General features: G+C 63.5%; 48 protein-coding genes and 1 pseudogene (1 of these 49 only partly in view). 27 read left to right on the top strand and 22 right to left on the bottom strand.

Annotated features, from left to right (window positions below; translation table 11 throughout):
* Positions 1 to 285: 285 nt before the first annotated feature.
* The 9 genes and pseudogenes from EP237_RS11615 to EP237_RS11575 form a co-directional block, all read right to left on the bottom strand.
* Positions 286 to 1,314: pseudogene (locus EP237_RS11615) on the bottom strand (IS110 family RNA-guided transposase).
* 978 nt (positions 1,315 to 2,292) lie between these two features.
* On the bottom strand, positions 2,293 to 3,192 hold the full coding sequence (locus EP237_RS11610; RefSeq protein WP_127561054.1) for a 2-oxo acid dehydrogenase subunit E2: 900 nt from the start codon (positions 3,190 to 3,192) through the stop codon (positions 2,293 to 2,295).
* Positions 3,193 to 3,202: 10 nt separating this feature from the next.
* Positions 3,203 to 4,633 (bottom strand): NAD-dependent succinate-semialdehyde dehydrogenase, encoded by a 1,431-nt coding sequence (locus EP237_RS11605; protein ID WP_127561053.1) that lies wholly within the window; start codon positions 4,631 to 4,633, stop codon positions 3,203 to 3,205.
* Positions 4,634 to 4,650: 17 nt separating this feature from the next.
* A complete protein-coding gene (locus tag EP237_RS11600) occupies positions 4,651 to 5,916 on the bottom strand; it encodes a biotin/lipoyl-containing protein (protein WP_127561052.1) in 1,266 nt (421 codons plus the stop codon).
* Entirely contained in the window at positions 5,906 to 6,901 is a 996-nt protein-coding gene (locus EP237_RS11595) for an alpha-ketoacid dehydrogenase subunit beta (protein WP_127561051.1), read from the bottom strand. Before EP237_RS11595 ends, EP237_RS11600 begins: the two co-directional genes overlap by 11 nt.
* 12 nt (positions 6,902 to 6,913) lie before the next feature.
* Positions 6,914 to 7,921, bottom strand: a complete 1,008-nt coding sequence (locus EP237_RS11590) for a thiamine pyrophosphate-dependent dehydrogenase E1 component subunit alpha (RefSeq protein ID WP_127561050.1) — start codon at positions 7,919 to 7,921, stop codon at positions 6,914 to 6,916.
* 87 nt (positions 7,922 to 8,008) lie between these two features.
* Entirely contained in the window at positions 8,009 to 9,319 is a 1,311-nt protein-coding gene (locus EP237_RS11585) for a M24 family metallopeptidase (protein WP_127561049.1), read from the bottom strand.
* Positions 9,320 to 9,385: 66 nt separating this feature from the next.
* Positions 9,386 to 10,195 carry an SDR family NAD(P)-dependent oxidoreductase gene (locus tag EP237_RS11580; RefSeq protein WP_127561048.1) on the bottom strand — a complete coding sequence of 270 codons (810 nt, stop codon included), beginning with the start codon at positions 10,193 to 10,195 and terminating at the stop codon, positions 9,386 to 9,388.
* 13 nt (positions 10,196 to 10,208) lie between these two features.
* The gene (locus EP237_RS11575; protein ID WP_127561047.1) at positions 10,209 to 11,972 is read right to left on the bottom strand and encodes an ABC transporter substrate-binding protein; all 1,764 of its coding nucleotides are present in this window, start codon (positions 11,970 to 11,972) and stop codon (positions 10,209 to 10,211) included.
* A 277-nt stretch (positions 11,973 to 12,249) separates the two neighbouring features.
* Between EP237_RS11575 and EP237_RS11570 the strand changes: the two genes are divergently transcribed.
* The 10 genes from EP237_RS11570 to hpaH all read left to right on the top strand — a co-directional run bounded on the left by EP237_RS11570 (position 12,250) and on the right by hpaH (position 22,181).
* Positions 12,250 to 13,227, top strand: coding sequence for a sugar ABC transporter substrate-binding protein (locus EP237_RS11570; RefSeq protein WP_127561046.1), 978 nt, complete (start codon positions 12,250 to 12,252; stop codon positions 13,225 to 13,227).
* Positions 13,228 to 13,319: 92 nt separating this feature from the next.
* Positions 13,320 to 14,117, top strand: coding sequence for an SDR family NAD(P)-dependent oxidoreductase (locus EP237_RS11565; RefSeq protein ID WP_127561045.1), 798 nt, complete (start codon positions 13,320 to 13,322; stop codon positions 14,115 to 14,117).
* 86 nt (positions 14,118 to 14,203) lie between these two features.
* Positions 14,204 to 15,184 (top strand): ABC transporter permease, encoded by a 981-nt coding sequence (locus EP237_RS11560; protein ID WP_127561044.1) that lies wholly within the window; start codon positions 14,204 to 14,206, stop codon positions 15,182 to 15,184.
* 12 nt (positions 15,185 to 15,196) lie between these two features.
* Entirely contained in the window at positions 15,197 to 16,198 is a 1,002-nt protein-coding gene (locus EP237_RS11555) for an ABC transporter permease (protein WP_127561043.1), read from the top strand.
* Positions 16,195 to 17,706, top strand: coding sequence for a sugar ABC transporter ATP-binding protein (locus EP237_RS11550; protein ID WP_127561042.1), 1,512 nt, complete (start codon positions 16,195 to 16,197; stop codon positions 17,704 to 17,706). The genes EP237_RS11555 and EP237_RS11550 overlap by 4 nt, the downstream gene beginning before the upstream one ends.
* Position 17,707: 1 nt before the next feature.
* A complete protein-coding gene (locus tag EP237_RS11545; protein ID WP_127561041.1) occupies positions 17,708 to 18,577 on the top strand; it encodes an NAD(P)-dependent oxidoreductase in 870 nt (289 codons plus the stop codon).
* Positions 18,574 to 19,281: a ThuA domain-containing protein gene (locus tag EP237_RS11540; protein ID WP_127561040.1), complete on the top strand. Its 708-nt coding sequence runs from the start codon at positions 18,574 to 18,576 to the stop codon at positions 19,279 to 19,281. The genes EP237_RS11545 and EP237_RS11540 overlap by 4 nt, the downstream gene beginning before the upstream one ends.
* Positions 19,282 to 19,515: 234 nt before the next feature.
* Positions 19,516 to 20,496, top strand: coding sequence for a 3,4-dihydroxyphenylacetate 2,3-dioxygenase (hpaD, locus tag EP237_RS11535; RefSeq protein ID WP_127561039.1), 981 nt, complete (start codon positions 19,516 to 19,518; stop codon positions 20,494 to 20,496).
* A gap of 12 nt (positions 20,497 to 20,508) precedes the next feature.
* A complete protein-coding gene (locus tag EP237_RS11530) occupies positions 20,509 to 21,387 on the top strand; it encodes a fumarylacetoacetate hydrolase family protein (protein WP_127561038.1) in 879 nt (292 codons plus the stop codon).
* Entirely contained in the window at positions 21,381 to 22,181 is an 801-nt protein-coding gene (gene hpaH, locus EP237_RS11525; protein ID WP_127561037.1) for a 2-oxo-hept-4-ene-1,7-dioate hydratase, read from the top strand. Before EP237_RS11530 ends, hpaH begins: the two co-directional genes overlap by 7 nt.
* Here hpaH and EP237_RS11520 read toward each other — a convergent pair.
* Entirely contained in the window at positions 22,178 to 22,720 is a 543-nt protein-coding gene (locus EP237_RS11520) for a PAS and helix-turn-helix domain-containing protein (RefSeq protein WP_127561036.1), read from the bottom strand. The genes hpaH and EP237_RS11520 overlap by 4 nt on opposite strands.
* 126 nt (positions 22,721 to 22,846) lie before the next feature.
* Between EP237_RS11520 and EP237_RS11515 the strand changes: the two genes are divergently transcribed.
* From EP237_RS11515 to EP237_RS11465, 11 genes are all read left to right on the top strand, one after another.
* Positions 22,847 to 24,007: an acetyl-CoA acetyltransferase gene (locus EP237_RS11515; protein ID WP_127561035.1), complete on the top strand. Its 1,161-nt coding sequence runs from the start codon at positions 22,847 to 22,849 to the stop codon at positions 24,005 to 24,007.
* Complete coding sequence (locus EP237_RS11510) at positions 24,007 to 25,509, top strand: class I adenylate-forming enzyme family protein (RefSeq protein ID WP_127561034.1); 1,503 nt, start codon at positions 24,007 to 24,009, stop codon at positions 25,507 to 25,509. Before EP237_RS11515 ends, EP237_RS11510 begins: the two co-directional genes overlap by 1 nt.
* Positions 25,506 to 26,309 carry a 3-hydroxybutyrate dehydrogenase gene (locus tag EP237_RS11505; RefSeq protein ID WP_127561033.1) on the top strand — a complete coding sequence of 268 codons (804 nt, stop codon included), beginning with the start codon at positions 25,506 to 25,508 and terminating at the stop codon, positions 26,307 to 26,309. Before EP237_RS11510 ends, EP237_RS11505 begins: the two co-directional genes overlap by 4 nt.
* A gap of 99 nt (positions 26,310 to 26,408) precedes the next feature.
* Positions 26,409 to 27,209: a S49 family peptidase gene (locus EP237_RS11500; protein WP_127561032.1), complete on the top strand. Its 801-nt coding sequence runs from the start codon at positions 26,409 to 26,411 to the stop codon at positions 27,207 to 27,209.
* A gap of 1 nt (position 27,210) precedes the next feature.
* Positions 27,211 to 27,414 carry a hypothetical protein gene (locus EP237_RS11495; RefSeq protein WP_127561031.1) on the top strand — a complete coding sequence of 68 codons (204 nt, stop codon included), beginning with the start codon at positions 27,211 to 27,213 and terminating at the stop codon, positions 27,412 to 27,414.
* 6 nt (positions 27,415 to 27,420) lie between these two features.
* A complete protein-coding gene (locus tag EP237_RS11490; protein ID WP_127561069.1) occupies positions 27,421 to 28,380 on the top strand; it encodes a calcium/sodium antiporter in 960 nt (319 codons plus the stop codon).
* Positions 28,381 to 28,393: 13 nt separating this feature from the next.
* A complete protein-coding gene (locus tag EP237_RS11485) occupies positions 28,394 to 29,170 on the top strand; it encodes an SDR family oxidoreductase (RefSeq protein ID WP_127561030.1) in 777 nt (258 codons plus the stop codon).
* Between the two features lie 310 nt (positions 29,171 to 29,480).
* Positions 29,481 to 31,349 (top strand): excinuclease ABC subunit UvrC, encoded by a 1,869-nt coding sequence (gene uvrC, locus EP237_RS11480; protein ID WP_127561029.1) that lies wholly within the window; start codon positions 29,481 to 29,483, stop codon positions 31,347 to 31,349.
* A 76-nt stretch (positions 31,350 to 31,425) separates the two neighbouring features.
* Complete coding sequence (gene pgsA, locus EP237_RS11475; protein WP_127561028.1) at positions 31,426 to 32,097, top strand: CDP-diacylglycerol--glycerol-3-phosphate 3-phosphatidyltransferase; 672 nt, start codon at positions 31,426 to 31,428, stop codon at positions 32,095 to 32,097.
* A complete protein-coding gene (gene moaD, locus EP237_RS11470) occupies positions 32,090 to 32,338 on the top strand; it encodes a molybdopterin converting factor subunit 1 (RefSeq protein WP_127561027.1) in 249 nt (82 codons plus the stop codon). Before pgsA ends, moaD begins: the two co-directional genes overlap by 8 nt.
* Position 32,339: 1 nt before the next feature.
* The gene (locus EP237_RS11465) at positions 32,340 to 32,795 is read left to right on the top strand and encodes a molybdenum cofactor biosynthesis protein MoaE (protein WP_127561026.1); all 456 of its coding nucleotides are present in this window, start codon (positions 32,340 to 32,342) and stop codon (positions 32,793 to 32,795) included.
* A gap of 381 nt (positions 32,796 to 33,176) precedes the next feature.
* Here the strand turns inward: EP237_RS11465 and EP237_RS11460 are convergent, their stop codons facing one another.
* The 3 genes from EP237_RS11460 to ubiA are packed head-to-tail and all read right to left on the bottom strand — an operon-like array spanning position 33,177 to position 36,458.
* The gene (locus EP237_RS11460) at positions 33,177 to 33,503 is read right to left on the bottom strand and encodes a hypothetical protein (protein WP_127561025.1); all 327 of its coding nucleotides are present in this window, start codon (positions 33,501 to 33,503) and stop codon (positions 33,177 to 33,179) included.
* Complete coding sequence (locus EP237_RS11455) at positions 33,500 to 35,434, bottom strand: OmpA family protein (RefSeq protein ID WP_127561024.1); 1,935 nt, start codon at positions 35,432 to 35,434, stop codon at positions 33,500 to 33,502. Before EP237_RS11455 ends, EP237_RS11460 begins: the two co-directional genes overlap by 4 nt.
* Before the next feature lie 52 nt (positions 35,435 to 35,486).
* Positions 35,487 to 36,458 (bottom strand): 4-hydroxybenzoate octaprenyltransferase, encoded by a 972-nt coding sequence (ubiA, locus tag EP237_RS11450; protein ID WP_127561023.1) that lies wholly within the window; start codon positions 36,456 to 36,458, stop codon positions 35,487 to 35,489.
* A 12-nt stretch (positions 36,459 to 36,470) separates the two neighbouring features.
* Between ubiA and EP237_RS11445 the strand changes: the two genes are divergently transcribed.
* Genes EP237_RS11445 through EP237_RS11435 form a run of 3 tightly spaced genes read left to right on the top strand, consistent with a single transcriptional unit; the run spans position 36,471 to position 39,159 of the window.
* Positions 36,471 to 37,199, top strand: a complete 729-nt coding sequence (locus EP237_RS11445; RefSeq protein WP_127561022.1) for a 16S rRNA (uracil(1498)-N(3))-methyltransferase — start codon at positions 36,471 to 36,473, stop codon at positions 37,197 to 37,199.
* On the top strand, positions 37,196 to 37,729 hold the full coding sequence (locus EP237_RS11440) for a hypothetical protein (RefSeq protein ID WP_240661609.1): 534 nt from the start codon (positions 37,196 to 37,198) through the stop codon (positions 37,727 to 37,729). The genes EP237_RS11445 and EP237_RS11440 overlap by 4 nt, the downstream gene beginning before the upstream one ends.
* A gap of 59 nt (positions 37,730 to 37,788) precedes the next feature.
* Positions 37,789 to 39,159, top strand: coding sequence for a glutamate--cysteine ligase (locus EP237_RS11435; protein ID WP_127561021.1), 1,371 nt, complete (start codon positions 37,789 to 37,791; stop codon positions 39,157 to 39,159).
* A 3-nt stretch (positions 39,160 to 39,162) separates the two neighbouring features.
* On the opposite strand, the gene EP237_RS11430 is transcribed toward EP237_RS11435, so the two are convergent.
* Positions 39,163 to 39,738, bottom strand: coding sequence for a DUF805 domain-containing protein (locus tag EP237_RS11430; RefSeq protein ID WP_206052284.1), 576 nt, complete (start codon positions 39,736 to 39,738; stop codon positions 39,163 to 39,165).
* A gap of 208 nt (positions 39,739 to 39,946) precedes the next feature.
* Between EP237_RS11430 and EP237_RS11425 the strand changes: the two genes are divergently transcribed.
* Positions 39,947 to 40,192, top strand: a complete 246-nt coding sequence (locus tag EP237_RS11425; RefSeq protein ID WP_127561020.1) for a hypothetical protein — start codon at positions 39,947 to 39,949, stop codon at positions 40,190 to 40,192.
* On the opposite strand, the gene EP237_RS11420 is transcribed toward EP237_RS11425, so the two are convergent.
* The 8 genes from EP237_RS11420 to EP237_RS11385 form a co-directional block, all read right to left on the bottom strand.
* Positions 40,189 to 40,479 (bottom strand): hypothetical protein, encoded by a 291-nt coding sequence (locus tag EP237_RS11420; protein ID WP_240661608.1) that lies wholly within the window; start codon positions 40,477 to 40,479, stop codon positions 40,189 to 40,191. The two genes, EP237_RS11425 and EP237_RS11420, sit on opposite strands and share 4 nt — an antisense overlap.
* 3 nt (positions 40,480 to 40,482) lie before the next feature.
* Positions 40,483 to 41,091: a glycerol-3-phosphate 1-O-acyltransferase PlsY gene (gene plsY / locus EP237_RS11415; protein ID WP_127561019.1), complete on the bottom strand. Its 609-nt coding sequence runs from the start codon at positions 41,089 to 41,091 to the stop codon at positions 40,483 to 40,485.
* Complete coding sequence (gene pyrC, locus EP237_RS11410; RefSeq protein ID WP_127561018.1) at positions 41,091 to 42,374, bottom strand: dihydroorotase; 1,284 nt, start codon at positions 42,372 to 42,374, stop codon at positions 41,091 to 41,093. The genes plsY and pyrC overlap by 1 nt, the downstream gene beginning before the upstream one ends.
* A complete protein-coding gene (locus EP237_RS11405; RefSeq protein ID WP_127561017.1) occupies positions 42,375 to 43,346 on the bottom strand; it encodes a DUF4268 domain-containing protein in 972 nt (323 codons plus the stop codon).
* Positions 43,343 to 43,918 carry a hypothetical protein gene (locus tag EP237_RS11400; protein WP_127561016.1) on the bottom strand — a complete coding sequence of 192 codons (576 nt, stop codon included), beginning with the start codon at positions 43,916 to 43,918 and terminating at the stop codon, positions 43,343 to 43,345. The genes EP237_RS11405 and EP237_RS11400 overlap by 4 nt, the downstream gene beginning before the upstream one ends.
* Positions 43,915 to 44,787: a hypothetical protein gene (locus EP237_RS23775; RefSeq protein WP_338068172.1), complete on the bottom strand. Its 873-nt coding sequence runs from the start codon at positions 44,785 to 44,787 to the stop codon at positions 43,915 to 43,917. Before EP237_RS23775 ends, EP237_RS11400 begins: the two co-directional genes overlap by 4 nt.
* On the bottom strand, positions 44,784 to 45,740 hold the full coding sequence (locus tag EP237_RS11390; protein WP_127561015.1) for an aspartate carbamoyltransferase catalytic subunit: 957 nt from the start codon (positions 45,738 to 45,740) through the stop codon (positions 44,784 to 44,786). The genes EP237_RS23775 and EP237_RS11390 overlap by 4 nt, the downstream gene beginning before the upstream one ends.
* Positions 45,741 to 46,069: 329 nt before the next feature.
* Entirely contained in the window at positions 46,070 to 46,516 is a 447-nt protein-coding gene (locus EP237_RS11385; protein ID WP_164744688.1) for a GNAT family N-acetyltransferase, read from the bottom strand.
* 120 nt (positions 46,517 to 46,636) lie between these two features.
* Here EP237_RS11385 and EP237_RS11380 point away from each other — a divergent pair, with 120 nt between their 5' ends.
* Both EP237_RS11380 and EP237_RS11375 read left to right on the top strand, forming a co-directional pair.
* Complete coding sequence (locus EP237_RS11380) at positions 46,637 to 47,407, top strand: uracil-DNA glycosylase (protein WP_127561013.1); 771 nt, start codon at positions 46,637 to 46,639, stop codon at positions 47,405 to 47,407.
* Positions 47,404 to 47,797 carry the 5' portion of a metallophosphoesterase family protein gene (locus EP237_RS11375; protein ID WP_127561012.1) on the top strand. Its footprint extends 206 nt past the window's final position, so the window shows 394 of its 600 coding nt (coding positions 1-394); it begins with the start codon at positions 47,404 to 47,406; its stop codon lies off the right edge, out of view. Before EP237_RS11380 ends, EP237_RS11375 begins: the two co-directional genes overlap by 4 nt.

The following is a 47,797-nucleotide window of genomic DNA, read 5'->3' as shown; positions in this document are numbered from 1 at the left end:
CGCCTCAGGACGCCGTTCTGCAACATATGTAACCGCCCCAAGCGCAAGAGGGATTTTGAAGCATTTTCTGACGCGTTGTCGGGTGCTGACATATGTCCGGCCTCATGATGCGACCTCACAGATGCCGCGGGCCCGTATGGTGTTCGCGGATCAGGCTCCAAATCAACGCCGCGTGCTCGGTGGCACTTTGTTGCAGGCTGGTTCCTCTGATCCCGTCTCACGACCGTTGCGCCAAACTTCTCCTTGCCCTTTTCCGCTTCGACGTCCTCGCGACCGATGGTCGGCTTATGCCGCCACGACCGGAGACTGGTAGACGCCTCCCCGGGCCATTAGGGCCCAGACGATGCGCGCCATCTTGTTCGCCAGCGCCACCCCGCACCAGCATTGGCGGCTTGCGCGTCAGCATCCCGGCCAGCCACGAGCTTGGTCTGGCTGCGGCATGGACGTGCCGTTTGATGATGACGCTGTTGGCGCCAATGATCAGCAGACGCCTCAGTGATCGCTCGCCCATCTTCGTCGTGGCCCCGAGCCTTTGTTTGCCGCCCGTCGAATGTTGGCGGGGCGTGAGGCCGAGCCAAGCAGCAAAATCCCGGGCCTTGCGGAAGGTCTCGGGCGGCGGCGCAAGGGTCGCAATGGCTGTGGCGATCAGCGGGCCGATACCGGGCACCGTCATCAGCCGCCGCGCGACGTCGTTCTCCTTGGCGCGACGGGCGATCTCGGTATCGAGCTTGCCGATCTCTGCCTCCAACTGCGCCAGTGCCGCGACCAGAACCTTGAGCGTAGGGATGGCGTCGGCAGGCAGATCGCATTCCGGATCTTCGATGATTGCAATCAGCTTCGTCGCGTTGGCCGCCCTTGTGGCACGACCTGTCCGAACTCGCCCAGATGCCCTCGAAGTGAATTGATGGCCTGGGTCCTCTGCCGGATCAGAAGCTCGCGCACGCGAAACACCATCGCCGCGCCCTGCGTCTCTTCGCTCTTCACAGGCACGAAGCGCATCGTTGGGCGCAGTGCGGCCTCACAGATCGCCTCGGCATCGGCCGCATCGTTTTTCTGACGCTTCACGAAGGGCTTCACGTAGGCGGGCGGGATGAGCCGCACGTCGTGGCCGAGCTTCCCGATCTCGCGACCCCAGAAATGCGCACCGCCACAGGCTTCCATCGCGACGACGCAGGCTGGCAGTTGCCCGAAAAACTCAAGGACCTGATGCCGTCTCAGCTTTTTGCGAAGCACTGCCCGACCTGAGGCGTCAGCCCCGTGCGCTTGGAACACATTCTTCGCCAGGTCGAGCCCGACCGTTATAATCTCCGACATGACCGTCCTCCTTTGTGGATCATTGCAGACCCACCTTGGCACATCGATGCCGTCGGGGGGCGGTCACATCATCAACGCCGGGTGGCGCACAAACACACCGTTCAGGGAGGCAGCGACGGCATTAGTCCCCGACACCTAAACGGCGCCGATCTTCAGCACGACAGAATGCGTCCAGCCGGGACGCGCGGTGAGGGTGAGATCGCTCCCACGGCTGCGGCAATGAACGCGCACACCCCTTCGATCCACCCGACCCTGAACGCAAACATGCGGCGTCCATCGCAACGACCGCGAAGAGAACCCCAGAGCCCGGCACGCAGGACAACACGCAGACAGATCAGGCGTTGAAAGTGGCGATTAGAGAACCACCTGGGAGGATATCCAGTTATGCTGCTCGGTATCGCGCGAAACAGTGTCCAATGCGCNTATGCTGCTCGGTATCGCGCGAAACAGTGTCCAATGCGCACCCCCGCAACCAAAAATCTAATGCAATGTCCGATGCTTACACGCCGCCTAAGGGCGGGCGTTTGCGTTCTGGGACCCCGCGCGCAGAGATCGTCTGTTGCGCCCGCCCGAAACAAAAAAATCACCATACATCAGATTCTTACACGCCGCCCAAGGGCGGTATTTTGCGTTCCAGACATAGCCGCAGAAGCACGCCAAACCTGAAACAGCCTTGCCAATCCACGCCAGCCGAGACCCTATGACGACACAGTGCCAAAAAACACAGGCAAAATCAGAATGACAAACAAACTCGCAACCACCCACGACGCCAAAGTGGTGTAGGTCAGGAGCGGCTTAGTTCCCTAAACCTGTCCAGGCCTTGGGGCGTGCCCCCGGAGCGTTTCGATCAGGGTGCCAGCGATTGCGATTAGCTCGTTTGGGGTCTCGTCGGGCGCGGTCCCGGCCCGTGTCAGATCGGGCCGGGAAAATCGCATGCATAGGGCTTTCGCCGCTCGGAACATGCCATGGCCGAATGGTTCAGATCGGCAGAACCATTCGGCGCGGGTCGCCAAGAAGGCGTGCGTAGTGGGTCACAAAACGTGCCGCGTCGGCGCCGTTGATGACTCTGTGATCGTAGCTGAGATCGAGTGGCACCATCGGAACGGGGGACCAGTCTCCGTCCTCCCAGACCGGCACGGTTTCGGTGCGGGTCAGGCCAAGGATCGCCACCTCTGGCGGGTTCACGATTGGCGTGAAGGCCGTTCCGCCGATGCCGCCGAGGTTGGAGATCGACATTGATCCACCGCCCATCTCGTCGCCCGACAGTTTCCGCGCCTGCGCGCGGCCCGCGAGGTCCGTGATATCGGCCGCGATCTGCCACAGGCCCTTCTTGTCCGCGTCGCGGATGACCGGCACCATCAGGCCATGGGGCGTATCGACGGCGATGCCGATATGGACGTAGTCCTTCAGCACCAGTGTTTCGCCATCCGCCGTGAGCGAGGCGTTGAAACGCGGGAAGGCGCGCAGTGTCCGTGCCAGCGCCATGACGTGGAAGGCCAGCGCGGTGATCTTCACCCCGCGCGCCGCGCCTTCATTCTTCAGCGTCTTGCGGAAGGCCTCGACCGCGCGCATGTCCGCCCGGTCGTGATGCGTGACCTGCGGGATCATGACGTTCGCCGCCGACAGGTTGGCCGACGCGATCTGCGCGATGCGCGACATCGGTTCCTCGGTCACCGGTCCGTAGGCCGCGTGATCCACGTCCCAGTAGCGGCTGGCGTCGGGGGTGCTGGCGGCTGGCGTGGTGCCGCCCCCGCCCAGATGCGCGTCCACGTCCTCGCGGCCAAGCGTCGTCCGGCCCGTGGCTTTCGCCAGCGCCTCCAGATCGACGCCCTTATTCGCGGCGTAGTGCTTGGTGCTGGGGCTTGCCTGAATCTGCATGACGCCCCCCTTACCAGCTGGCCGATATATACTGGGTTTCCATGAACTCCAGCATACCCTCGTGCCCGCCTTCGCGGCCAAGGCCCGACTGTTTCACACCGCCAAACGGCGCGGCGGGGTCCGAGACGAGGCCACGGTTGAGGCCGACCATCCCGTATTCCAGCCGCTCGCAGACCTGAATGGCGCGCTTCATGTCCTCGCTGAAGACATAGGCGACAAGGCCGTATTCGGTATCGTTGGCGCGGGCGATCACGTCCTCCTGGTCGGTGAAGGTCTGGATCGCGGCGACGGGGCCGAAGATCTCATCCTGCACGCAGTCGGCGGTTTCCGGCACGTTCGACAGCACGGTCGGCGGGTAGAAGAAGCCCTTGCCGTTCGGAACCGTGCCGCCGCATTCCAGTTTCGCGCCCTTGGCGAGTGCGTCCGAGACGAACTCCGCCACCTTGTCGCGGGTGTCGGCATTGACGAGCGGACCCACGTCGACGGAAGGATCGGTGCCGTCGCCCACCTTGAGTGCTTCCATACGCTCGGTCAGGCGGCGGGTGAATTCCTCGGCCACGGCCTCGTGCACGTAGATGCGGTTGGCTGCCGTGCAGGCTTCGCCCAGATTGCGCATCTTGGCCAGCATGGTGCCTTCGATGGCGGTGTCCATATCGGCGTCGTCGAAGACGATGCAGGGCGCGTTGCCGCCCAGTTCCATCGCCGGTTTCAGCACCTGATCGGCGGCCCCCTTGAGCAGCTTGCGACCCACGCCGGTGGACCCGGTGAAGCTGATCACGCGCACGCGCGGGTCGTGCATCAGGTGATCGACCAGCGCGCCGGTGCGGCGCGAGGGCAGGACGTTGACGAGGCCCGCAGGCACGCCCGCCTCTTCCAGCAGCGGCATCAGCGCCAGCATGGTCAGCGGGGTTTCCGAGGCGGGCTTGATGATGACACCACATCCAGCGGCAAGCGCGGGCGCGATTTTCCGCGTGCCCATGGCGGCGGGGTAGTTCCACGGGGTCACCAGCACGGCAAGGCCCGCAGGCTTGTGCTGCACGATGATCCGCGCGCCAGAGGCGGGGGCGTGGGTGATCAGACCGTCGGCGCGCACGGCCTCTTCCGCGAACCAGCGGAAGAACTCGGCGGCATAGGTGGCCTCGCCCTTGGCATCCACGCCCGCCTTGCCGTTTTCCAGCGTGATCAGGTTGGCGAAATAGTCGAGCCGCGCGGTCATCAGCTCCCACGCCTTGCGCAGGACTTCGGACCGCGCGCGCGGGGTGCGCGCGGCCCAGTCCTTCATCGCGGCCTCGGCTGCGTCCAGCGCGGCATCGGCATCGGCGATTTCAGCGGAGGCGACAGAGGTCAGAACCTCCTCAGTCGCGGGGTTCAGAACGTCGAAACGGGCCTTGTCGGCACCTTCGCGCCACTCGCCGTTGATATAGAGATCGGTGTGTTCCATGTCGGTCCTCGCGGGGGTCAGAGCAGATGGCGGAGCGGTTCGGCAAGCCGACCGGCAAATCCGCCGATGAGGGAAAGCGCTTGCGGGGCAGAGAGCTGCCCGGGCGCGCATTCGAGTGTGATGGTCAGGGTGTCGCCCATTCCTGTCAGGGTCAACACCGGGGTCGCTTCCGCCCCGAGATTGACCGAGGTGATGGGCGATCCCGCAAGATCGCGGATGGTCAGGGCCGGTTCCGCGTCCTCGGGCGTCACGCGGGTCTGGCCATGGGCTTCGACAGCAATGGCCGCAAGCGGCTCGCCAAGGGACGTCGCGGCAAAGCGGGCCAGCAACGCGGCACGGTCCACAGGCGCGCCGGTGTCCTCAGTGGCCCAAGCACAGAAATCCGCGAAAGCCTTGGCGGGAACCTCGGCTGTCAGGAGACGGCTGGCGGCGGCGGCAGTGGTCGGGGTGGGTTCGGCGGTCGCGTCGGGCAGGCTGCGCAGCACCTCCAGATCCGCGACATGGTAGGGCTGTGGATGGCCAGCATCGACGAGCCTTTGCAGGTCCAACCCTTCCTCCAGCGCGATCCGGCGGGCCTTGGGCGAGGCGAGGATACGCCCCCCCGCGGCAACCGGTGCGGCGGCCTTCGCCACCGGTTCGGCGGCGGGTTTCGGGTTTGGCGCGGGTTTGGCCTGTTCCTTCACTGGGGCAGGGGTCGGTTGAGCGCCACCCGACCAGCTGCGGCTGACGGGTTTGGCCGGGGCCTCGGCAGAGATGATGGCGATGACTTCGCCCACGGGCGCGGCCTCGCCTGCCTCGGCCAGAAGCGCGGCAACGAAACCGTCATGGCCTGCCTCGACCTCCATCGTGGCCTTGTCGGTTTCGACCTCGAAGAGGATATCGCCGGAGGCCACGGCATCGCCGGGCGCCTTGTGCCAGGCCACGATCACGCCTTCATCCTGCGCCATGCCAAGCGCGGGCATGATGACGCCGGTGCCCTCGGGCAGGTCGTCGCTGGCAGGGGTTTCGGCCGCCGGGGCCGGGGCCGCCGTGCCGCTTCCTTCCGCCGTGTCCGAGATCAGTGCGATCACGTTGCCGACGGGCACATCCTCGCCATCGCCTGCGGTCACGTCGGTCAGGAACCCGTCCGCCGGAGACTCGACCTCCATCGTGGCCTTGTCGGTTTCCACCTCGAACAGCGCATCGCCGGTTTTGACCGCGTCGCCCGCCTGTTTCAGCCAGCTCACGATTTTGCCGGTGTCCTGCGCCATCCCGAGGGCGGGCATGATCACCTCATGCGGCATGGATCATCTCCCCGGATATGAGCTTGCGGGCGTTTTCGACCACCGCTTCGGGCGTCGGCACGGTGATGTCCTCCAGCGCCGGGCTGAAGGGCACCGGCACGTCCATCGCGCCCATGCGCAGGACCGGCGCGTCGAGGTGATAGAAGGCCTTTTCGTTGATCCGGCCCGCGATTTCCCCGGTGATGCCGAAGCTCTGGTGGCCTTCATCGACCACGATCACGCGGGAGGTCTTCTTGGCGGACTCGATCAGCGTCTTTTCGTCCAGCGGCACGATGGTGCGCGGGTCGATCACCTCGGCGCTGATGCCCTCGGCGGCCAAGATCTCGGCGGCCTTCTCGCAGACCTGCACCATGGAAGATGTGCCGATCAGCGTGATGTCCGTGCCTTCGCGCTTGATGTTCGCCTCGCCGAAGGGGATCAGGTATTCCTCTTCGGGCACCGGGGCCTTGTCGTTATACATCAGCTTGTCTTCGAAGATCACGACCGGGTTGTTGTCGCGGATCGCGGTCTTCATCAGGCCCTTGGCTTCATAGGCCGAAGACGGCAGCGCCACTTTCAGACCCGGGATATGGGCCACCAAAGCATGCAGCGATTGCGAATGCTGCGCGGCTGACCGCCGGGTTGCGCCCAGGTTGGTGCGCAGAACCAGCGGCACGCTCAACTTGCCGCCTGACATATAGTGGGTCTTCGCGGCCTGATTGCAGAGCTGATCCATGATCAGGTAGATGAAATCGCCGAACATCAGATCCACCACGGGGCGGGAGCCGGTCATGGCGGCGCCAACGGCCAGCCCCATGAAACCGGGCTCGGCGATCGGCGTGTCGACGACGCGCGCGGTGCCGAATTCCTCGACCAGGCCGGACAGCACCTTGAACGGCGTGCCCGCCTCGGCCACGTCCTCGCCGATGATGAAGACGGTCTCGTCGCGGCGCATTTCTTCGGCCAGCGCCTCGTTTACCGCCTGGGACAGGGTGATATTACGCATGTGTCTTTCTCCTCAGGCCGTATCGCGGGCAAGCGCGTGTTCAATGTCGGTGTAGACATGCATGTCCACCTCGGAGACGTCCGGGTATTTGGCGTTCAGCGCGTATTCCACGGCGTCCGCCGCGTCCTGCTTGATCTCTGCGTTCATCGCATCGAGATCCTCTTCGCTGGCGATGCCTTCCTCGACCAACCAGGAGCGGAAGCGGATGATCGGATCCTTGTTGTCCTTCCAGTCCTTCTCTTCATCCTTGGACCGGTAGTATTCGCGGTTGATGTCGCCCACATGGTGCCCGTGATAGCGATAGGTCATCAGTTCCATGAAGAACGGACCTTCGCCCTTGCGGGCGCGGTCAACGAGCTTCTGGGTCAGGGCATTGACGGCGAGCACGTCCTGCCCGTCCACCTGATGCGCCTCGATGCCGAAGGCTTCGGCGCGGGCGGTGATGGAGCCGGCGGCGATCTCGTCGGTCCTTGTATACTCGGAATAGCCGTTGTTTTCACAGGCATAGATGACCGGCAGGTTCCATAGCGCGGCCATGTTCATGACCTCGTACATCAGCCCCTGCGCCGTGGCGCCGTCGCCAAAGAAACAGACGGTCACATCGTCTTTGCCGAGCAGTTTGGCAGAGAAGGCCGCACCCGTGGCGATGCCCATGGAGCCGCCGACAATGGCATTGGCCCCAAGATTGCCGTTGGACTGGTCGGCGATATGCATCGAGCCGCCCTTGCCCCGGCAATAGCCCTCTTCCTTGCCCAGAAGCTCGCAGAACATTTCCTTGAACTCGGCGCCCTTGGCCACGCAATGGCCGTGGCCCCGGTGGGTCGAGGTGATCTTGTCGGTAACCTTCAGCGCTTCGCAGATGCCTACGGCGACGGCTTCCTCGCCGGAATACATATGGGTAAGGCCCGGCATCTTGGCTGACAGGTAGAGTTGGTTGGCATTGTCCTCGAAGGTCCGGATGCGCACCATCTGGCGGTACATCGTCAGGTAGTCTTCGGTATTTGTTTTCGATTTGGCCATAGCGGGCTTCCCCCTTGAACGGGCGCCGGGCGCAAGGCCCGGCCTACATCGTGGCAGATGGCCGGGATTTTCACCCGGCCACCCGTCTCAATAACGGTTGGCGATCGGCAGTTCTTCGGCCGGGAAGAGGCTGATCACCTCGCAACCGGTCTCGGTAACCACCACTTCTTCTTCGATCCGCGCCGCCGAATATCCGTCCGTCGCCGGGCAGTAGGTTTCCAGCGCGAAGACCATGCCGGTCTTGATTTCCATCGGGTGATCCAGCGAAACGGCTCGGGAAATGATCGGCCGCTCATGCAGCGCAAGACCGAGCCCGTGGCCGAATTGCAGACCAAAGGCCTGATCCTCGTTCGCGAAGCCAAGCGATTGCGCCGTCGGCCAGACTTCGGCCACCTTGTCGGTGGTCACGCCCGGCTTGATCATCGCGATCGAAGCGTCGATCCATTCCCGCGCCTTCACATAGGCATCGTTCTGCGCCGGGGTGGCCCGGCCCACGTTGAACGTCCGATAGTAGCAGGTGCGATAGCCCTGATAGGACTGGAGAATGTCGAAGAAGGCCTGGTCGCCGGGGCGGATCAGACGGTCGGTGAAGTTATGCGGATGTGGGTTGCAGCGTTCGCCGGAAATGGCGTTGATCGCCTCCACATCGTCGGAGCCCATCTCGTAGAGCAGCTTGTTGGACATGGCGACGATGTCGTTTTCGCGCACGCCGGGTTTCAGCTCTTCGTAGATCATGTGGTAGACGCCATCGACCATCGCGGCGGCCTGCGTCAGAAGCTGGATTTCGTCCCAGTTCTTGATCTCGCGCGCTGCCAGCATGATCTGCTGACCGTCCACCACCTTGATGCCCTCTTCCTGAAGCGCGTGGAACATGGCGGTTTCCGCATAGTCCACACCCACAGGCATATCGGCCATTCCCGCATCCTTGATCAGCTGCGCGATCATCTTGGCATATTTCTTCATCAGGCCGAATTCCGGCGGGATCGTGCCGCGCATGCCGACGACGCCGGCAAGGCAGTGATCGGGCTCCAGCCAATCCGAATAGCGCTTGTGATGCACCGCGGCGGAACCGAAATCCCACACATAGGGGCTGTCATCGCCGGTCAGCAGGCAGAAGCGGCACATCTTGTCCCGTTCCCATTCGCCGATCTTGGTCGAGGTCACGTAGCGGATGTTGTTCACATCGAACAGCAGCAGCGATCCGGCTGGGGAATTCTGCAAGCTTTGCCGCGTGCGGGCCAAACGATAGCGGCGCAGACGGTCATGGTCGACGCGCTTTTCGAAATCGACCGAGGTGTGACCCCAAGCCGGGATCTTGTCACGCCATTCCCAGTTGGTTTCAAGATCCTGCGGGGTCAGCAGGTTGGGCATGAGTGCATTGCCGGGGCGTTCTGACATCGGAAACTCCTTTCGGGTGCGACCATGCGCACCCGGTTTGTTGCTGAAAGGTGTGGTGTTGCGGGCCTATTTCGTGACCCAGCCACCATCGATCGAGATCATCTGGCCGGTCATGTAGTCGCTGTCGTCGGACGCGAGGAACGACGCGGTGCCAATGATGTCCTTGGGGTAGGAGACGCGCTTGATCACAAGGTTGTTCTCGACGATGTCGTCATAGGCCTGGCCCGCGCGTTCCTTGAACCCGATTTCGACAAGGTCTTTGTCGAGCTGTTCCCAAAGCGGCGTCACAACCACGCCCGGCGCATAGCCGTTCACGGTGATGTTGTGCTCGGCCAGACCCAATGCACCGCATTCGGTCAGCGCAAGGCAGCCATACTTGGACGTACAGTAGACGGTCACATCCACCAGCGGCTTGCGCGAGGCGATACTGCCCACGTTGATGATCTTGTAGGGGTGATCTTCCATCGGACCCTGGGCGATCATCTGGCGGGCAGCTTCCTGCATGCCCAGCCACATTGCCTTGGTGTTGACGTTCATGATCATGTCCCAGTTGTCTTCATCGATATCCATGAAGAACCGGGGCTTGTTGAGGCCCGCGTTGAACAGCGCCACGTTGATGCTGCCAAAGGCCTCGACGGTCGCGGCGACAGCGGCGGCATTGTCTTCGCGCTTGGTCACGTCCATCTTGACCGCAATCGCCTTGCCATTGCCCGCCGCATTGATGCGATCGGCCACGGTCTGGGCCTCGTCGAGATCCAGGTCCCCGAGGCACACATTCGCGCCTTGTGCCGCGTAGGCCTCGGCATTGGCCGCGCCCATGCCGCGTGCCGCGCCTGTGATCAGGATATTCTTTCCGTTCAGTCGATTGGGGTCCATTGGGGTTCCTCCTCTAATCCCTGTGTTGTCGCATGACCTGTTCGGCGCGGGTCTGAGCCCGGGCCAGGGTCTCGCGCGGGGTTGAGACACCCCGCAGCATGTCGTGAAGCTCCTCCCCGCAGATCGCGATCAACTGGTTGATCTGCGGGATCGGCGGGCGGGGCCAGAATTGCAGTTCGTCATGCCAGGACATGGCATCGACGGCCTCGAAGATGGGCGACAGCTGGCGCACCTCGGGATCGGCGCCGACCGAATAGCGGGGCGCAGTACGGCTGCCATGCTGGATGTACAGTTTCTGGGCTTCGGGCGAGGTGAAGGCGACAAGCGCCTTGGCTGCTTCGCGCTTGCGGTCGTCCGGCAGGTTCGACGGAATGCACAGAACATAGCCTCCCACCGGTGCGATCGGACTGCCGGATGGTCCTGCGGGGTGCGGCAGATAGCCGGTGTTGCCATTGGCGGGCGATTTCTCGTCCAGCTCGAAATAAGGGGCCAGCAGGGTATAACCGTAGGCCATGGCGATCTTGCCTGCCGCATAGGGGCGGACGCGTTCATACCACGACATCGACAGGATATCGGGCGGCGAAAACTCCAGCAGCGCCATCAGGTACTCGGCCGCCTCCAGCGCACGCGGCGTGTCGATGGTCGGCATCAGGTCGTCGCTGTCGAGGTGGCCCGCGTCAAAGCCCCCCGCGATTTCCCCAAGGTTGAGGATCGGCTGGCCGAAATCGGCGCAGGTCATCATGAATGTGTGACCAAGCGCGGTCCCGCGCGCGGCGTTCCATGCGATGCCGTAGCGGCTCTTTCTCGGCTTGTGAAAGGTCTTTGCGGCCTCGAGCACGGCGCCTGTGGTCCGCGGTGGCTCCAGCCCGGCCTCGGCGAACCAGTCCTTGCGGTAGAACATCAGCTCGGGTGTGGTCTGGCTTGGCACGCCATAGGGCTGGCCCGCCCAATGCGCCGCTTGCCAGCCGGCAGTATGGAAGTCGCCCGGATCGAGAGAGTCGACATCCAGCACGTCGGTCAGCGGCGTCAGCAGGCCCTTTGACACGAACTCACCGATCCAGGGCAGGTCCACGGCGATGATGTCATAGCGGCTGGCCGGGCGTTCGCCGTTGCGCAACGCCTCTTCATGCAGCCGGTCGATGGAAAAGGCCCGCTGGCTGATCTTGGTGCCGACGACCTGCTCGAACTGACGCTTGAGGCTTTCCATCACCATGAAGGTGGGATCGCCATGGACCAGAATGCGCAGGCCGCCGCTCAGCGAAAGCGGCTCTGGCAGGATCTTGGGCGGCTGGATCGAGCGACCGATCTGATAGGTGCCGCCGAAATAGTATTCCGCCTCGGACCGGGAGCTGCCCGCTTCGCCCACATGCTTCTTCGCCATGCGCAGCAGCCGGTCCGCCAATTGCCCCCAGTTCTGCAACAGCAGGGCACTGGGATGGAGAGAGAAGCTCTTGCCGGTCTTGGTGCGCGGGCGGGTTTCGATCAGCCCGGCCTCTTGCAGTTCCGCCAGTTTGCGCCGCGCGGTGGCGTAAGGCACGGCAGAGGCCGCGATCACCGAGGACGTGGTGCTGATCCGGCCTTCGAGGTGGTTCTTCACAAGGTGAAGCGCCATGTTGAGATGCGGATTGGGCGAAGCGACATCCAGCATGGACTCGATCTCGGAGGAAAAATCCTCTATCAGATCAATGACCTGCAACATATCCGACGAGACATAGGGCGGCTTGCCGGGGGTTACCGGACTGCCACCTAGTAAATATTCGTTTTGAATATTTTTCATGTCCCTGTCGTCTTCGGATATATGTGCTGCGGGTCTGCCCACGGGGGGATTCGGCTGTCGCATGTCTCGCCTCAGTTGCTTTTGACGGATTGGGAAGGTCGCAAGAACAGCACAGATATCCGTTTTGAACAAGAAAATGTTCAAAACGAACAAATCCAATGCGGATCAGAAAGCCAAAAAACGCGACCAATGCGTCATTCGGCGGCCCGAGGGTGATTCCCTCTGGACGGGCTGCCGGGCACAACGAGAATTGATTTCATCTAAGGGAGGAACCAGGATGAACATTCGCACCAAGGCCATGATCGCAGGCACCACCGCGCTGGCGGGCATCGCTCTCGCAAGCGCAGCGTCTGCAGACGCCCACGGCGGCACCTTCACAATCGGCATCACTCAGAACAACGTGGGCGTCGACAGCTATCAGACGACCTATGAAGAGGCGTTCATCGCCGCAGCAGAAGCAAATCCCAATGTCGAGGTTGTCGTGCTTGACGCGGGCGGTGACGTGTCCCGCCAGATCGCCCAGATGCAGGACCTCGTCCAGCAGGAAGTCGACGCGATCATCATCTGGCCGACCAACGGTCAGGCCGTGATCCCCGCCGTGCGCGAAGCGTATCAGGCCGGCATTCCGGTGATCGTGACCAATTCCAACATCGCGGAAGAAGGGTTCGACTTCGTCTCCTCCTTCTCCGGCCCCGACAACATCACCCAGGGCTCGCGGTCTGCCGAAATCATGTGTGACCGCTTCATCGAGCTCGGCATCGAGAACGAAGCACGCGTCGTGCAGATCTCCGGTCAGCCCGGCTACACCACCGCTATCGAGCGGGCGCAGGGCTTCGAGGATCGCCTGCCCGAGGTCTGCCCGAACGTCACGCTGGTCGAAACCCAGCCGGGCAACTGGAACCGCGAAGACTCGCAGCGCGTGATGGAAGCGTTCCTCGTGCAGTATGACGACATCGACGGCGTCTACTCGGGCGATGACAACATGGGCGTGGGCGCCCTGAACGCAGCGATTGCAGCGGGCCGTGCCGAAGGCATCACCTTCGTCGGCGCCACCAACTTTGCCGTGGGCTACGACGCCATGGGTCGCGGTGAATACTGGGGCTCGATCTACCAGTCGCCGGTTGACGACGCAGAGGCCGCACTGGCCACCGCGATCGCCATCCTGAACGGCGAGGAAGTGCCCTTCCTGAACTACTTCGACACGCCGAAGATCACGCAGGACAACATGGACGAGTTCGACCGTCCGGTCTTCTGATCCACTGACAGGCCGGGGCCGGACCGAACATGTCCGGCCCCGTGCCACTTTGACTGCCAAACAAGAACAACGACAGACCGGGGGAGGGCGTCATGGGACGAGTCTCGGGGCGTGCCTGCATCGTGACAGGCGCTGCACAGGGCATTGGCCGCGCCATAGCAGAGGCGTTGCTGGACGAAGGCGCCGATGTGTGTTTTGCTGACATCAATGCAGACAAGGTCGCCACGGTCGCGGCCGCCAACGAAGACCGCGCCAGAGCAGGCGGCGGTCGCGTCATTTCCGCGGCGGTGAACGTCACCGACCGGGAACAGGTCCGCAGCATGATTGCCAAAACGGTTGAGGCTTTTGGCAAGCTGGACGTCAAGTTCAACAATGCCGGCGTCAACAAGCCGATGAATTTTCTCGATGTGACCGAAGACAACTGGAAATTCATCATGGACATCAACGGGCTGGGATGCCTGATCGGAATGCAGGAGGCCGCGCGGCAGATGATTGCGCAGGGAACCGGCGGCAAGATCATCAACACCGCCTCGATTGCCAGTCGGCAGGGATTTGACAACGTGGCGCCCTATTGCGCCTCGAAATGGGCCGTGGTGTCGCTGACGCAATCAGGCGCGCGTGATCTGGCCAAGCACAATATCACCGTCACCGGTTTTGCGCCGGGTGTGGTTGCCACCGAGATGTGGGATCAGGTCGATCAGGACCTGATGGAGATCGGCGCGGCCGAGCGTCCAGGGCAGGCGATGGAGGAGTTTTCGGCCGAGATTCTGAAAGGCCGCGTCGCCAGACCCGAGGATATCACCGGCACGACGACCTTCCTGGCGGCGAAGGACAGTGACTACATGACCGGCCAGATCGTGATGATCGACGGAGGAATGACGCTGGTCTGACCGACCCCCGAGAGCGGGGCGGGCGGCCAGAGGACCAGGGAAATGACAGTGCCGCGCGATTCGCGCGCTGTTCGGGAGGAGAGAAAATGGCAGAGAAGAACCTGGACGCGGTAGGCCGCTTTCTGGCCCGACAGGGCATCTTGGTGGCCTTCGTGCTTTTCATGGTCGGATTCTCGCTTTGGAATCCGCGCTTTATTGATATCGACAATGTGTTCGGCGTGATCCGGTCCTCGGCGATCCTCGGGGTCATGGCGCTTGGCGTGACCTTCGTGGTGATCGGCGGCAACCTTGACCTCTCGGTGGGGTCGCTGATGTCGTTCTCGGCCATCGTTGTTCTGGACCTGCACGAAAACCCCGCCTTCGGCCCCTTTCTGGCGATCCCCGTCATGTTCGCCATGACCATGGCCATCGGGGCGCTGATCGGCTTTCTCGTGGGGTATCTCAGGCTCAACTCGCTGATCGTTACACTGGGAATGCTCTCTGCCATCCATGGGCTGACCCTGACTTGGTCAGGCGGGCAGAACATGGACATCGCCAACCAGGACGCCACCTGGTTCGGCGTCTTCGGGCGCGGCACCGCGCTTGGCATTCCAATCCCGGTTCTGATCTTCGGGTTGCTGGCAGCGGTGCTGGCGATCCTTCTTGCCAAGACGCCCTTCGGCCGAAAGGTCTATGCCGTGGGCGGCAACGGTACGGCGGCGACCTTCTCCGGCATTCCACGGGCAAGGGTCGTGTTCTTCACCTACCTGATCTCGTCCTTCTGCGTGGCCACGGCAGGCCTGATCCAGGCCAGCCGCACCATGGGCGCGCAGAACACCGTGGGGCAGGGGATGGAGCTGGAGGTTCTGGCCGCCGTCATCCTTGGGGGCGCTTCCTTGCTTGGCGGGTCCGGCACCGTGTTCAAGACCGTGATCGGTGTCTTGATCCTTGGCTTCATCCAGAATGGCCTGCTTCTGGCGGGGCTTCAATTCTACGTCCAGTTCGTCGTGACCTGGGTCATCATCATCCTTGCCGTGTGGCTCGATATTGCCACCAAGCGCGGCAAGCTCTGGTCAGCGATCGCGTGAGGGGACAGACAGATGAAAAGCGATAACATGTCCAACCTCATCAAGAACGGCGCCATCTGGGGCTTCATCGTGCTGGAGCTGATCTTCTTCCAGATCGCCGGTGAATTCTGGTCGCTGTCCGAACGGGCCTTCATGGACCTCGACAACATGCTGCTGCTGCTCAAGCAATCGGCACCAATCGGGATCATCGCGGTCGGCATGACGGTGATCATGATCAACGGCAATATCGACCTGAGCGTCGGGGCGACCTATGCGCTGTGCGCCATTGTCATGCTCGATTCGATGTCCTGGCCGTTCATGGAGTCCCTGGGCGATTGGGCGATCCCGCTGGCATGGCTGTTCGCCCTGCTGACCGGGGCGGTTCTTGGCCTGATCAACGGCATCATTGTGTGGAAGACGGGGGTCGACGCCTTCATCGTGACGCTTGGCTCGATGCTCGGCTACCGGGGCCTTGTCTTCATGTATAATGGCGAGAACCCGACCTATCACCTGAACTGGACGATGGTCGACATCGCGGAATGGGATCTGTTCGGGGTCGAAACTCCGGCGCTTGTCTTCCTTGCGGTAGCCCTGATCGTCTGGTTCGTGATGACCCGCACCGTGCATGGGCGCAACGCCTACGCCGTCGGCAACAACCGCGAGGCGGCGGTCAATGCCGCGATCCGGGTGGGGCCGCACATGCTGATCAACTTCGTGCTGATCGGCTTTCTCGCGGCGCTGTCGGCGGTGACCTTCTATTCCGGAAGCGGCTCGGTCAATCCGAATGACGGGATGCTGTTCGAGCTGTGGGCCATCACCGCTGTGGTGCTTGGTGGCACCAAGCTGATCGGCGGGGCGGGGTCCATCGTGGGCACTTTCGGTGGCGTCATCGCCATCCAGCTTCTGCGTAAGGGGCTTGGCCATATCGGTGCCGACACCGCGACCGTGAACCTTGTGATCGGCCTTATCCTTATCGCGGTGCTGTTCCTTGATCGGCAGCTGAACGTGAAAGGCAAAGAGGAGTTGAAGGTATGACCGAGAAAACCCCCGTCCTGCGATTGGAAGGCATCGTAAAGACCTTTCCCGGTGTTCGTGCCCTCGACGGCGTTTCCCTGACCCTGCTTCCGGGCGAGGTTCATGCCCTGATGGGCGAAAACGGTGCCGGGAAATCCACGCTGATGAAGGTGCTTGGCGGCATATACCAGCCCGACGAAGGCCAGATCATCGTCGATGAACAGCCGGTGGTCATGTCCGGCCCGCTGGAGGCCAAGGCGAAGGGCATCGTCTTCATTCACCAGGAACTCAGCCTCGCAACGGAACTCAGCGTCGCCGAAAACATCTATCTTGGCGAATTGCCGCGAAAGCGGTTCGGACTGGTGGACTGGGCACAGCTTGAGGCCAACACCAACAAGATCCTCAAGAAGCTCAATGTCGGTTTCAACGCGAAGACCCGTGTCGGCAGCCTTTCGATTGCCAATCAGCAGATGGTCGAGATTGCCCGCGCCCTGACCGTGGATGCAAAGGCGGTGATCTTCGACGAACCGACCGCATCCCTGACCGACGCGGAAAAGGTGGTGCTGTTCGAAGTGATCGCCGATCTGCAATCGCAGGGTGTCGGCATCGCCTATATCTCTCACCGGATGGAAGAGATCTTCAAGATCACCGACCGGATCAGCGTTCTGCGCGACGGTCAGTATCAGGGAACCGTCAACACCGCAGACACCGACGAGGAAGGCGTGACCCAGATGATGATCGGGCGAAAGCTCGACCTCAGCCGCAACGAAAGCCATCACGAATTGGGCGAAGTGGCCATCGAGGTGCGCGGGCTGAGCTGTGGCAACCTGTATCATGATGTCAGTTTCGAGGTGCGCCGGGGCGAGGTTGTCGGCTTCTATGGGCTTGTCGGTGCGGGCCGCACCGAGATTGCCGAAACGCTCTTTGGCCTGCGTAACCCGTCGGCGGGCACCATCCTGATGAATGGTGAGGAAGTGACCATCCAGTCGCCAGCCGATGCCATTGCGCGCGGCATCTCCCTGGTTCCCGAGGACCGCAAGGGGCAGGGTCTGGTGCTTGGCATGAATTGCCGGGACAACATGACCTTGCCGCAGGTCGGGGATCTCACGGCGGGGCCATTCGTGTCCGACGGCGCCGAGGTGGCGATCTTCGATCAATACCGCGACAAGCTCGATATCCGCACCCCCGGCTGGAGACAAACGGTCGGCAACCTGTCGGGTGGCAACCAGCAGAAGATCGTCATCGGCAAATGGCTGTCCATGCATCCCAACGTGCTGATTGTGGACGAACCGACGCGCGGCATCGACGTGGGCTCCAAGTCCGAGATCCACAACTTGATCCGCGAACTGGCTGCGCAGGGCTATGCCGTCATCGTCGTCAGCTCCGAAATGCCCGAGGTTCTGCACGTCTCGGACCGGATCGTGGCGATGTATATGGGGCGGATCATCCGCACCTTCACGTCGGAGGAAGTGACCGAGGACAATCTGATTCAGGCGATCTCCGGGATCGAAGGCGGGAAGGTCGCCTGAGATGAAGGTCGGATTTGCCGGCCTCGGCAGAATGGGGGTCCGCATGGCCGCAAACCTTGCGGGCGCGGGATATGAGGTGATCCTCTGGAACCGCAACCCCGACAAGGCGCGCGACCTCGCGGCGGCCACCGGCTCTGTCAGCGCCGACTCTCCCCGGGCGTTGGCAGATGCTGCCGATATCGTCGTGACCATGCTGGCCGACGATGCCTCCTCCGAGGCGGTCCATTTCGGACCGGAGGGCCTGTTCGCCGGGTCGCGCGCCACGAATTTCGTCGAAATGGGGACGATGAGCCCCGATCACATTGCCGATCTGGCGGCAAAGGCCCCCGCAGGGCGCCACGTGATCGACGCGCCCGTATCCGGTGCCACGCAGGCCGCGCAGGACGCGCAATTGCTGATCATGGCGGGCTGTTCCCAAGACATGCTGGCCCCCATCCAGCCGCTCTTCGACGTGATGGGCAAACGGACGATCTGCCTTGGCCGCACAGGCGCGGGCGCTGTCATGAAGCTCGCTGTCAACATGCTGATCCACGGCATCAACCAGACATTTGCGGAGGCAATGACGCTGGCCGAGGCCACGGGCATCCCCACCGAGGCGGCGTTTGAGGCGATCGAGGCCAGCGCCGCCTGCGCGCCGATGCTGACCTACCGCAAGCCGCTCTATCTCGACGAGGCCGCCCATGATGTCACCTTCACCGTCGCGCTGGCGCAGAAGGACATGCGGGTCACGGCGGACCTGGCGGGCAAACTGGGCGTTCCCCTGCCGCAATCAAAGGTGACGCTGGACATCCTGACCGAGGCGGCGGGCGCGGGCTATGACGCGCGCGACATGGCCGCAATCCTGAACTACATGCGAGGAAAACAGACATGAAAGCCGCGCTTTTCGCCGGTGGCTGGGAAGGCCACGCCCCCACGGATTTCAGCGACTGGTGCAAGGCGCTGCTGGAAGACAACGGGTTCGAAGTCGACGTCTACGACACGCTGGACCCGCTGGCCACGCCCGAGAAACTGGCCGATGTCGACCTGATCGTGCCGATCTGGTCCTCGGCCCGGTCCGGCCACAAGGAAGAGTTCGGCAACATGACCAAGCCGCAGGAGGACGGGCTGCTAAAGCTCATCTCCGAGGGCAGGGGCATTGCCGGTTGGCACGGCCATATGGGCGATGCCTTCCGCGACCGCCCCACCTATCATTTCCTCATCGGCGGGCAGTTCGTGGCCCATCCGCCTGGCTGGCCCGACAACCTGCAACCGGCCGAGGATTACATCGACTACGACGTGACCATCTGCAAACCCGCCGACCCGCTGGTGCAGGGGATCAAGAGTTTCCGCCTGCGGTCAGAGCAATACTACATGCTTGTCGATCCCTCCAACGAGGTGCTGGCCACGACCACCTTCAGCGGCGATCACCTGTGGTGGATCGAAGGCACCGTCATCCCCGTGGTCTGGAAACGCCGTTGGGACAAGGGCCGGGTATTCTACTGTTCCATCGGGCACGAGCTGAACGACCTGAAAGTGCCGCAAGTGACCGAGATCCTGCGCCGGGGCATGATCTGGGCGGCAACCCGCGCGGACTGACACTGGCTGGCACGGCCCGTCCACATGGCTGATATAGCGCAAGGGAACGCGCCCGCGGGATAGTCCTTGCGGGCGCTTTTTGGGTTTGTGACGTCGATATCCGCGTTGTCCGGCGCGCCGCGCTTGTCGGCGGAAAAAGCGGGCAGTTGACAGGCTGCCCTTTAAAAGCTTAACAAAGCAACTATACAAGCTGCTTCAGCCCGTGCATGGTCGTAGGCGTGATCGGAGGATACGATGCCAATTCCTGCCCCCAACCTGTCGCCGCCATTCAATATTGTTCGTCTCAGCCATGTGGAGTTGCGCGTGACCGATCTGGACTGGGCACGCGGGTTTTATGTGGACACGCTCGGGCTGCAAGTCACGCACGAGGATGCTGATGCGATCTACCTGCGGGCAATGGAGGAACGCGGCCATCACTGCCTGATCCTGCGCCGGGCCGAGGCCGGGTCTGTCGGCAGTCTGGGCTTCAAGCTCTGGAGCGACGAGGATCTCGACAAGGCCGCCCACTGGTTCGCCGCCCGCGATCTGCCTGTCGCCTGGATCGACCGTCCCTTCATGGGTCGGGTGCTGGCCACGCGCGATCCGTTCGGGGTGCCACTGGAATTCTACGCGCAGATGGACAGGCTGCCGCCGATCCACCAGCAATACAGGCTCTACCGGGGTGTGAGGCCGCTCCGCATCGACCATTTCAACCTGTTCTCATCGAATGTGGATGAGAGCGTGGCCTTCTATAGTGACATCGGGTTTCGCGTCACGGAATACACCGAAGACGCCGAGACGGGCCGGACCTGGGCGGCGTGGATGCATCGCAAGGGGGGTGTGCATGACATCGCCTTCACAAACGGCACCGGGCCCCGGCTGCATCACGTGGCCTTCTGGGTGCCGACGCCGCTCAACATCATCGACCTGCTCGATCTGATGTCGACCACCGGCTATCTGGACAACATCGAACGCGGGCCGGGGCGGCATGGGATTTCAAACGCCTTCTTCCTTTATATCCGTGACAAGGACGGGCACCGGACCGAGATCTATTGTTCCGACTACCAGACCATCGACCCCGATCACGAACCGATCAAATGGGACCTCAAGGACCCGCAGCGCCAGACACTTTGGGGTGCTCCCGCGCCGCGCAGCTGGTTTGAGCTTGGATCGGTTTTTGATGGCGCCGCTCTGGTTGACAGCGATCTGACCTCCCAGCCCATCATCGCCCCCTGAGAGGTGCCCGACATGACCCAGAATCCCGCCCGTATCGCCGCTTTCCATGCCGATGGCGCAGACCGTTATGGCGTGGTGACCGATGCCGGCGTCATCGACATGACCCCGCAATTCGGCACCCGCTTCGCCACGCTTCAGGCTATTGTGGAGGCCGGCGCACTGGAAGAGGTCATCGCCGCGGCAGAGGGGCAGGCCCCGACCCATCAGGACCGGGACATCTCCTACCTGATCCCGGTGGCGCATCCAGAAAAGATCATCTGCATCGGTGTGAACTTCCCCGACCGGAATGCCGAATACAAGGACGGGCAGGCCGCGCCAGGCAAGCCGTCCATGTTCATTCGTTTCCCGCGCAGCTTCGTGGGCCACGGGCAGAACCTGATCCGCCCGCCGGAATCGCCGCAGCTGGATTACGAGGGCGAGGTGACCATCGTCATCGGCAAGGGCGGCCGCCGCATCCCGCGCGAAGAGGCCTATGACCACATCGCCGCCCTGACGCTCTGCAACGAAGGCACCATCCGCGATTGGGTGCGCCATGCGAAATTCAACGTCACGCAGGGCAAGAACTGGGACCGCTCCGGCGCCATGGGGCCGTGGCTGGTGCCGTTCCGGGATGCGTCGCAACTCGATGATATCGCGCTCACCACCCGCGTGAATGGCGAGGTCCGGCAGCAGGATCGCACCAGCCGGATGCTCTATGATTTCCGCTATATCGTGAACTACGTCTCGACCTTTACCACGCTGGTCCCCGGCGATGTCATCGTCTGCGGCACCCCCACCGGCGCAGGCGCGCGGTTCGATCCGCCGATCTGGCTGCAACCCGGCGATGTGATCGAGGTGGAGGCCGAAGGCATCGGCATTCTGCGCAACGGGGTGGAGGACGAAGGATGCTGACGCGGGCCGAGGTGGATCAGGCGGCGCAGGATCTTTTACAGGCCGAGGCGGATCGCCGTCAGATCGGCCTGTTGTCCCTGCGCCATCCGGGGATCACGCTGGACGATGCCTATGCGATCCAATCCGCCCAGATGGCCCGCAAGCTGGCTGAAGGGCGCAGGATTATCGGCTGGAAAATCGGCCTGACCTCGAAGGTCATGCAGGACGCGCTTGGCATCGACACGCCCGATAGCGGTGTCATCTACGACGACATGGATTTCGCCGATGGCAGCACCGTGCCCGCCGGGCGGTTCATCCAGCCAAGGATCGAGGCGGAGATTGCCTTCGTGCTGAAAGGGCCGCTCAAAGGCCCCGTGACCCGCGAAGAGGTGCTGGCCGCGACCGACTATGTGGCCCCCGCCATCGAGATTCTCGACACCCGCATTCAGCGCGCCGATCCTGCGACAGGCCAGCCGCGCAAGATCTTCGACACCGTGGCCGATAACGCCGCCAATGGCGGCATCGTTCTGGGGCCGCAGCGCCACGCGCCTGAGGATTTCGACCTTCGTTGGGTCGGTGCGATCCTGACGAAGAACGATCAGGTGGTAGCCACCGGGCTTGGTGCCGCCGTGCTGAACGATCCCGTCATGGGCATCGTCTGGCTATCCGACCGCATGGGCCAGTACGGTCAGCATCTGGAGGCGGGCCAAGTGGTTCTGGCAGGCTCTTTCGTGGCCCCGGTCGAATGCCCGCCGGGCACAGCGATTCATGCGGATTACGGGGGGTTCGGGGCGGTGTCCGTCTGCTTCGCCTAGAACGGCATCCCCGAAAACCGCGCCACCAGTTCCGCGATGTTGCGGGCGTCGAATTTCTTGAGCAGCCGGGCGCGATGCTGTTCGACGGTCCGGTAGGACAGGTCCAGCTTGCGCCCGATTTCCTTGGAGGTCAGGCCCTGCCCGGTCAGCATCGCCACATCCCGTTCGCGGGGGGTCAGCTGCACCACGGGCCGCGCCTCGGACAGATCCGAAAACGACCAGACGCCGCGCGCGAACGGGTCGTCGGGCGTCAATGACCGGCCCCGCCCCCGACACCAGAAGAGCTCTCCGCTCAGGCGCTGCATGATCCGCTCGTCATCATAGGTGCCGCTTTCACGCATCGCCGCCAGACCGCGTGCGCCGATCCTCTGGTAGTCCTCAGCAGACGGATAGAGCCGCGCCATATCCATGCCCTCGAACCCCTCTACCGGACCGGCGAAAATCTCGGCAAAGCGCAGATTGGCGGCCCGGATCACCCGGTTTTCCAGCAGGACAAGGCCAAGCGGGGCGTGAATAAAGGCAAGGGCGTGCGGGTCCATGGCTGTAAGCTTAGCGCGATTGCGTGGCTTTTGGGATACCCCGTGATGCCCCCCGTAGTTCTACGGAATTGCCCGGTGCCACGCGCAGGCGCATCCTGCCGCCAGCATCATTGGGAGGGACCGGGAATGGTTCATATCGTCGGTTGGGGTCACACGAAATTCGGCAAGCTCGAAGGGCAGGGGGTCGAAGATCTTATAGTAGAAGCAGGGCGAGAGGCGCTGGCCCATGCGGGCATTGCGCCCGGCGAGGTGGACGGCATCTGGATGGGCCATTTCAACGGCGGCATGGTGCCTGATGGTTTCCCTGCCTCCATGGCCCTCTCGATTGACCCCGCCATGCGCTTCACCCCCGCGACCCGGCTGGAAAACGCCTGCGCGTCGGGTTCTGCCGCCGTCTTTGCCGCGCGCAACGCGATCCTGGCGGGTGAGGCGAAGGTGGCGCTGGTCCTGGGCGTCGAGAAGATGACCCATCTGCCCACCCGCGATGTTGCTGCCGCGCTTGGCCATGCCGCTTATCAGAAGGAAGAGGCGGGCCTGTCTTTCCCTGCCGTCTTCGCAGGCTTCGCACGGGCCTATTTCGAGAAATACGGCAACAAGACCGAGGCGCTGGCGATGATCGCCGCCAAGAACCACGCCAACGCCATGGCGAACCCGCTGGCGCAACTGCACAAGGAACTGCCGGTGGAATTCTGCGCGACGGAAAGTGAGCGCAACCCGATGATCGCGGCACCCCTGAAGATGTCCGATTGCTCGCTGGTGTCCGACGGGGCGGCGGCCATCGTGCTGGTGGCTGACGATGTGGCCAAGACCATGCCCCGCGCCGTGCGCTTGCGGGCGGCGGAACAAGTCAACGATTTCCTGCCCATGTCACGCCGTGATCTGTCGGCGTTCGAAGGCCCGCGAGAGGCGTTTCGCCGGGCGTTTCTGGCCGGTGGCGTGACGCTCGACGATCTGCACGTGGCCGAGGTGCATGACTGCTTCACCATCGCCGAGCTGATGATCTACGAGGCCATGGGGCTGGCCACCCCCGGTCAGGGCGAGACCCTGCTGCGCGAGGGCGCGGTGATGCGCAACGGGCGACTGCCGGTGAACCTGTCGGGCGGGCTGAAGGCCAAGGGGCACCCGGTGGGGGCCACGGGCGTGTCCATGCATGTGCTGGTGTCACGGCAGGTAACGGGCACCGCAGAAGACATGCAGCAAGACGGCGCGTCTTTGGGTATGGTGTTCAATATGGGCGGCTCTGGCGTCGCCAATTACTGCACCATTCTGGAGGCGGAGCGCGCCTGATGAACATCTCCTTTTGGCTTCACCGCATGGCTCAGGTCAGCCCCGACCGGCCCGCGATGTATCTCGGCACTGATCTTGTAGAAGATTATGGCAGCTTCCATGCGAAGGCCGCCGCCGTGGCGGGCTGGCTTTCTGCAAAGGGTATCGGTCCCGGCGACCGGGTGGCGCTGTTCATGAAGAACGTGCCCGATTACCTGATCGTGCAATATGGCGCGTGGTATGCAGGCGCGGCGGTGGTGCCGATCAACGCCAAGCTGCACGGGCGAGAGGCCGCGTGGATCATCGGCGATTCCGGCACCAAACTGACATTCGCCTCGCCCGGCATGGCCGGGGATTTGCGCGATGCCGAGGCGGCGGGTGAGATCGTCGATATCGGAACCGGCATGGACATCATCTATGCCAACACCCCGATCCCCCCGCAGGACCGCAGCCCGGACGATCTGGCCTGGCTCTTCTATACCTCCGGCACCACCGGGCGGCCCAAGGGGGTGATGATCACCCACCGGATGCTGATCTCCATGGCGCTGTGTTATGAGGTCGATGCCGATCCGGTCAGCCCTGAAGACGCCGCGCTCTATGCTGCGCCGCTGTCTCACGGGGCAGGGATCTACAACCTGATGCATGTGCGCGCCGGTGCGCGCCATGTCTTCCCGCCGTCGGGCGGCTTCGATGAGGCCGAGATCTTCGCGCTCGCCAAACATCACACCCGCATCCACATGTTCGCCGCCCCCACCATGGTCAAACGCATGACCGAGATCGCAAAGGCGACCGGTGAAACCGGCGAGGGGTTGCGCAGCGTCGTCTATGCGGGCGGGCCGATGTACCTGGCCGATATCGTCGAGGCGGTGGATCATTTCGGCCCGGTCTTCTTGCAGGTCTACGGGCAGGGCGAATGCCCGATGGGGATCACCGCCCTGTCCCGCCACGACGTGACCGACCGCAGCCACCCCCGTTGGCGCGAAAGGCTGGCCTCTGTCGGCCGCGCGCAATCGGCGGTCGAGGTGCGGATTGGCGACGCCGAGGGCAACCCACTGCCCCCCGGTGAACACGGCGAGATCATGGTCAAGGGCGACACCGTCATGCCCGGCTATTGGCAGAACCCGGAGGCCACGGCCAAGACGCTGCTGAACGGCTGGCTGATGACCGGCGACATGGGCTTCATGGATGCAGATGGCTACGTCACCATGCAGGACCGGTCCAAGGACATGATCATTTCCGGCGGGTCCAACATCTACCCGCGTGAAGTGGAGGAAGTGCTGCTGATGCACGACGCCGTGTCAGAGGCCTCCGTCGTCGGCAAACCGCATTCCGAATGGGGCGAGGAGGTGGTGGCCTTCTATGTCGGACAGGCGCGGCCAGAGGAGCTGGATCAGCTCTGTCTCGACAACATCGCCCGGTTCAAACGACCGAAACACTATCGCCGCGTCAAGACGCTGCCCAAGAACAATTACGGCAAGGTTCTGAAGACCGAGCTGCGCAAATTGCTGGAGAATGACAGATGACGGATCTTTCGGGAAAGACGGCACTGGTCACCGGATCGGTGCAGGGGATCGGCTTTGCGATCGCCGAGGCGCTGGCAAGTGCTGGTGCAAGGATCGCCCTGCACGGGATCGCGCAGGAAGCCGAGATCGAGCAGGCGAGCGCGGCTTTGCGGGCGGCGGGCGCGGGCGATGTTCGCTTCTTCCCCGGTGATCTGATGCAGCCCGAGGAAATTGATGCGCTGATGGCGGCGGTGTCCGATTGGGGCGGGGCCGATATCCTCGTCAACAACGCCGGCATCCAGCACCCCGCGCCGATTGCCGACATGCCACGCGCCAGCTGGAATGCGATCATCGCGGTGAACCTGTCGGCGGCTTTCCACACCATGCAGCACGCCCTTCCCGTCATGGCGGATCGCGGCTTTGGCCGGGTGGTCAATATCGCCTCGGTCCAAGGGCTCATCGGCTCGGTCCACAAGGCGCCCTATGTGGCGGCCAAGCACGGGATCATTGGCCTGTCGAAAGTGGCGGCGCTGGAATATGCGACGGCGGGCAGCAAAACCTCGGGCGGCGTGACGGTGAACTGCATCTGCCCCGGATGGACCGAAACCGCGCTTATCGTGCCGCAGATCGAGGCCCGTGCCCAGATCATCGGTGGCGACAGGGATGCGGCCATCGCCGACTTGCTGGCCGAAAAGCAACCCACGCGCCGCACCTCCGATCCGTCCGAGATCGGGCGTCTGGCGCTGTGGCTCTGCGATCCGATGGCCCATAACGTCACCGGCACCGCGATCCCCGTCGATGGCGGCTGGACGGCGCAGTAGAAGATCAGGCGAGGGTTTCTGAGGCGGGGCGGTCACAGACCCGGCATTCCGCGAGGGCCGCTCTTGCCGGGTGGCGGGGGCATGGCTACATGGGCCTGTATGAAACGTTTCATCCCCTTCATGTCATCCGACCCCCTTGTCGCCGTCATCCGGCTGACCGGACCCATTGCCAGCGGCAGCCGGGCCGGGGTGCTGAACGACATGGCCATGGCCCCCGCCATCGAGAAGGCCTTTGCCAAGGGAAAGCCCAAGGCGGTGGCGCTGGTGATCAATTCGCCCGGCGGCTCGCCCGCGCAATCCTCGCTGATCGCCGCGCGCATCCGCAGGCTGGCCGAGGAGAAGGAGTTGCCCGTTCACGCCTTTGTCGAGGATGTGGCAGCCTCGGGCGGCTACTGGCTGGCCTGTGCGGCGGATCACATCTGGCTCGATGACAGCTCCATCGCCGGGTCGATCGGGGTGATCTCGGCCAGTTTCGGCCTGCATGAGTTTATCACCCGCCACGGCATCGAACGGCGCGTCCATACGGCGGGCAAGGACAAGTCGATGCTGGACCCGTTCCGCCCTGAACGGGACGAGGATATTGCCCGGCTGAAAGGGCTTCAGGCGCAGATTCACGACAGCTTCATCGCCCATGTGAAAGCGCGCCGGGGCGACCGCCTGGCCGAGGATGCCGATATCTTCACCGGCGAATTCTGGGTGGGGCAGCGCGCCGTCGATCTGGGGCTGGCCGATGGCATCGCCCATCTGGTGCCCAAGATGAAAGAGATCTACGGCGACAAGACCCGCTTTGCCGTTCACGGCCCCAAGCGCGGCCTCTTTCAGCGCTTTGGCGCCAGCCTGACGGCAGAGGCCCTGGGCCAGGTCGAGGATCGCGCCACCTGGGCGCGGTACGGGCTCTGACATGCTGGTCAAGATCGCAACATTCTTCCTCGTGGGCATGGCGGTTCTGGCCATGTTCGGGCGTCTGCGCTGGCCGGGCGGGGCGCGGCGAATCTCTGGACGGCGCAAGAAGGGCAGCCTGCCCCGGCCCCGCACCTGCCCCACCTGCGGGCAGATCAACGTGACGGGCGGGCCCTGCCGCAATTGCAACGAGGGGCGCGGCTAAGTGCTGATCACCGAATTCCTTCTGGCGGGGCTTGGCCTCGTGATCCTGCTTCTCGCGGGGGATACGCTGGTCAGGGGCGCGGTGAACCTAAGCCTGCGCCTCGGCATCCCGGCGCTTATCGTCAGTCTGACCATCGTGGCCTTCGGCACCTCGGCGCCCGAGCTTCTGATCTCGATTAGCGCCATTCTGGACGGCGTGCCGGGGCTGGCGCTTGGCAATGTGGTGGGATCGAACACCGCCAATATCCTGCTGGTTCTGGGCATTCCGGCGCTGATGTCGGGACTGGATACCAGCCAATGCGACACGCGCCGCAATTTCGTGATCATGATGGTTGCGACCCTGGCTTTCATCGGGCTGGCCTTCGCCGGTCCGTTCACATGGTGGCACGGGCTGATCCTGTTGGCGGGTCTGACGCTGATGCTGGGTGAAGCCGCGTGGACAGCGCGTTCCCACAAACGCGACAGCGCCGCTGCCGCCGCATTAGAAGATCTGGAGGATGTGGAAGGCGCCGACCCGGACATGCCCTGGTGGCAGATCATCGTCTTCCTGCTGCTTGGCCTTCTGGGCCTGCCGCTTGGCGCCGATCTGCTGGTGGATAGCTCGGTGGTGATCGCGCGCAGTTTCGGTGTCAGCGAAACCGCCATCGGGTTGACCCTCGTGGCCGTCGGCACCTCGCTGCCGGAACTGGCCACAACCGTCATGGCGGCCCTTCGCCGTCATGCCGAAGTGGCGCTTGGAAATGTGATCGGGTCGAACATCTTCAACCTGCTTGGAATCATCGGCGTGGCATCTCTTGTGGGGCCGATCCCGGTCGACGCGGAAATCCTGACCTTCGATCTGTGGATAATGCTGGCCGCCTCGTTGCTGCTGATCCCGTTCGTGTATTTCCGTTGGATTTTTGGCCGCGTCGTGGGGGTGGTTTTCACCGCGCTGTACCTCATCTATGTGATCAGTGTCCTGAGCTGAACGGAGGGCAAGGATGACCGCACTCGTGACAGGTGGCGCGAAACGGCTTGGCCGGGCCATGGCATTGGCGCTGGCAGAGGCGGGCCATGACGTGGCCGTGCACTACGCAGGGTCGGCCGCCGAGGCCGAAGACACCGCAAACGCCATTCGCGCGCTTGGGCGCCGCGCGGTGACCCTTCAGGCCGACCTGCTGGATGAGGACGCGACCCAGTCGCTGCTGCCACGCGCGGTCGAGGCCCTGGGCCAGCCGGTCACCGTGCTGGTCAACAACGCCTCGGTCTTCGAGTATGACAACATCCAGTCGATGAGCCGGACCAGCTGGGACAGGCACATGGAATCGAACCTGCGCGCGCCGGTGGTGCTGACACAGGCGCTGGCCGCGCAGATGCCGCCCGCCGAGGCCGATGAAAACGGCGAACCGCAGGCGCGGGGGCTGGTGGTCAACATGGTTGATCAACGGGTGCAGAAGCTGACGCCGGAATTCATGAGCTACACCATCGCCAAGATGGGGCTATGGGCCTTCACCCGCACCGCCGCGCAGGCGCTGGCCCCGCATGTGCGCGTCAATGCCATCGGGCCGGGACCGACGATGATCGGTGCACGCCAGTCGCAAGATCATTTCGCCCGCCAGCGCAAGGGGACGGTGCTGGGACGCGGGGCGGATGCGGAGGGCATTGTTCAGGCGCTGAATTATTTCCTGACCGCGCGGGCGGTTACCGGTCAGCTGATCTGTGTCGATGGTGGCCAGCACCTGGCCTGGCAGACCCCTGATATCCTCGGCGTGGAATAGCCCGAAACCCAACCTTTTCGGCAGAGCCACCGCAGTTTTCCACCGTTAACGCTGCGGTAACAGGCGCGTGACCCTTTTATGACATGCTTCCTTAATGACCCTGTGGAAAGAAAAATAACATTTGTTTTCATGCACTTAAAAGAGTGCCTAAAAATTAGGCAATTCGATGAACCCTGCCAAATACAAGGAAAAATCACCGATCCCAACATCTTATCCCTAAGGTTATCCACAGAAACCGTGGACAAGGTTTTCCTTGAACATGGCCCCGGATCGTTGCAGCCGACAATGGAATCGATTCAACTGGATCACGATGTCTGAAACGCCCCCCGATACGCCGCTTACCGGCCACGAATTGATCGCCTCCTACCTGAAGCTCATTGATGGCTCGCCGGGGGTGTACCGCATGCTCGACGGGCAGGCGCGGGTGCTATACGTGGGCAAGGCGCGGAACCTGAAAAAGCGCGTGGCGAACTATGCCAAGCCCACCGGCCACAGCGCGCGGATCGCCCGGATGATCCGCGAAACGACCGAGATGATGTTCCTGACCACGCGCACGGAAACCGAGGCGCTTCTGCTGGAACAGAACCTGATCAAGCAGTTGAAGCCGCGCTACAACGTGCTGCTGCGCGACGACAAGAGCTTCCCCAACATCCTCGTCAGCCGGTCGCACCGGTTTCCGCAGATCAAGAAGCATCGCGGCGCGAAGAAGGAGAAGGGCAATTACTACGGCCCCTTCGCCAGCGCCGACGCGGTGAACCGGACGCTCAATCAGCTGCAAAAGGTCTTCCTGCTGAGGAACTGCTCCGACGCCACCTTCGACAGCCGAACCCGACCCTGCCTGCTCTATCAGATCAAGCGGTGCAGCGGCCCCTGTGTCGGCCTGATCTCGGCGGATGACTACGCGCAGTCGGTGAAGGACGCGGAACGCTTCCTGTCCGGCAATGGCGGCCACATCCAGGAGGCGCTGGCGCGCGACATGCAGGCGGCCTCCGATGCGATGGAATTCGAACGCGCTGCGGCCCTGCGCGACCGCATCCGCGCGCTGACCGTGGTGCAGGGTGTGCAGGGCATCAACCCGCGCGGCGTGGCCGAGGCCGATGTGGTGGCGCTGCACATGGAAGGCGGGCAGGCCTGCGTTCAGGTCTTCTTCATCCGCGCGAACCAGAACTGGGGCAACCGCGATTTCTACCCGCGCACCGGGTCCGGCGCGGAAGAGGCCGAGGTGCTGGAGGCCTTCCTGGGCCAGTTCTACGACGAGAAGGAGCCGCCGAGGCAAATCCTGCTGTCGCATCCCATCGAAAACGCCGACCTGATGGCAGAGGCCCTGTCCGACAAGCGCGGGCGCAAGGTGGAATTGCTGGTGCCGCTGAGGGGCGAAAAGGCGGAGCTTGTGTCCTTCGCCGCACGGAACGCCCGCGAAAGCCTCGCCCGCAAGATGAGCGAGGCCGCCACGCAAGGAAAGCTGCTATCCGGTATGGCAGAGGCCTTTGAACTGGCAAACCCGCCGGAGCGGATCGAGGTCTACGACAACTCTCACATTCAGGGCACCAACGCCGTGGGTGGTATGATCGTGGCAGGGCGCGAGGGTTTCCTGAAAAGTCAGTACCGCAAGTTTAACATCAAGGGCGACGGCCTGACGCCCGGCGACGATTTCGGCATGATGAAAGAGGTGCTGAACCGCCGCTTCAAGCGCCTGCTGAAGGAAGACCCCGACCGCGAAAGCGACGCCTGGCCCGACCTGCTGCTGATCGACGGCGGCGCGGGGCAGGTGAGCGCGGTGGCGGAAATCCTCGCAGAACTGGGCATTGATGACGTGCCCTTCATTGGCGTCGCCAAGGGGATCGACCGCGATGCGGGCAAGGAAGAGTTCTATCGCCCCGGCAAACCCGCCTTTGCGCTGAAACGCAATGACCCGGTGCTCTATTTCGTCCAGCGTCTGCGCGATGAGGCGCACCGCTTCGCCATCGGCACGCACCGCGCCAAGCGCGCCAAGGCCATCGGGGCCACGCCCCTCGATGACGTGCCCGGCGTCGGCGCCACCCGCAAACGTGCGCTTCTGGCCCATTTCGGCAGCGCCAAGGCCGTGGCCCGCGCCGATCTGGCCGATCTCAAGGCGGTGGACGGCATCTCGGGTGCGCTGGCAGAAACGATCTACGACTACTTCCACGAAAAGGGCTGAGCCCGTGCGCGCAAAATCGCGCGGGGCGTTGCCGCCGGGGCTGGTCCAGCCCCCGCAACCGCGCTAATGCTTGCCCATGCGATGGACCTTGCCAAATATCCTGACAGTCGCGCGGCTTGCCGCGGCCCCCGGCGTTGCGATCATCTTCCTGATCCTGCCGCGCCCCTTTGCCGATTGGGTTGCCCTGATCCTCTTCGTGACGGCGGCCCTGACCGACTGGCTCGACGGCTATCTGGCGCGGCTGTGGAAACAGCACAGCCGCTTTGGCGCCATGCTTGACCCGATTGCCGACAAGGCGATGGTGATCATCGCATTGGCCACGCTGATGGGGCTCTTTGGCTTCCAGCCGCTGCTGATCCTGCCCGTCGCCGCGATCCTGTTCCGAGAGGTCTTCGTCTCGGGCCTGCGCGAATTCCTTGGCAACAAGGCCGGAACGCTCAGCGTGACGAAACTGGCCAAGTGGAAAACCACCGTGCAGATGGTGGCCATCGCGGTGCTGTTTTCCTACGGGGTTTTCGAGCATCATTTCGGCATGAACGTGATCGGCATGTCGCCCGAGATCGTCGCCCAGATCTTTGCGGGAGAGGTCGAGGATGAATTCAACCTTGTCGCCCTCAGCCAATGGGCCAACCGCGCCTATTATGGCGGTCTCATCCTGCTGTGGCTTGCGGCGGCACTGACGGTTGTGACAGGGGTGGACTACCTCGCCAAGGCGATGCCGCATCTGCGGGAGGACCCCCATGATTGAACTGCGCTATTTCGCCTGGCTGCGCGAACGCGTTGGCACCGGGCATGAAACTGTCGAAACCGGGGCCACGACCGTGGCCGAGCTGATTGAGGAGCTGAAAGCGCGCGACGAGGGCTATGCCTTCGCCTTTTCCGACCTCAAGGCCATCCGCGCGGCGGTGGATCAGGATCTGGTCGATCTGGACGCGCCGATTGCAGGCGCCAAGGAAGTGGCCTTCTTTCCACCCATGACCGGGGGCTGAGATGCCCGAGATCATCGTTCAGTCTGATCCCTTCGACATGGGCGAGAGGCTCAACCGCTTTGCCGCGCGGCAGGCGAATGCGGGCGCGGTGGTCAGCTTCTCCGGCATCGTGCGCGATGTGGCGACGGGCGATCTGGATGCGATGGAGATCGAGCACTACCCGGGTATGACCGAAAAGGCGCTCGAGAAGATCGCGGAGGAGGCGATGACCCGCTGGCAGCTGGCCGATGCCTTCATCCTGCACCGCTACGGGCGCATGGGCCAGGGCGAGACGATCATGATGGTTGCCACCGCCGCCCGCCACCGGGCCGATGCCTTTGCGGCGGCGGAGTTTCTGATGGACTACCTGAAATCCCGTGCGCCGTTCTGGAAGAAGGAAATCACGGGCGAGGGCGCGGCATGGGTCGCGGCCCGCGACGAGGATGAAGACGCCCTCACGCGCTGGCAGCAGCAATAGGCTCGTCAACTGATCGTCTGTTTTCGAAAGGACTGCGGCGCCGCAGAAATGCGGGGCAATGGGCATGGAACCGGCCTGCCTTGGCCCTTTTGGGGCTGTCTTCGGCAAAGGCCCGAAAATCCCCTCGTGATCCGGAAACCGGCGTCACCCGGCAAGCGCTTGGACAATACAGAAGCACACTTCCCCTAAGAAATCGTGAACTCCCCGCTTCTTCTTGGCCAAAATACTCCCGCCGGAGGCATCCAAACCTTTCCGCTCGTACAGAAAGAGTGATCGTGGCGCGGGCCCGTCCGATATCCCGTGGCAACACGGCCCGACGAGGGCCCCAAAGGGGCCTGAGAAGGGCCGTTCCCGGGTCGACGACGCAGTCGGCGAAACAGCCTAACCCTGGTTCTGCTGCTCCATGTGAATGCGCAGTTCTTCGGCTTCCTGCCGGGCCTCGCGCAGGCCTTCCATGGCCGCCCGCAACTCTGCCTCTGTCTGGGTGATCTGGTTGGTCAGCTCCGCCTCGCGGTGCTGCAGGTAGGAAATCGCCTGGTCGCGGGTTTCTTCCGCGTCATGCAGGGCCTTTGCCATTTCCTCCAACTCGTTCATATCGACACCCGATACTCGCGTCAGGCGGTGCACCAGCCAATTGGCGAACCAGCCGAGCGCGAAGGCCACAAAGAGGATGATCGCGATCACCACGATGAATTCTGTGCGGTTCATTCGGTGTCCTCCTCGGCCGCTGCGGGCACTAGGTTATCGGGGCGCATGACGGGCCGGGGGGCATCGGCCAGCAGCTGCGCACGCGCCTCTGCGGCCTCGCGCGCGTCGCGTTCGGCGATGTCTGTGGCCAGCAGGAATTCGATCCGCCGGTTGGTCTCCCGCCCGTCCTCGGTGTCATTGTCGGCAATGGGCCGCGTCTCGCCATAGCCCTGCGCGGTCAGGTTCGCGGTCAGCACCCGGCGTGCCAGCAACCCGTTCAGCACCGCGTCAGCGCGGCCCTGGCTCAGCCGCAGGTTCATTTCCTCGCGGCCCTGACTGTCGGTATGGCCGCCGATTTCCATATCCACATGGGAACAGTCGGGCAGGATCTCGGCCAGATCGTCCAGAATGCGCCCGGTCTCCTCGTTGATCTCGACAGACCCGGGATCGAAGGTGATCTTGCGCTGATTGAGAATCGTGTTGATCCGGTCGAGGCATTGTTGCGGCGTCAGTAGCCCGGTCTGCGGGTCGAGGCTGGCCACATAGGTCACGTCGATCTCGAACCCTTCGGCAGCCCCCAGAAGCTCGCTCATCAGCTGGCTCAGGTCAGAGGTGGTGCTTTCGCTGCCGGAATTGCCCCGGATGCGCACGGTGTCGGGCTCGACCACGACGGCCCCGTTATGCAGCTGTGCCATCGCCTCCAGCCCGGCCATCACCCGCAGGGTCCAGCCGCCCGGCAGGTCTTCGTCGATACGGGTTGCGACATAGGTGTTCTGGCGGCCAAAAAGTGCGGTGGCATAGGCTTGTACGGCCTCTGTGATCCGCTCATCGGGCAGGCGGCCACGCAGTTGCACATAGCCCTCGGGGCTGCGGGTGGCCGTGAAGGTTGGCAGGCCGTCTTCGGCTTCTTCCTCGGGGGGCGGATCGGGCAGCACTGCGTGCAGCGAAAAGACCTCCGGCAGGGCGGCGTCCAGTTCTCCGATCACCTCGTCGAAAAGCTCCGACGGGGTGCCCTGCGCCACGATGAGCGTGATATCTGCATCCGAGAAGGTCACTGTCGCATCCTCGAACCGGCTGACCGCGGCAATCGCCATCTCGGCGGCGGTGGCCCAGTTGGGCGACGGCACGCCAAGCCCGATGCGGCAACTGTCCTGCCCGGTCAGCCCGGCATTGCGCGCAGCGGTCAGGATGCGGTCGCGGCTCTCTTCGGTGCCAGCGGAACAGGACTCGAACCGGCCGCCGCCGGAGGATTGGACATAGCGCAAGGTAAACGGCGTGATCACCGGGCGGGGGGCCGAGATATCCAGCACCAGCTGGACCGAAGAGGGGCGATTTTCTTCCAGAAAGCGTTGCCACTGGTCGCGCTGCTGGCGGCTGTCGGCCACCGCTTCGACCACCACCTGCCCGTCATAGACGGAGACCTTTGCGCGTGGCAGTTCCGCCAGTGCCAGCAGGCCGAAGCGCAGGGCGGGCGCCCATCCGGCGGGCACCGGGAAAGCGGCGGTTTCGACCATGTTGGCCACGTGCAGGCCATCGGCCAGTTCGTTGATCCCCGTGGTCAGGCTGTCATCGCCATCGGCGGTCGGCACCAGCCCGATCAGCGACACCCCGTCATCGTTGCGCAGCATTTCCAGCGAAAAGCGTGGCGGTTCGATCCCTTCGGGGTCCAGCACGTCCATGTTGTCGATGATGCGGTCGGTATCCACGATCTCGGCGGCGCGGCGCAAGGCGTGAAAGCGGGCGGCCTCGTCAGGGGCGGTTCCCGCCATCAGCACGCGCAGGCCGTCGGCCCCGATTTCGACCCAGTCGAGCCCGTCTTCGCGCATGGCGAAATTGACCGCCTGCACCGATTGCTGCTCGATCTGACGCGCCCCGAAAACGGCCATGAACAGGCTGAGCACGGCGGCAAGCGCAAAGGCCCCCAAAGCGGCAAAATGAAAGGCTAGACGCATGCTTGCTATGATTGCCCCAAGAACAGTTGGAAAATGCTTTAACGACTTGGCCCTAGAGGTTCAATGAAACGAGCGCCGCGGCGGCAAAAAACAGCGCAGGGATCAGCCCGGCATCCCGATTGGCGCGGAAAAGGTGCATGCAGACATCCGGGTCGTCGATATCCAGCCGCCCCATCTGCCAGACCATATGCCAGCCGAACCCCCACGCCCCGGCCAGCGCCAGCACCAGCGCCAGAACCCCGGCGGCAGGCGTTAGTGCGCCTATGTTGGCCACCGCCATCAACGCGACAGACAGCACAAGGAAGCCGCGCAGGATGGGTTTTGTCCGGTCCCCGAAGAGCCGCGCGGTGGATTTCACCCCGATCAGCGCGTCGTCTTCCTTGTCCTGATGGGCATAGATCGTGTCGTAGAAGATCGTCCAGGCCATGCCCGCCAGGTACAGGACGACCGGCGGCCAGGAGAGGCTGCCGGTATGGGCAACCCAGGCCAGCAGCGCGCCCCAGTTGAAGGCGATGCCCAGAAAGACCTGCGGCCACCAGGTGAAGCGCTTGGCGAAAGGGTAGATGACCACCGGCAGCAACGCGATGATCCCCATCAGGATCGCTGCACTGTTGAAGGTCAGCAGGATCGCAAAGGCCACCAAGGCCTGTATGGCCAGCCACGCAAAGGCCTGTTTCACGCTGACCTGCCCCGACGGGATGGGCCGAGACCTTGTGCGCGCCACGGCGGCGTCGAAATCGCGGTCGGTGATATCGTTCCACGTACAGCCCGCACCGCGCATCAGGAACGCGCCCATGCCGCAGCCAAACGCGATCCACAGGTCCTCCCACCTGGGCGTGGTGGCGGCGGCGGCCAGCCCCACGCCCCACCAGCAGGGCAAAAGCAGCAGCCATGTGCCGATCGGCCGATCGGCCCGCGACAGGCGCAGATAGGGGCGGGACCACGCGGGCGCCAGCCGGTCCACCCAATTGCCGCGCACGGCGTCATGCACCTGCCCCTCTGGCGTTTCGTTCAAGCCGGTCATAAGGTCCGTCCCATGTCGTCGCGTGCAAAGATACGGCTCTTCGTAGAGCATCCGCTTGGGGCAGGGCAAACGGTTCCCTTGTCGCGGGAACAGGCGCATTACCTGTTTGGCGTGATGCGGCTTGGCGTCGGGGCCGAGGTGGCCCTGTTCAACGGCACGGACGGGGAATGGACCGCCGAGGTGGCAGAGGCCGGGAAACGCGGCGGGTCGCTCGCATGCCGCGTTCTGGCCGCGCCGCAGATGTCGCCGCCCGACCTGTGGCTGATCTTTGCCCCGATCAAGAAGGCACGCACCGATTTCATTGTCGAGAAAGCCGCCGAAATGGGGGCCGCGCGGATCATGCCGGTGCAGACCGATTTCACAAATTCCGAGCGTATCCGGCAGGACCGGCTGCAGGCCCACGCCGTTGAGGCAGCGGAACAATGCGGCGGTACCTATGTGCCCCCGGTGGACGACCTGCAAAAGCTCGACAGGCTGTTGGCGGACTGGCCCGAGGACCGGCAGCTCATTTTCTGCGATGAAAGCCTTGTGGGCGCCCGCGCGGCTCTGGATGCCGCGCCCGCAGGCGACAAATGGGCGATCCTGATTGGCCCAGAAGGTGGGTTTTCCGACGCCGAGCGCGCGCGGCTCACCGCGCATCCGGCAACGACCGCCATCAGCCTCGGCCCCCGCATCCTGCGCGCCGATACCGCCGCCGTCGCGGCGCTGACGCTGTTCCAATCCACGCGGGGCGACTGGTGAGCGGTTTCTTCCGACCCGAGGCGATGGCCACCCTGCGCCGCTGGCGCGAGGCGCTGATCGGGCTGGCGGTTCTGATCGCGGGCGGTTTCGTGGCGCTGGCGGCGCTGACCGTCATCCTTCTGGGCATCGGCATCGCCTTTGCTGCCATTGGCCTCTTTCTGCTGTGGGGTGGCGTCCAGCGTGGACGGTTCCGGCAGGCAGCAACCGGCCCCGGTATCGTGACGCTCGATGAGGGGCGCGTGACCTACATGGGGCCGCTGGATGGCGGCGTGATCGACATCGAGGACATGACCGTCCTGATGCTGGATGGCCGCAGCTACCCGCCGGTCTGGGTGTTGCGCCAGAACCATGCCGCGCCGGTTCACATTCCGGTGACTGCGACCGGGGCGGATCGGCTCTTTGACGCGTTCCTGCGGCTGCCGGGCATCCAGACAGGGCAAATGGTCTGGAAACTGAACCGGCCCGAAAGGAATCTGGTGCTGATCTGGGAACGCGAGGACGGGCTCGGCTGGCCTCAGGCGCTGAATTGACACCGCCTGCATTTGCACCCATCAAGGGCCCCTGAAAGCGACAGTGCAGGAGCAGCCCCATGTCCATCCCCCAATCCGGCGGCGGCCCGATCGAGCGGCACGAACAGCTGGCGGAATACCTCGCCGATGGCTGCAAGCCGAAGGAAGACTGGCGCATCGGCACCGAGCATGAGAAATTCGGCTATTGCAAGGACACGCTGAAGCCGCTGCCCTATGCAGGTGAGCGGTCGATTCTGGCGGTGCTGGAAGGTCTGCGCGACGGCCATGGCTGGGATCCGCTGGTCGAGGGCGGCAACCTCATTGGCCTGACCAAGGACGGCGCCAACATCAGCCTTGAACCGGGCGGGCAGTTGGAACTGTCGGGCGCACCTTTGGAAACCATCCACCAGACCTGCGACGAGGTGAATGACCACCTGCGCGACGTGAAGGACATTTCCGACAAGATCGGCGTGGGCTTCATCGGTCTGGGCGCGGCCCCAATCTGGTCGCATGAGGACATGCCGCTGATGCCCAAGGGGCGTTACAAGCTGATGGACGGTTACATGCAGAAGGTCGGCACCATGGGCACGACCATGATGCGCCGGACCTGCACCGTTCAGGTGAACCTCGATTTCGGGTCCGAGGCCGACATGGTGCAGAAACTGCGCGTGGCGCTGGCGCTGCAGCCGGTGGCCACGGCGCTCTTTGCGAATTCGCCCTTCCTGGACGGCAAGGTAAACGGGCACAAATCCTGGCGCAGCCGGGTCTGGCGCGATCTGGATGCCGACCGCACCGGGATGCTGCCTTTCGTCTTTGAGGAGGGCTTCGGGTTTGAAAGATGGGTCGAGTATGTGCTCGATGTGCCAATGTATTTCGTCTACCGCGACGGGCAGTATATCAACGCATTGGGCCAGTCCTTCCGCGATTTCCTGCAAGGCAAGCTGCCCGCGCTGCCCGGTGAAACGCCAACATTGTCCGATTGGGCCGACCATCTGACCACGGTCTTCCCCGAGGCGCGGATCAAGAAATTCATCGAGATGCGTGGTGCCGATGGTGGCCCCTGGCGCAGGCTCTGCGCGTTGCCCGCCTTCTGGGTGGGGCTGCTCTATGATCAGACGGCGCTCGATGCGGCCTGGGATCTGGTCAAGGGCTGGGATTCGGAAACGCGCGAGGCGCTGCGGGTGGCGGCGTCTATCGACGGGTTGCAAGCCGAGTTTGGAGGCATCCGTATGCATGACCTTGCCCGCGAGGCGGTGGCGATCTCCGAGGCGGGTCTCAAGGCCCGCGCACGGCCCGGCGCAGGCGGTTTGGTGCCCGATGAGACGCATTTCCTGAACGCGCTGAAGGAAAGCATCGAGAGCGGGCAGGTGCCCGCCGACGAATTGCTGTCTCATTACAACGGTGACTGGAACGGCGACCTCAGCCGGATCTATTCCGAGTTCAGCTACTGAGCCTCAGACCCCGCGCGCGGCCTTGTTCTGCTGGATCTGCGGCAGGACACGCGACTTGTAGTATTCCTTGAAATCGGCCTGCTGCCGTTCGCGCATGGCGGCCTTGATTTCCGGGTCCAGCTCTCCCATCAGGGCGGGGTGGTCGTTCAGCCGGCGGCGGGGGCCGAGCGGGTCGGGGCCATAGCCATTGCGCCCGTTGCTGCCGGGCAGGCAGAGCAGCACCAGCATCCAGATACCGCCAATCAGCGGCACGAACATGATGAAATACCACCAGCCGCTGCGGTCGGTGTCATGCAGGCGCCGGACCATGGCCGAGAGGCTGGGCATGAAGAACAACAGGAAATTCGCAGCGGTGATGAGCCAGACATTGTTCATGAAACCGGCGGGCAGGGTGCCGCTGTATTTCATGTCCTCCAGAATCTGCGGATTGGCGAGAAGATAGCTTATGAACCAGGCCGAGATGCCGAATCCCAGAAGGGTCTGGAACAGCACGAACCACCAGTATTCCGACCGCGTGGCACGGCCCGAAAAGGTGAAGCTTTTCATGTAGCAGGTCTTGATGGCGCTGAAGAATCCCATGATGTCCTCTGGGTCACGAGTTATATCCCGCGCCTATTGGGCCACGCGACTATGGCCGGAGTGGGGCGGTCCCGGGTCCGCTCTGCGGCTTTGGCGGACCGGATAGACCTTGGATGTCCCGAAAACGGCTTTGGGGAAGTTTATGTTGAACCGATTTCAGCTTTCGGCTCTCTTACAGGCACAGATTGATAATCAAGGAGCTATGGAAATGCGCGATTTCTTTATTGGTGCGTTGGATAAACTGATCACCGTCATCGTTGTTCTGATGATCATCGGCGTGGTCGGTGGCGGCCTGTTCACCATGTTCAGCCCGATGGGTGGATTCCTGCAGGGTCTCGGACTGCTGATCTTCGGCGGGCTCTACGTGGTCCTGATGGGGGGCATGATGTATCTCTTCCTCGGCATCTATCACAACACCAAGCGGACGGCCGATATTCTCGAAAGCCGTGGCTAAGACCTCTTGACGCTGCGCCCGCCATTAGGCGCAGCGTCTATCCTGAGGTCCAGCACGAAGGCGATCACCTTCGCCTCGGGCATTTCACAGGGGCGCAGCAATGCGCCATTGCGGGTGCGATAGAGGTTGAGGCTGATATAGTCCCTACCGCCCAGTTCCTCGGCCACCAGTTTCTGACTGGCCCCACCCGAAAATCCCGATTTCACAACGACATAGCGGCGGCCGTGAGCCGTTCCCGTGACCGTCCGGAAGGGCAGCGCGTCGAGATCGTTGAGAAACGCCTGCAAGGCTCAGCCCTTGCGGCCGATCCGGGGTTCCTCGCCCGCGATCAGGCGTTTGATATTGGCGTCATGCCGTAGGAAGATCAGCGCCGCCAGAAGCGCGGTGGCCAATCCGGCGGACGGCATGCCAAGAACGCTGACCCAGACCGGCGACAGGGCAGCGGCCACCAGAGCAGACAGCGAGGAAATGCGGAAGATGCCCGCGATCAGCGCCCATGTCAGGCAGGCCGCGATCCCGGCGGGCCAGAACAGCGCCAGGAGCGTGCCGAGGAAGGTCGCCACCCCCTTGCCGCCCTTGAAGCCGAGATAGATCGGGAAACAATGCCCGAGGAAGGCGGCGAAGCCCGCAAGCTGCGCGGCGTCCTCGGCCAGCGCATAGCGCGCGACCAGCACCGCGATGCCGCCCTTGCCCGCGTCCAGCAGCAATGTCAGCGCGGCGGCGGGCTTGTTGCCGGTGCGCAGCACGTTGGTGGCGCCGATATTGCCCGACCCGATGGCCCGGATATCGCCGAGCCCGAACGCCCGTGCCATCACGAGGCCGAACGGCACCGAGCCGAGCAGGTAGGCCAGCAGGCCGGTCAGGGCCAGGAGCGCGGCAGAGGTTTCGATCACCGGCATCAGGCGGTCCTTTCAAAGACGGGCTCGCCCGCGACGAGCGTCATCTGCACCTTGCCCTCCATCCGCATCCCGTCAAAGGGGGTATTTTTCGACTTCGAGCGCAGGGTGAAGCGATCCAGCACGAAGGGCGCGTGCGCGTCGAACAGCACCAGATCGGCAGGCGCGCCCACGGCCAGTGTGCCAGTGTCCAGACCCAACCGACGCGCCGGGTTCAACGCCATGGCGCGGAAAAGCTGCGGCAGGCTCAGCTGCCCGGCGTGGTAAAGCCGCATGGCGGCGGGCAGCAGGGTTTCCAGCGCCACCGCGCCCGAGGCCGCGGCCTCGAACGGCAGGCGTTTGGATTCCTCGTCCTGCGGGGTGTGCATGGAACTGATGATGTCGATCGTGCCATCAGCCACGGCCTCGACCATGGCCAGCCGGTCATCCTCGGCCCGGAGCGGCGGCTTGACCTTGAAGAAGGTGCGGTAGTCGCCAACGTCGAACTCGTTCAGCGTCAGGTGATGGATGGAGACACCGGCGGTCACGTCCAGACCGCCCGCCTTGGCGCGCGTCAGCGCGGGGAGGGCGGCGGCGGCGGTGATCTGGTCGGCGTGGTAGCGGGCGCGGGTCATCTCGACCAGCGCAAGGTCGCGTTCCAGCCCGATGCGTTCCGCCATCGGCGACACGGCGGGCAGACCGCGCAGCGAGGCGAACTTGCCCGAGGTCACGGCAGCCCCGCCGCTTAGCCCCGGATCCTGCGGGTGCATGATGAGAAGCGCGCCCAGGCTGCGCGCATAGGTCATGGCGCGGGTCAGCACCTTGGTGTCGGTCACCACGTGGTCGCAATCGGTGAAGGCGGCGGCGCCTGCATCGAGCAGGAAGCCGATTTCCGTCATCTCGCGCCCTGCGCGGGCCTTGGTCAGCGCCGCCATGGGCAGCATGCGGACCGGGCTGACCTGTTCACCCCGGCGACGTACGAATTCCAGCGCCTCGGGCGTGTCGATGGGCGGCGTGGTGTCGGGACGGGTGACCATGGTGGTGACGCCCCCCGCCGCCGCCGCCGCGCCTGCGGTGCGGATGCTTTCCTTGTGCCGCTCGCCCGGTTCGCAGGTCTTCACGCCGATATCGACGATCCCCGGCGCCAGGCACTTGCCGCCCGCGTCGATGACCCGCGCCTCGACCGCAGGGACCGCCCCGGTGCCGCGATCCGCGATGCGCCCGTCCCGGACCAGCAACCAGCCGGGGGCGTCGGTCTGCCCCTCGGGGTCGATCAGGCGGGCATTGGTGAACAGGATGGCGGTCATTTAGAGTCCTTCACTCACCTCGTCGCGCTTAAGTCGAGCGATCGCAGGACGAAATATGTCATTCATTTTTGAAGCCTTCTCAACGATCCACTTGTGCTGATGAGGCCAATCAGTTTCGTCATCAATGTTGGCGTTCAATGCGATGCAAACACGTGCATCGCGCTTCTCGGGCAATGGTTGCCAATCGAGCTTCTCACCCATTGCATCCTCCAACGCGACGCGCTGATGCTCCAGTTGTTGAATGTCCGATTTTGCCCATTTTCCCGAGAAATATATCTCTACGCGGACCCAGTTTTCGCGAGTGTTCATCGACAAGTTAAGACCTACGCCCGTCCTGCCAATTCCATGACTCAACCAAGAGTAAGCAGGTGGAGAAACCGGGCGCAGTGCTCCGGCATTCCGTGCAATAAGATCCTGTACACCCGTCCAGTACCGCTGTTGCAGAAGCCTTGTTGGGATTAGATTTTCTTCTACTGAACGTTTTGCGGCCGTTGTACTTTTTGCCCAATCGTTCGGTTTACTGACAACATTGAATTTGGGTGCTGAGAGGCTTTCTCCAATTTTCCACAGTTCAACTTCCAGGGCGAAAAAACTGACATCAGTGTCTGTAATCTCATTGAGCCAGTCCATCGCGGCTCGATGCTCGTCCGTGACCGAAGCCGCGATCCAAACAATTGTTACCGCATCGAGCCCCGCTGCGTAAGTTAGCAGTTGGCCTAAATGACTGTGATCAGTTCGCTCCAACTGGTTCTCAACCAGCACCCACTGATCTCTGAGCGTGTCCTTGCAGAGAATATCCGCTCGAAATGGGCCGACGTTCTGCTCCACAGCTTCCAACTCGAGATCAATTCCGAGGGTTTCCGATAGTAGCGCAAGGTTTTCTTCAGCGGCGAGCCAAGGAGTAAAGTCTTGCGCTTCAGTAAGCCACGCGCTTCTCAAGTCTATGCGTTCAAGTCGTCCGAGTTTGCTCATGCGTCGTTCTCTCTCAATTCCCGGCGGGCCCGGCGCATCAGGCTGTAGACCTGTTGCGAGTCGTCGATCTGGTGAAAGCCCAGGAACCGGATGGGCGTTCCGTTATTGCCATGCTGCACGCCCGCGCCGCCCTTCATGTGAAAGATGACGGAACCGGGGTCGCCGTCTTCCCAGACAATCCGGTCCATATCCGCAATCGGCCAGCTTTCCAGCGTCTTTCTGCCAAAGGCATTGCGGGCGATGAAGGCGGTCTGGTTGGTCAGCGTGTACCATGTGCGCCCGCGCAGCCAAGCGTCCAGCAGCAGCCGTCCGCCCAGCATCCACAGACCGGCGGCCAGGAACGGCAGGCCGAACAGCGGGAAGACGTTGAACGGGAACGGTGCGTCGGTGTTCGCTGTCATGGCATAAGCCATGCCGATCCAGAACAGTGAAAAGCCGGTGAAGAAGACGCCCATCAGGGTCAACGGGTTGATCAGCCCGCGCCAGTTGATGGCCGTGTGCGGCTGGCCTTGCCAGAGGATGTCCTCATCGGGGGCGAGGATGCCGCTCCAGCTGTTGGCCGGGGCGCTCATGGGGCATTTCCTGCGCGGGCCATGGCGGCCTCGATCTCGGCCACCACACGGGGGCGGTCGGCGATGTATTTCATCAGGTGCTTGTCGCCCGACCGGGTGATGATCTGCACCGCGCTGCCAATACTGCGGAGCTTGTCGATTTCAGCCAACCGGACATGGCGGTTATCAGGACCCGATAGGTCGGTTTCGGTCATCACCCATTCGGCATTGGCCTCGTCCGAAGCAAGGTAGAAGGCGCGCACGGCAACCGCGAACAGCCCGCCCACGGCACCAGTCCAGACATGCGGATTGCCCATGGCCCAAAGGACGCCCATGCCAAGCGCCATGGCAACGGCAGCGATCCAGGCATGTTCGCGCCAGTAGGTGGCGCGGTCGGCGTGGAAGGTTTGTGTTGTCGGGGTCATGGGCTGCGCACCTTTCCATGTCCCGCCATCGGCCTGCGCGGTCAGGATTTCCGAAGATGCGGGTGCGGTTTCTTCGCGGTAGGTGGCGATCCAGCGCAAAGGGGCCTTTGGCGTCAAGTCCTGCGCGAAGCCGCCGAATGCGCGGGATGTCACGATCAGGACCCGGCCCCGGATTTCGTCAATCCGCGCCCGGTCCTCGGCGATGTCCCTGGCAGCAATGCCCAGACCTTCGGCCAGATAGCCCGCAAGCCCCATTTCCCCCAGATCGGCGACATCGAACAGCTCAATGAAATCGGAATCGAGATAGTCCGCGCCGAGCGCATCGCGCAGCGGCCAGGGCGGGTCGTCCTCGTTGCTCTCCGATTCCCGCTCCAGCGACATAAGCGGTGGCTCAGCAGCAGGGTCGATAGCGAACAGCCGGACCATGCCTGTTTCTTCCTGCCTGATCTTGAACCGGTCGCTCATGCCATCACGCCCTTTTGTGCCCGTTCCGCCCGCAGGTTCTGCGCCAGAAGGTCCATGGCCGCCATACGCACGGCGACGCCCATTTCCACCTGTTCCTGGATGACGGATCGGTTGATGTCGTCTGCGATGGTGCCGTCGATCTCGACGCCGCGATTCATGGGCCCTGGATGCATGACGATGGCGTCGGGTTTGGCGTGAGAGAGCTTTTCGGCGTCGAGCCCGAAGCGGTGGTAATATTCGCGCTCGGAGGGGATGAAACCGCCATCCATCCGTTCCTTCTGAAGCCTGAGCATCATCACCACGTCGGCGCCTTCCAGCCCTTTCCGCATGTCTTCGTAGACCTCGACGCCCCAGTCGGCGGCGCCCGAGGGGATCAATGTGGGCGGGCCGACAAGTTTCACGCGGTTTTCCATCTTGCCGAGCAGGAGGATGTTGGACCGCGCCACGCGGCTATGCGCGATATCCCCGCAAATGGCGATGTTGAGGCGATGGAGCCGCCCCTTGGCGCGGCGGATGGTGAGCGCGTCCAGCAGCGCCTGGGTGGGATGTTCGTGGCGTCCGTCACCCGCGTTCAGAACCGCGCAATTCACCTTTTCCGCCAAGAGGTTGACCGCGCCGGAATGGGGGTGACGCACGACCAGCAGATCGGGGTGCATGGCATTGAGCGTCAGCGCGGTGTCGATGAGGGTCTCGCCCTTTTTGACCGAGCTTGTCTGCATCGACATGTTCATCACATCGGCCCCGAGCCGCTTGCCCGCCAGTTCGAAACTGGCCTGGGTGCGGGTGGAGTTTTCAAAAAACATGTTGATCTGGGTGAGCCCTGCCAGCGCGGTGCCGTGCTTGGCGCTGCCGCGGCCCATCTCGGCATAGCGGTCGGCATGGTCCAGAAGCGCGGTGATGTCTGTGGGGTGCAGGGGCTCAATGCCCAGAAGGTGGCGCTTGGCAAAGGTCATGGCGGCCCGTCCTGTAAGGTCGCTTCGCGGTATAGGCAGCGGGCGGGCGCGGGGCAAGAGCGGGGTTCGGCGTGGTGCGAAAACAGGGTGTCACCCCCCGTGCACCGGGCGTACACCCCCCGTACACCCCCCGTGCATATGAAATGCGGTTTCGCCGCCTGTCGGCGTCGACCGGGGAGCGGCCCTTCTCAACCCCCGGCTTGCGCCGGAGGCCTCGGCGGTCCGCGTTGCCACGGACATGTTGAGAGGGCGGCGCGCCGGGTGTGGTGGCGCGGCCGTGGGTGCGGCAGGACGCCTCCGGCGGAGGTATTTTTGCCAAGATGAAAGGCTTACGATCGGGGCAAGGGCTTTTGCATCATGATCTTGAGGCCGGTTGCCTCGGTGACCGTCCAGCCGAGATGGCGGTAGAGGCTGATAGTCTCGGTGAGGTCGCGATGCGTGGCGAGGCACAGCTTGTCGACGCCGTGGGCGCGGGCGATGGTTTCGGCCTCGGTCAGCAGCCGCCTGGCGATGCCCTGCCCGGAGGCATCGGGATGGACGGCGAGGTTTTCGATCTGGAGGGCATCGGGCGCGTCGCGCAGCACAATGACCCCGAGGGGCTGGCGCCCGTTCATGGCGAGGATAACGGGGGTTTCCGCGACCACCGCGTCCAGGCCGTCGCTGACCGGGGGCAGGTCGATGCCGCGCCCGTCATAGATGGCGTAGGCCGCGCGGATCAGGGCGGTGAGCTGCGGCACGTCTTGCGGCGTGGCTGGGCGCAGGGTCAGATTGGTCATTCGGGCGGGCCCTTTCGGATCGTGCAGGGTATGGATGCGGGGCGTGAAAAGGCTGCTGTCAGCATGGCAGCGAGCATGCCGCCCATTTACCTTGCCCGCAAGCGCGCCTAGCTTGGACAGATGGAGTCGCAGCTGGATTATCATACGGCGCTGGCCTGGCTGGAATGGCAGGTGGAGCTTGGTGCGGACGAGGCCATCGGGGAGAGCCCGGTGGATCGGTTTTCCGCGCCTGAGCCTGTGCGGGCCGCCGCGTCCCCGGTTGCAGCGCCCGTGGTGAAAGCCGAGGAGGTCGATCCGGTGGTCGAGGCGCGGCTGGCGGCGAAGCGGGCCGACAGCGTGGACGCCCTGCGCGCCGAGATGGAGGCCTTCCCCCATTGCGACCTGCGCCGGGGCGCGCGCAGTTTCGTCTTTTCCGATGGCAACCCGGCGGCACGGCTGATGATCGTGGGCGAAGCGCCGGGACGGGACGAGGATATTCAGGGCAAGCCCTTCGTCGGGCGGGCCGGGCAGCTGTTGGACCGGATGTTTGATGCGATCGGCATGGGGCGCGCGCATTCTGACGCCGCGCAGTCGCTCTACATCACCAATATCCTGCCTTGGCGGCCACCGCAAAACCGCGACCCGAGCCCGGCGGAAATGGCGATGATGCTGCCCTTCGTGACCCGCCATATCGAGCTGGCGGCGCCCGAGATCGTGGTGCTGATGGGCAATATTTCTTGCGACGGGTTGTTGGGGCGGCGGGGGATCACCCGGCTGCGCGGGAAATGGCAGGAGGTTCAGGGCCGTCCCGCCCTGCCCATGTTCCACCCCGCCTATCTTCTGCGCCAGCCTGCCAAGAAGCGGGAAACCTGGGCGGATCTGTTGGCGTTGAAGGCGAGGCTGGCGCGGTGAAGATATTGGCATTTTCCGACCTGCATTTGGCCCGTAGTCGCGCCGCCGATCTGGTGGCGGCAAGTGCGGAGGCCGATCTGGTGATCGGTGCGGGGGATTTCTGCAACATGCGGCAGGGGCTGGCGGAAGCGATGGACCTGCTGTCGGGGCTTAAGGCGCCGATGGTGGCGGTGCCAGGCAATGCCGAAAGCGTGGATGAGCTGCGCGCGGCGGCAGGGCCGGGCGTGACCGTGCTGCATGGCGAGGGATGCGAGATCGGCGGGCTGCGCCTGTTCGGGCTGGGCTACGGCGTGCCGCGAACACCCTTCGGGGCGTGGTCCTGCGATCTGAGCGAGGCTTTCGCGGCGGAGCTGCTGGCGGGCTGCGAAAAGGCGCATATCCTGATCACCC

The organism is Nioella ostreopsis (assembly GCF_004000255.1).
GTDB classification, from domain to species: domain Bacteria; phylum Pseudomonadota; class Alphaproteobacteria; order Rhodobacterales; family Rhodobacteraceae; genus Nioella; species Nioella ostreopsis.
Note: the sequence above shows the minus strand (reverse complement) of the source record. Positions and strands in the feature narration are given on the sequence as shown.

Excerpts from the sequence above, each read along its gene's own strand:
- EP237_RS11610 (WP_127561054.1), bottom strand. The coding sequence starts at position 3,192 with ATGCAGATTCAGGCAAGCCCCAGCACCAAGCACTACGCCGCGAATAAG.
- EP237_RS11605 (WP_127561053.1), bottom strand. The coding sequence starts at position 4,633 with ATGGAACACACCGATCTCTATATCAACGGCGAGTGGCGCGAAGGTGCC.
- EP237_RS11600 (WP_127561052.1), bottom strand. The coding sequence starts at position 5,916 with ATGCCGCATGAGGTGATCATGCCCGCCCTCGGGATGGCGCAGGACACC.
- EP237_RS11595 (WP_127561051.1), bottom strand. The coding sequence starts at position 6,901 with ATGCGTAATATCACCCTGTCCCAGGCGGTAAACGAGGCGCTGGCCGAA.
- EP237_RS11590 (WP_127561050.1), bottom strand. The coding sequence starts at position 7,921 with ATGGCCAAATCGAAAACAAATACCGAAGACTACCTGACGATGTACCGC.
- EP237_RS11585 (WP_127561049.1), bottom strand. The coding sequence starts at position 9,319 with ATGTCAGAACGCCCCGGCAATGCACTCATGCCCAACCTGCTGACCCCG.
- EP237_RS11580 (WP_127561048.1), bottom strand. The coding sequence starts at position 10,195 with ATGGACCCCAATCGACTGAACGGAAAGAATATCCTGATCACAGGCGCG.
- EP237_RS11575 (WP_127561047.1), bottom strand. The coding sequence starts at position 11,972 with ATGAAAAATATTCAAAACGAATATTTACTAGGTGGCAGTCCGGTAACC.
- EP237_RS11570 (WP_127561046.1), top strand. The coding sequence starts at position 12,250 with ATGAACATTCGCACCAAGGCCATGATCGCAGGCACCACCGCGCTGGCG.
- EP237_RS11565 (WP_127561045.1), top strand. The coding sequence starts at position 13,320 with ATGGGACGAGTCTCGGGGCGTGCCTGCATCGTGACAGGCGCTGCACAG.
- EP237_RS11560 (WP_127561044.1), top strand. The coding sequence starts at position 14,204 with ATGGCAGAGAAGAACCTGGACGCGGTAGGCCGCTTTCTGGCCCGACAG.
- EP237_RS11555 (WP_127561043.1), top strand. The coding sequence starts at position 15,197 with ATGAAAAGCGATAACATGTCCAACCTCATCAAGAACGGCGCCATCTGG.
- EP237_RS11550 (WP_127561042.1), top strand. The coding sequence starts at position 16,195 with ATGACCGAGAAAACCCCCGTCCTGCGATTGGAAGGCATCGTAAAGACC.
- EP237_RS11545 (WP_127561041.1), top strand. The coding sequence starts at position 17,708 with ATGAAGGTCGGATTTGCCGGCCTCGGCAGAATGGGGGTCCGCATGGCC.
- EP237_RS11540 (WP_127561040.1), top strand. The coding sequence starts at position 18,574 with ATGAAAGCCGCGCTTTTCGCCGGTGGCTGGGAAGGCCACGCCCCCACG.
- hpaD (WP_127561039.1), top strand. The coding sequence starts at position 19,516 with ATGCCAATTCCTGCCCCCAACCTGTCGCCGCCATTCAATATTGTTCGT.
- EP237_RS11530 (WP_127561038.1), top strand. The coding sequence starts at position 20,509 with ATGACCCAGAATCCCGCCCGTATCGCCGCTTTCCATGCCGATGGCGCA.
- hpaH (WP_127561037.1), top strand. The coding sequence starts at position 21,381 with ATGCTGACGCGGGCCGAGGTGGATCAGGCGGCGCAGGATCTTTTACAG.
- EP237_RS11520 (WP_127561036.1), bottom strand. The coding sequence starts at position 22,720 with ATGGACCCGCACGCCCTTGCCTTTATTCACGCCCCGCTTGGCCTTGTC.
- EP237_RS11515 (WP_127561035.1), top strand. The coding sequence starts at position 22,847 with ATGGTTCATATCGTCGGTTGGGGTCACACGAAATTCGGCAAGCTCGAA.
- EP237_RS11510 (WP_127561034.1), top strand. The coding sequence starts at position 24,007 with ATGAACATCTCCTTTTGGCTTCACCGCATGGCTCAGGTCAGCCCCGAC.
- EP237_RS11505 (WP_127561033.1), top strand. The coding sequence starts at position 25,506 with ATGACGGATCTTTCGGGAAAGACGGCACTGGTCACCGGATCGGTGCAG.
- EP237_RS11500 (WP_127561032.1), top strand. The coding sequence starts at position 26,409 with ATGAAACGTTTCATCCCCTTCATGTCATCCGACCCCCTTGTCGCCGTC.
- EP237_RS11495 (WP_127561031.1), top strand. The coding sequence starts at position 27,211 with ATGCTGGTCAAGATCGCAACATTCTTCCTCGTGGGCATGGCGGTTCTG.
- EP237_RS11485 (WP_127561030.1), top strand. The coding sequence starts at position 28,394 with ATGACCGCACTCGTGACAGGTGGCGCGAAACGGCTTGGCCGGGCCATG.
- uvrC (WP_127561029.1), top strand. The coding sequence starts at position 29,481 with ATGTCTGAAACGCCCCCCGATACGCCGCTTACCGGCCACGAATTGATC.
- pgsA (WP_127561028.1), top strand. The coding sequence starts at position 31,426 with ATGCGATGGACCTTGCCAAATATCCTGACAGTCGCGCGGCTTGCCGCG.
- moaD (WP_127561027.1), top strand. The coding sequence starts at position 32,090 with ATGATTGAACTGCGCTATTTCGCCTGGCTGCGCGAACGCGTTGGCACC.
- EP237_RS11465 (WP_127561026.1), top strand. The coding sequence starts at position 32,340 with ATGCCCGAGATCATCGTTCAGTCTGATCCCTTCGACATGGGCGAGAGG.
- EP237_RS11460 (WP_127561025.1), bottom strand. The coding sequence starts at position 33,503 with ATGAACCGCACAGAATTCATCGTGGTGATCGCGATCATCCTCTTTGTG.
- EP237_RS11455 (WP_127561024.1), bottom strand. The coding sequence starts at position 35,434 with ATGCGTCTAGCCTTTCATTTTGCCGCTTTGGGGGCCTTTGCGCTTGCC.
- ubiA (WP_127561023.1), bottom strand. The coding sequence starts at position 36,458 with ATGACCGGCTTGAACGAAACGCCAGAGGGGCAGGTGCATGACGCCGTG.
- EP237_RS11445 (WP_127561022.1), top strand. The coding sequence starts at position 36,471 with ATGTCGTCGCGTGCAAAGATACGGCTCTTCGTAGAGCATCCGCTTGGG.
- EP237_RS11435 (WP_127561021.1), top strand. The coding sequence starts at position 37,789 with ATGTCCATCCCCCAATCCGGCGGCGGCCCGATCGAGCGGCACGAACAG.
- EP237_RS11430 (WP_206052284.1), bottom strand. The coding sequence starts at position 39,738 with ATGGGATTCTTCAGCGCCATCAAGACCTGCTACATGAAAAGCTTCACC.
- EP237_RS11425 (WP_127561020.1), top strand. The coding sequence starts at position 39,947 with ATGCGCGATTTCTTTATTGGTGCGTTGGATAAACTGATCACCGTCATC.
- plsY (WP_127561019.1), bottom strand. The coding sequence starts at position 41,091 with ATGCCGGTGATCGAAACCTCTGCCGCGCTCCTGGCCCTGACCGGCCTG.
- pyrC (WP_127561018.1), bottom strand. The coding sequence starts at position 42,374 with ATGACCGCCATCCTGTTCACCAATGCCCGCCTGATCGACCCCGAGGGG.
- EP237_RS11405 (WP_127561017.1), bottom strand. The coding sequence starts at position 43,346 with ATGAGCAAACTCGGACGACTTGAACGCATAGACTTGAGAAGCGCGTGG.
- EP237_RS11400 (WP_127561016.1), bottom strand. The coding sequence starts at position 43,918 with ATGAGCGCCCCGGCCAACAGCTGGAGCGGCATCCTCGCCCCCGATGAG.
- EP237_RS23775 (WP_338068172.1), bottom strand. The coding sequence starts at position 44,787 with ATGAGCGACCGGTTCAAGATCAGGCAGGAAGAAACAGGCATGGTCCGG.
- EP237_RS11390 (WP_127561015.1), bottom strand. The coding sequence starts at position 45,740 with ATGACCTTTGCCAAGCGCCACCTTCTGGGCATTGAGCCCCTGCACCCC.
- EP237_RS11385 (WP_164744688.1), bottom strand. The coding sequence starts at position 46,516 with ATGACCAATCTGACCCTGCGCCCAGCCACGCCGCAAGACGTGCCGCAG.
- EP237_RS11380 (WP_127561013.1), top strand. The coding sequence starts at position 46,637 with ATGGAGTCGCAGCTGGATTATCATACGGCGCTGGCCTGGCTGGAATGG.